The 56,284-nt window shown below is 61.5% G+C and carries 55 protein-coding genes (1 of these 55 only partly in view); 25 read left to right on the forward strand and 30 right to left on the reverse strand.

Features of this window, described 5'->3' with window-relative positions:
• The 13 genes from G568_RS0110750 to G568_RS0110810 form a co-directional block, all read left to right on the forward strand.
• Positions 1-264, forward strand: partial view of an enoyl-CoA hydratase gene (locus G568_RS0110750; protein ID WP_026758039.1) — the end only. 513 nt of this gene lie to the left of the window's left edge; 264 of the gene's 777 nt are visible here — the last part of the coding sequence; its start codon lies off the left edge, out of view; it ends in the stop codon at positions 262-264.
• A 246-nt stretch (positions 265-510) separates the two neighbouring features.
• Positions 511-774: a 30S ribosomal protein S20 gene (rpsT, locus tag G568_RS0110755; RefSeq protein ID WP_026758040.1), complete on the forward strand. Its 264-nt coding sequence runs from the start codon at positions 511-513 to the stop codon at positions 772-774.
• Between the two features lie 526 nt (positions 775-1,300).
• Positions 1,301-2,686, forward strand: coding sequence for a chromosomal replication initiator protein DnaA (gene dnaA, locus G568_RS0110760; protein WP_026758041.1), 1,386 nt, complete (start codon positions 1,301-1,303; stop codon positions 2,684-2,686).
• A 150-nt stretch (positions 2,687-2,836) separates the two neighbouring features.
• Positions 2,837-3,955 (forward strand): DNA polymerase III subunit beta, encoded by a 1,119-nt coding sequence (gene dnaN, locus G568_RS0110765; RefSeq protein ID WP_026758042.1) that lies wholly within the window; start codon positions 2,837-2,839, stop codon positions 3,953-3,955.
• A gap of 55 nt (positions 3,956-4,010) precedes the next feature.
• Positions 4,011-5,117, forward strand: a complete 1,107-nt coding sequence (gene recF / locus G568_RS0110770) for a DNA replication/repair protein RecF (RefSeq protein ID WP_026758043.1) — start codon at positions 4,011-4,013, stop codon at positions 5,115-5,117.
• On the forward strand, positions 5,117-5,737 hold the full coding sequence (locus G568_RS0110775; protein ID WP_026758044.1) for a LysE family translocator: 621 nt from the start codon (positions 5,117-5,119) through the stop codon (positions 5,735-5,737). The genes recF and G568_RS0110775 overlap by 1 nt, the downstream gene beginning before the upstream one ends.
• A 79-nt stretch (positions 5,738-5,816) precedes the next feature.
• Entirely contained in the window at positions 5,817-8,234 is a 2,418-nt protein-coding gene (gene gyrB / locus G568_RS0110780; protein ID WP_026758045.1) for a DNA topoisomerase (ATP-hydrolyzing) subunit B, read from the forward strand.
• A gap of 18 nt (positions 8,235-8,252) precedes the next feature.
• Complete coding sequence (locus G568_RS0110785) at positions 8,253-8,864, forward strand: ribonuclease D (protein WP_026758046.1); 612 nt, start codon at positions 8,253-8,255, stop codon at positions 8,862-8,864.
• Between the two features lie 102 nt (positions 8,865-8,966).
• Complete coding sequence (locus G568_RS0110790) at positions 8,967-9,572, forward strand: hypothetical protein (protein WP_026758047.1); 606 nt, start codon at positions 8,967-8,969, stop codon at positions 9,570-9,572.
• Positions 9,573-9,583: 11 nt separating this feature from the next.
• The gene (locus G568_RS0110795; RefSeq protein WP_026758048.1) at positions 9,584-10,066 is read left to right on the forward strand and encodes an LptA/OstA family protein; all 483 of its coding nucleotides are present in this window, start codon (positions 9,584-9,586) and stop codon (positions 10,064-10,066) included.
• A 4-nt stretch (positions 10,067-10,070) separates the two neighbouring features.
• The gene (gene lptB / locus G568_RS0110800) at positions 10,071-10,832 is read left to right on the forward strand and encodes an LPS export ABC transporter ATP-binding protein (protein ID WP_026758049.1); all 762 of its coding nucleotides are present in this window, start codon (positions 10,071-10,073) and stop codon (positions 10,830-10,832) included.
• 247 nt (positions 10,833-11,079) lie between these two features.
• Positions 11,080-11,649, forward strand: coding sequence for a ribosome hibernation-promoting factor, HPF/YfiA family (gene hpf, locus G568_RS0110805; protein WP_026758050.1), 570 nt, complete (start codon positions 11,080-11,082; stop codon positions 11,647-11,649).
• Between the two features lie 40 nt (positions 11,650-11,689).
• Positions 11,690-12,154, forward strand: coding sequence for a PTS sugar transporter subunit IIA (locus G568_RS0110810; protein ID WP_026758051.1), 465 nt, complete (start codon positions 11,690-11,692; stop codon positions 12,152-12,154).
• A 1-nt stretch (position 12,155) separates the two neighbouring features.
• Here the strand turns inward: G568_RS0110810 and G568_RS0110815 are convergent, their stop codons facing one another.
• The 9 genes from G568_RS0110815 to cysQ all read right to left on the reverse strand — a co-directional run bounded on the left by G568_RS0110815 (position 12,156) and on the right by cysQ (position 22,472).
• Entirely contained in the window at positions 12,156-13,583 is a 1,428-nt protein-coding gene (locus tag G568_RS0110815) for a sulfotransferase family 2 domain-containing protein (protein WP_026758052.1), read from the reverse strand.
• A 9-nt stretch (positions 13,584-13,592) separates the two neighbouring features.
• The gene (locus G568_RS0110820) at positions 13,593-15,290 is read right to left on the reverse strand and encodes a DUF5927 domain-containing protein (RefSeq protein ID WP_026758053.1); all 1,698 of its coding nucleotides are present in this window, start codon (positions 15,288-15,290) and stop codon (positions 13,593-13,595) included.
• Positions 15,287-16,297, reverse strand: a complete 1,011-nt coding sequence (locus tag G568_RS0110825; RefSeq protein WP_026758054.1) for a glycosyltransferase family 2 protein — start codon at positions 16,295-16,297, stop codon at positions 15,287-15,289. The genes G568_RS0110820 and G568_RS0110825 overlap by 4 nt, the downstream gene beginning before the upstream one ends.
• A 50-nt stretch (positions 16,298-16,347) precedes the next feature.
• Positions 16,348-17,589 carry a glycosyltransferase family 4 protein gene (locus G568_RS0110830; protein ID WP_037374026.1) on the reverse strand — a complete coding sequence of 414 codons (1,242 nt, stop codon included), beginning with the start codon at positions 17,587-17,589 and terminating at the stop codon, positions 16,348-16,350.
• The gene (gene galE, locus G568_RS0110835) at positions 17,579-18,562 is read right to left on the reverse strand and encodes a UDP-glucose 4-epimerase GalE (RefSeq protein WP_026758056.1); all 984 of its coding nucleotides are present in this window, start codon (positions 18,560-18,562) and stop codon (positions 17,579-17,581) included. Before galE ends, G568_RS0110830 begins: the two co-directional genes overlap by 11 nt.
• Positions 18,563-18,588: 26 nt before the next feature.
• Complete coding sequence (gene galU / locus G568_RS0110840) at positions 18,589-19,482, reverse strand: UTP--glucose-1-phosphate uridylyltransferase GalU (RefSeq protein ID WP_026758057.1); 894 nt, start codon at positions 19,480-19,482, stop codon at positions 18,589-18,591.
• Between the two features lie 169 nt (positions 19,483-19,651).
• Positions 19,652-20,878, reverse strand: coding sequence for a glycosyltransferase family 2 protein (locus G568_RS0110845; protein WP_026758058.1), 1,227 nt, complete (start codon positions 20,876-20,878; stop codon positions 19,652-19,654).
• A complete protein-coding gene (locus tag G568_RS0110850) occupies positions 20,875-21,675 on the reverse strand; it encodes a 3-deoxy-manno-octulosonate cytidylyltransferase (protein ID WP_026758059.1) in 801 nt (266 codons plus the stop codon). Before G568_RS0110850 ends, G568_RS0110845 begins: the two co-directional genes overlap by 4 nt.
• Positions 21,672-22,472 (reverse strand): 3'(2'),5'-bisphosphate nucleotidase CysQ, encoded by an 801-nt coding sequence (cysQ, locus tag G568_RS0110855; protein ID WP_026758060.1) that lies wholly within the window; start codon positions 22,470-22,472, stop codon positions 21,672-21,674. The genes G568_RS0110850 and cysQ overlap by 4 nt, the downstream gene beginning before the upstream one ends.
• Before the next feature lie 137 nt (positions 22,473-22,609).
• Between cysQ and G568_RS0110860 the strand changes: the two genes are divergently transcribed.
• Positions 22,610-23,431, forward strand: a complete 822-nt coding sequence (locus tag G568_RS0110860) for an ABC transporter permease (protein ID WP_026758061.1) — start codon at positions 22,610-22,612, stop codon at positions 23,429-23,431.
• Positions 23,432-23,434: 3 nt separating this feature from the next.
• Here the strand turns inward: G568_RS0110860 and G568_RS0110865 are convergent, their stop codons facing one another.
• Positions 23,435-24,043, reverse strand: a complete 609-nt coding sequence (locus tag G568_RS0110865) for an alpha-ketoglutarate-dependent dioxygenase AlkB family protein (RefSeq protein WP_026758062.1) — start codon at positions 24,041-24,043, stop codon at positions 23,435-23,437.
• 212 nt (positions 24,044-24,255) lie between these two features.
• On the opposite strand from G568_RS0110865, the gene dnaK reads away from it, so the two are divergent.
• The 3 genes from dnaK to radC all read left to right on the forward strand — a co-directional run bounded on the left by dnaK (position 24,256) and on the right by radC (position 28,302).
• Entirely contained in the window at positions 24,256-26,181 is a 1,926-nt protein-coding gene (dnaK, locus tag G568_RS0110870; protein WP_026758063.1) for a molecular chaperone DnaK, read from the forward strand.
• Between the two features lie 75 nt (positions 26,182-26,256).
• Positions 26,257-27,414 carry a molecular chaperone DnaJ gene (gene dnaJ, locus G568_RS0110875; RefSeq protein ID WP_026758064.1) on the forward strand — a complete coding sequence of 386 codons (1,158 nt, stop codon included), beginning with the start codon at positions 26,257-26,259 and terminating at the stop codon, positions 27,412-27,414.
• Positions 27,415-27,537: 123 nt separating this feature from the next.
• Positions 27,538-28,302, forward strand: a complete 765-nt coding sequence (gene radC, locus G568_RS0110880; protein ID WP_026758065.1) for a RadC family protein — start codon at positions 27,538-27,540, stop codon at positions 28,300-28,302.
• Positions 28,303-28,311: 9 nt separating this feature from the next.
• On the opposite strand, the gene G568_RS0110885 is transcribed toward radC, so the two are convergent.
• The 3 genes from G568_RS0110885 to secA all read right to left on the reverse strand — a co-directional run bounded on the left by G568_RS0110885 (position 28,312) and on the right by secA (position 33,761).
• Complete coding sequence (locus G568_RS0110885; protein ID WP_026758066.1) at positions 28,312-29,880, reverse strand: substrate-binding domain-containing protein; 1,569 nt, start codon at positions 29,878-29,880, stop codon at positions 28,312-28,314.
• Positions 29,881-29,905: 25 nt separating this feature from the next.
• Entirely contained in the window at positions 29,906-30,652 is a 747-nt protein-coding gene (locus tag G568_RS0110890; protein WP_211222252.1) for a hypothetical protein, read from the reverse strand.
• Positions 30,653-31,037: 385 nt separating this feature from the next.
• Positions 31,038-33,761, reverse strand: a complete 2,724-nt coding sequence (secA, locus tag G568_RS0110895; protein WP_026758068.1) for a preprotein translocase subunit SecA — start codon at positions 33,759-33,761, stop codon at positions 31,038-31,040.
• Positions 33,762-33,936: 175 nt separating this feature from the next.
• Between secA and G568_RS0110905 the strand changes: the two genes are divergently transcribed.
• Genes G568_RS0110905 through mutT form a run of 3 tightly spaced genes read left to right on the forward strand, consistent with a single transcriptional unit; the run spans position 33,937 to position 36,416 of the window.
• Positions 33,937-34,791, forward strand: coding sequence for a peptidylprolyl isomerase (locus G568_RS0110905; RefSeq protein ID WP_026758069.1), 855 nt, complete (start codon positions 33,937-33,939; stop codon positions 34,789-34,791).
• A 3-nt stretch (positions 34,792-34,794) separates the two neighbouring features.
• Positions 34,795-36,021, forward strand: coding sequence for a bifunctional glutamate N-acetyltransferase/amino-acid acetyltransferase ArgJ (gene argJ / locus G568_RS0110910; protein WP_026758070.1), 1,227 nt, complete (start codon positions 34,795-34,797; stop codon positions 36,019-36,021).
• A complete protein-coding gene (gene mutT / locus G568_RS0110915; RefSeq protein WP_026758071.1) occupies positions 36,018-36,416 on the forward strand; it encodes an 8-oxo-dGTP diphosphatase MutT in 399 nt (132 codons plus the stop codon). The genes argJ and mutT overlap by 4 nt, the downstream gene beginning before the upstream one ends.
• A 57-nt stretch (positions 36,417-36,473) precedes the next feature.
• On the opposite strand, the gene infB is transcribed toward mutT, so the two are convergent.
• The 5 genes from infB to pip all read right to left on the reverse strand — a co-directional run bounded on the left by infB (position 36,474) and on the right by pip (position 42,979).
• On the reverse strand, positions 36,474-38,981 hold the full coding sequence (gene infB, locus G568_RS0110920) for a translation initiation factor IF-2 (RefSeq protein WP_026758072.1): 2,508 nt from the start codon (positions 38,979-38,981) through the stop codon (positions 36,474-36,476).
• Complete coding sequence (locus G568_RS0110925) at positions 38,978-39,613, reverse strand: RNA-binding protein (RefSeq protein WP_026758073.1); 636 nt, start codon at positions 39,611-39,613, stop codon at positions 38,978-38,980. The genes infB and G568_RS0110925 overlap by 4 nt, the downstream gene beginning before the upstream one ends.
• A gap of 23 nt (positions 39,614-39,636) precedes the next feature.
• A complete protein-coding gene (gene nusA / locus G568_RS0110930) occupies positions 39,637-41,259 on the reverse strand; it encodes a transcription termination factor NusA (RefSeq protein WP_026758074.1) in 1,623 nt (540 codons plus the stop codon).
• A 4-nt stretch (positions 41,260-41,263) separates the two neighbouring features.
• Positions 41,264-41,839: a ribosome maturation factor RimP gene (gene rimP / locus G568_RS0110935; RefSeq protein ID WP_026758075.1), complete on the reverse strand. Its 576-nt coding sequence runs from the start codon at positions 41,837-41,839 to the stop codon at positions 41,264-41,266.
• A 168-nt stretch (positions 41,840-42,007) separates the two neighbouring features.
• The gene (gene pip / locus G568_RS0110940) at positions 42,008-42,979 is read right to left on the reverse strand and encodes a prolyl aminopeptidase (protein WP_026758076.1); all 972 of its coding nucleotides are present in this window, start codon (positions 42,977-42,979) and stop codon (positions 42,008-42,010) included.
• A gap of 49 nt (positions 42,980-43,028) precedes the next feature.
• Between pip and ubiG the strand changes: the two genes are divergently transcribed.
• On the forward strand, positions 43,029-43,775 hold the full coding sequence (ubiG, locus tag G568_RS0110945; RefSeq protein ID WP_026758077.1) for a bifunctional 2-polyprenyl-6-hydroxyphenol methylase/3-demethylubiquinol 3-O-methyltransferase UbiG: 747 nt from the start codon (positions 43,029-43,031) through the stop codon (positions 43,773-43,775).
• An 8-nt stretch (positions 43,776-43,783) separates the two neighbouring features.
• On the opposite strand, the gene G568_RS0110950 is transcribed toward ubiG, so the two are convergent.
• Genes G568_RS0110950 through G568_RS0110965 form a run of 4 tightly spaced genes read right to left on the reverse strand, consistent with a single transcriptional unit; the run spans position 43,784 to position 46,072 of the window.
• Positions 43,784-44,221 (reverse strand): MarR family winged helix-turn-helix transcriptional regulator, encoded by a 438-nt coding sequence (locus tag G568_RS0110950; RefSeq protein ID WP_026758078.1) that lies wholly within the window; start codon positions 44,219-44,221, stop codon positions 43,784-43,786.
• Complete coding sequence (locus G568_RS0110955; protein ID WP_026758079.1) at positions 44,214-45,050, reverse strand: carbon-nitrogen hydrolase family protein; 837 nt, start codon at positions 45,048-45,050, stop codon at positions 44,214-44,216. The genes G568_RS0110950 and G568_RS0110955 overlap by 8 nt, the downstream gene beginning before the upstream one ends.
• 5 nt (positions 45,051-45,055) lie before the next feature.
• The gene (gene grxC / locus G568_RS0110960) at positions 45,056-45,313 is read right to left on the reverse strand and encodes a glutaredoxin 3 (RefSeq protein WP_026758080.1); all 258 of its coding nucleotides are present in this window, start codon (positions 45,311-45,313) and stop codon (positions 45,056-45,058) included.
• 36 nt (positions 45,314-45,349) lie between these two features.
• Positions 45,350-46,072: a ComF family protein gene (locus G568_RS0110965; RefSeq protein WP_026758081.1), complete on the reverse strand. Its 723-nt coding sequence runs from the start codon at positions 46,070-46,072 to the stop codon at positions 45,350-45,352.
• Between the two features lie 24 nt (positions 46,073-46,096).
• On the opposite strand from G568_RS0110965, the gene G568_RS0110970 reads away from it, so the two are divergent.
• Both G568_RS0110970 and hemH read left to right on the forward strand, forming a co-directional pair.
• Entirely contained in the window at positions 46,097-46,918 is an 822-nt protein-coding gene (locus G568_RS0110970) for a methyltransferase domain-containing protein (protein ID WP_026758082.1), read from the forward strand.
• Positions 46,919-46,984: 66 nt separating this feature from the next.
• Positions 46,985-48,049: a ferrochelatase gene (gene hemH, locus G568_RS0110975; RefSeq protein ID WP_026758083.1), complete on the forward strand. Its 1,065-nt coding sequence runs from the start codon at positions 46,985-46,987 to the stop codon at positions 48,047-48,049.
• Between the two features lie 101 nt (positions 48,050-48,150).
• On the opposite strand, the gene G568_RS0110980 is transcribed toward hemH, so the two are convergent.
• Entirely contained in the window at positions 48,151-48,330 is a 180-nt protein-coding gene (locus G568_RS0110980) for a hypothetical protein (RefSeq protein WP_026758084.1), read from the reverse strand.
• A gap of 144 nt (positions 48,331-48,474) precedes the next feature.
• On the reverse strand, positions 48,475-49,065 hold the full coding sequence (locus G568_RS0110985; RefSeq protein ID WP_310701323.1) for a L,D-transpeptidase: 591 nt from the start codon (positions 49,063-49,065) through the stop codon (positions 48,475-48,477).
• 184 nt (positions 49,066-49,249) lie between these two features.
• On the opposite strand from G568_RS0110985, the gene dalA reads away from it, so the two are divergent.
• The gene (dalA, locus tag G568_RS0110990) at positions 49,250-49,801 is read left to right on the forward strand and encodes a divisome-associated lipoprotein DalA (RefSeq protein WP_026758086.1); all 552 of its coding nucleotides are present in this window, start codon (positions 49,250-49,252) and stop codon (positions 49,799-49,801) included.
• Here dalA and G568_RS0110995 read toward each other — a convergent pair.
• The 5 genes from G568_RS0110995 to hslO all read right to left on the reverse strand — a co-directional run bounded on the left by G568_RS0110995 (position 49,791) and on the right by hslO (position 54,402).
• Positions 49,791-50,279, reverse strand: a complete 489-nt coding sequence (locus G568_RS0110995) for a L,D-transpeptidase family protein (RefSeq protein ID WP_026758087.1) — start codon at positions 50,277-50,279, stop codon at positions 49,791-49,793. The genes dalA and G568_RS0110995 overlap by 11 nt on opposite strands.
• A 55-nt stretch (positions 50,280-50,334) precedes the next feature.
• Positions 50,335-51,561, reverse strand: a complete 1,227-nt coding sequence (locus tag G568_RS0111000) for a class I SAM-dependent RNA methyltransferase (RefSeq protein ID WP_026758088.1) — start codon at positions 51,559-51,561, stop codon at positions 50,335-50,337.
• A gap of 105 nt (positions 51,562-51,666) precedes the next feature.
• Positions 51,667-52,815: a CCA tRNA nucleotidyltransferase gene (locus G568_RS0111005; RefSeq protein ID WP_026758089.1), complete on the reverse strand. Its 1,149-nt coding sequence runs from the start codon at positions 52,813-52,815 to the stop codon at positions 51,667-51,669.
• Positions 52,812-53,423 (reverse strand): CoA pyrophosphatase, encoded by a 612-nt coding sequence (locus tag G568_RS0111010; protein ID WP_037374028.1) that lies wholly within the window; start codon positions 53,421-53,423, stop codon positions 52,812-52,814. The genes G568_RS0111005 and G568_RS0111010 overlap by 4 nt, the downstream gene beginning before the upstream one ends.
• Positions 53,404-54,402: an Hsp33 family molecular chaperone HslO gene (gene hslO, locus G568_RS0111015; protein WP_026758091.1), complete on the reverse strand. Its 999-nt coding sequence runs from the start codon at positions 54,400-54,402 to the stop codon at positions 53,404-53,406. The genes G568_RS0111010 and hslO overlap by 20 nt, the downstream gene beginning before the upstream one ends.
• Positions 54,403-54,484: 82 nt before the next feature.
• Between hslO and G568_RS0111020 the strand changes: the two genes are divergently transcribed.
• Positions 54,485-54,919, forward strand: coding sequence for an NUDIX hydrolase (locus G568_RS0111020; protein WP_026758092.1), 435 nt, complete (start codon positions 54,485-54,487; stop codon positions 54,917-54,919).
• A gap of 9 nt (positions 54,920-54,928) precedes the next feature.
• On the opposite strand, the gene G568_RS0111025 is transcribed toward G568_RS0111020, so the two are convergent.
• Entirely contained in the window at positions 54,929-56,203 is a 1,275-nt protein-coding gene (locus G568_RS0111025; protein WP_084627390.1) for a PP2C family protein-serine/threonine phosphatase, read from the reverse strand.
• Between the last annotated feature and the right edge of the window lie 81 nt (positions 56,204-56,284).

Raw genomic sequence — 56,284 nt, forward strand, 5'->3', positions numbered from 1 at the left:
GAGCGCTCTGGCCTCGTCAGCCGAGTCGTGCCCACCAAGAAGCTGATGGAAGAGGCAATGGGCGCGGCCCAGAAGATTGCCGAGAAGTCCATGATCACGACGATGGTCGTCAAGGAAGCGGTGAACCGCTCCTACGAGACCACCCTGCGCGAGGGGCTTTTGTTCGAGCGGCGCGTGTTCCATTCGCTCTTTGCGACCGAAGATCAAAAAGAGGGCATGAACGCCTTCCTTGAAAAGCGTAGCGCGCAATTCAGGGACCGCTAATCGGCCGCTGGGTTGTGGCGGGTGCGGCCCGGCGATGCGCGGCGGCCTGCGGCCTTGATTCCGCGCGAGGGGCTATACCGAACGGCCGCCCCCTTTTTGCCCTTTGCAACAGCGGGGAATTCGCGTATGTGCCCCCTCGTACATGCGCGTGATGCCCGCTCTGGCAAGAATCATCCGGTGGTTCCCACCCGGCCGGGCACAGTTGCGTTCGAAATTTTGTAACAGCCCGGAAACAGGGGAACAGACATGGCCAATACGCCGCAATCGAAAAAGCGCGCTCGTCAGAGCGCAAACCGTCTCCAGATCAACAAAGCGCGCCGCTCGCGCATCCGTACGCACCTGCGCAAGGTCGAAGAGGCTATCGCGTCGGGCGACAAGGATGCAGCAGCCACAGCCCTGCGCAACGCCCAGCCCGAGCTGATGCGCGGTGTGACCAAGGGGATATTCCACAAGAACACGGCATCGCGGAAAATTTCGCGTCTGTCCGCGCGGGTAAAGTCGCTCGGCTGAGGCACGCCTGCCCGCCCTCTATGTCATTGAGTTGAAAAGCGCCGCTTCGTGCGGCGCTTTTTGTTGCGGCGTGACATTGCCGCCGCGCGCCAGAGATTCTTTTTCGAGATACCCGAGTCAAGGCGTAAGATCAGTTGCCACCGCTAGAAGCGCGTTGCTAAATTCAACCTGCGATTCACGTCGCCTTGGGGGGACAGGTCAGGTTAAGGTCTGCATTGGACAGGCCCACGTCTGTAGATAGTTCATGAAGCGCTTGGGCGTTAGTGATTTCTGTGTTCTGTTCTCAGGGTTTTCGCCCTGACCACGTCCATCAAGAAGGCGCGCAGTTCGCGCAACCAGGCCGGGCCGCTGCCGTGAGCAGGTATCGCTCGCTGGGTGCCGACTGTGTGCAAACGGTCCGGTAGGGGCGGCTTGGCTATCGCCATTTGGTGATTGGGTCAGAGCTGTTTTTGCCGATAGGGTACCAGTGCTGCGGGGCGTGTGTGACATCCGCTAGTGGGGAAGAATTGATGTGGAACAGGGACGCATGACAAAAGAACAATGGGGCCAGCTGCAACAAAGCCTGCTAACGACTGTCGGGAAAAACAATTACACGAACTGGATCGAACCTCTTGAGTTTGCCAATGTCTCCGAAGGTGTCGCCACCTTTTTTGTGCCGACGAGCTTTCTCGGGAATTACGTATCGCAGAATTTTGGCGATCTGATCCTGCACAAGTTGAAACAATTTGGTGCGGATGTGCGCCGTATCCATTTTCAGGTGTCGAACAATGGCGCCGCGCGGGCCCATACCGATGCGCCGCGAACGGCGGCACTTGCGGCAAGCGATCCGCACACATCCTCCCCTCCGCGCACCGCTCGCCGCGACGGCGCGTTGCCCGGTGCACCATTAGATGATCGGTTCACTTTTGAAACCTTTGTCGTGGGCAAGCCCAACGAATTGGCGCACGCCGCCGCGCGCCGCGTGGGCGAAGGCGGGCCGGTAACCTTCAACCCGCTGTTCCTCTATGGTGGCGTCGGTCTGGGCAAGACGCACCTGATGCACGCAATCGCGTGGGAGCTGCAGTCATCTAGACCCGAGCTTAATGTCGTGTACCTGTCGGCGGAACAGTTCATGTATCGCTTCGTGCAGGCGTTGCGCGATAGCAAGATGATGGATTTCAAGGAACTTTTCCGCGCCGTGGATGTCCTGATGGTGGATGACGTGCAATTCATCGCGGGCAAGGGCTCAACGCAGGAAGAATTCTTTCACACGTTCAACGCGCTGGTCGATGGCAACAAGCAGATCATCATATCGGCCGACCGTGCCCCCGGCGAGATCAAGGATCTGGAGGACCGGATCAAGAGCCGCCTGCAATGCGGCCTGGTGGTCGATCTGCACCCCACGGACTATGAATTGCGCCTTGGGATTCTCCAAACCAAGGTGGAAAACCACCGCCAGCAGTATCCGGGCCTTGAGATCAATGATGGCGTTCTTGAATTTTTGGCACACCGTATCAGCACCAATGTGCGTGTTCTCGAAGGTGCCCTGACGCGCTTGTTCGCCTTTGCCTCGCTGGTTGGGCGCGAAATCACGATGGAGCTGACGCAGGATTGCCTTGCCGACGTGCTACGCGCGTCCGAGCGCAAGATCACCATCGAAGAGATTCAGCGCCGCGTGAGCGAGCATTACAACATCCGCCTGTCCGACATGATCGGCCCCAAGCGCGTGCGAACCTACGCGCGCCCGCGCCAGGTGGCGATGTACCTGTGCAAGCAACTGACCAGTCGCTCGCTTCCGGAAATTGGCCGCCGGTTTGGGGGGCGCGATCATACAACGGTCATGCATGGCGTGCGCCGGATCGAAGAGCTCAAGACGCAGGATGGTCAGATAGCCGAGGATCTGGAAATGCTGCGCCGGACCCTGGAAGCCTAGTAAAGCGGCAACAAGCACCGCGCCGGACGCCTTTGGGCGGATGCGGCCTTGACGGGCCCGTGTTTCCATTGGACAAAACAGCAAAAATGTCTTGAGCCGGACGGGGAAAAGGATACCTTGCCCCTCCCGGCAGAAAAGGGAGCGAGGGTCATGAAACTGAGCATTGAACGCAGCGCGCTGCTCAAGGCCGTCAGCCAGGCACAGTCCGTGGTTGAGCGGCGCAATACGATACCGATCCTTGCCAACCTTTTGATCGAGGCCGAGGGGGAGCACGTGCATTTCCGCGCCACCGACCTTGATATCGAGGTTGTGGACAGGGCGATGGCACAGGTCGAACGCGCGGGGGCGACGACAGTTTCGGCGATGACCCTGCATGAGATTGTGCGCAAGCTCCCCGACGGCGCGCTTGTCACCCTGACCGAAGATTCCGCCGCGGGCCGCCTGACGGTGGAGGCGGGGCGCTCGCATTTCAACCTGGCGACGCTGCCGCGCGAAGACTTTCCGGTGATGGCCAGCTCCGAATACGCCAGCAACTTCAGCGCCCCGGCCCCTGTGTTGCGGCGGCTTTTCGACAAGTCGAAATTTGCCATTTCCACGGAAGAGACCCGGTATTACCTGAACGGCGTCTACATGCATGTTGCCGAAAGCGATGGCGGCAAGGTGCTTCGCTGTGTGGCGACCGATGGTCACCGTCTGGCACGGATCGATGCCGACCTGCCCGAGGGCGCCGCCGATATGCCGGGAGTGATCGTGCCGCGCAAAACGGTGGGTGAGCTGCGCAAGCTTCTGGAAGACGATGACATGCAGATCGCGGTGTCGGTTTCTGAAACCAAGGTGCGGTTTGCGACGCCCGACATTACACTGACATCCAAGGTGATCGACGGCACGTTCCCCGACTACACGCGCGTCATTCCGCAGGGCAACACCCGCAAGATGGAAGTGGATGCCCGCGACTTTGCGCACGCGGTGGACCGCGTCGCCACCGTCAGTTCAGAACGGTCCCGCGCCGTCAAGATGGCGCTTGACGAGGACCGGCTGGTGCTGTCGGTGAACGCGCCCGATAGCGGTGCCGCCGAAGAGGAATTGGCGGTGGCTTACGGTGATGAGCGCCTCGAGATCGGGTTCAACGCGAAATACCTTTTGGAAATCGCAAGCCAGGTGGACCGGGAGAACGCCGTTTTCCTGTTCAATTCCCCTGGCGATCCGACCTTGATGCGCGAGGGGAATGACACCAGCGCGGTGTATGTCGTCATGCCGATGCGGGTGTGATCCCCCGTCGGACGCCTCCGGCGGGAGTATTTCTGGCAAGATGAAGGGGCGGTGAATGCCCGGTTTATATCTGGCGCAACTCACCCTCTCGCACTACCGTTCACATTGGTCGGGACGGATGGATCTCGACGGGCGGCCGGTGGCGCTGTCGGGTCCGAACGGCGCGGGCAAGACGAATATCCTTGAGGCGGTATCGCTGTTTTCGCCGGGGCGCGGTTTGCGCCGCAGTAGCGCCGAGGCAATGGCGCGGCGCCCCGAGGCGTTGGGCTGGAAGATCGCGGGGACGCTTTGCAGCTTGAGCCAGGTTCACGAGGTCGAGATTTGGTCGGACGCGGCGGCCGCACGGCAGCTCAGGATTGATGGCAAGCCTGCCAGCCAGGTTGCCCTGGGCCGAATCGCGCGGGTTTTGTGGCTGGTGCCCTCGATGGATCGCCTGTGGATCGAGGCAGCAGACGGGCGGCGCCGGTTCCTGGATCGTATCACCATGAGTTTTGACCCGGCGCATGCCGAGGTGACCTTGACCTATGAGAAGGCAATGCGTGAGCGCAATCGGCTGCTCAAGGACCAGGTGCGCGATGCGCATTGGTATGCCGCGCTTGAGCAGCAGATGGCGGCGAGCGGTGCGGTGATCCATGCCAACCGTCTATCCGCGATCGGAAAGCTGCACGACGCGCAGGCCGAGGCGCAGACCGCCTTTCCGGTGGCGGAACTGGACCTGACGCAGACGGAAGGGTCAATGCCTTCGGACGAGGCGGACCTGCTGGATGCACTGCGCGAAAGCCGCTTTCGTGACTTGGCCGCCGGGCGCACGCTTGTGGGGCCGCACCGGGCCGACCTGTATGCCGTGTTCTCGGCCAAGGGCGTGCCGGCGCGCGATTGTTCGACCGGCGAGCAGAAGGCGTTGTTGATCTCCCTGATCCTGGCCAACGCGCGCGCCCTGGCGCAGGAGCTGGGCGCGCCGCCGATCCTGCTTCTGGACGAGGTGGCGGCGCATCTGGATGCGAGTCGCCGCGCCGCGCTCTATGACGAGATTTGCGTGTTGGGCGCGCAGGCATGGATGACCGGAACAGAGGCCGAATTGTTTGCGGATCTGGGCGCGCGCGCGCAGCATTTTGTCATCACCGAGGAAAACGGCAGGTCCTCTATCGAGGGGACCGCGTGATGACCTTGGCCTGGGCGGATCTGGCGTTGTATGCGGGTGCGGTTCTGGTGCTGTTCCTCACGCCGGGACCGGTATGGATGGCCTTGGCCGCGCGTGCCTTGTCGGGCGGGTTTAGCGCCGCTTGGCCGCTGGCCCTGGGGGTGGTCGTGGGTGATGCTGTCTGGCCGTTCCTGGCGATCCTCGGGGTTAGCTGGATCGTCAGCAGCATTGCGGGCCTGATGACGGGCCTGCGTTTCGTGGCGGCCGCGATGTTCATCACGATGGGGGTGCTGGCGCTGCTGCGTGCGAACAAGCCGCTGGCGGCCGATAGCCGCTTGACCCGTCCGGGCCAATGGGCGGGGTTCATGGCGGGGCTTGCCGTGATCCTGGGTAATCCCAAGGCCATTTTGTTCTACATGGGGCTGTTGCCCGGGTTTTTCGATCTGGCGCGCGTCACCGCTGCGGACGTCGCCGCGATCGTTGCGATATCGATGGTGGTGCCGCTTGCGGGCAACCTCGTGATGGCGCTTTCTATCGGGCGGATGCGGGCGCTTTTGTCGTCTCCGCGCGCGCTCAGGCGCAGCAATATCGCCGCTGGCGTGGCGTTGATCGCCGTGGGCGCGATAATCCCTTTTACATAAGGCGAAAATCGCCAGTCAATCGCGTGACATTCCCCGCGCGATTCCCTATAAACCATGGAAATAACCAAGGATAGGCGGAATGTCCGAAAGCGCGCGCGCACCCGAAGAATACGGTGCCGAATCCATCAAGGTTCTCAAAGGGTTGGAGGCCGTTCGCAAGCGGCCCGGCATGTATATCGGTGATACCGATGACGGCTCTGGCCTGCACCACATGGTGTACGAGGTCGTCGATAACGGGATCGACGAGGCATTGGCCGGTCACGCGGATGCCGTGACGGTGAAAATCCACGCCGATAGCAGCGTATCGGTCAGCGATAATGGCCGGGGTATCCCGGTGGGCATCCACGAGGGCGAGGGCGTCTCGGCGGCCGAAGTCATCATGACCCAGCTGCACGCCGGCGGCAAGTTCGATCAGAACTCTTATAAGGTGTCGGGCGGCTTGCACGGCGTCGGGGTTTCGGTGGTGAATGCCCTGTCCGATTGGCTTGAGCTGCGAATCTGGCGCGACGGAAAAGAGCATTATGCCCGTTTCGAGCATGGGGAAACGGTGGAGCACCTGCGCGTGATGGGTGACGCAGAGGGCCGCAAGGGGACCGAGGTGCGGTTTCTTGCGTCCACCGATACATTTTCGGACCGTGAATTTGTCTTTGAAACGCTGGAAAAGCGCCTGCGCGAACTGGCGTTTCTGAACTCGGGCGTGCGTATCATCCTGGAAGACGAACGCCCTGCCGAGCCGCTGCATAGTGAGCTGTTCTACGAAGGCGGCGTTCGCGAGTTCGTCAAGTATCTCGACCGCTCGAAAACTTCGATCATGTCGGAACCGATCCACATGGTGGGCGAACGCGACGGGATCGTCGTCGAGGTGGCGATGTGGTGGAACGACACCTTTCACGAAACGGTGCTGCCGTTTACCAACAACATCCCGCAGCGCGACGGCGGCACGCACATGGCCGGGTTTCGCGGCGCCCTGACGCGGACCATCAACAACTACGCCCAATCCAGCGGCATCGCGAAAAAGGAAAAGGTCAGCTTCACCGGCGATGACGCGCGCGAGGGGTTGACCTGCGTCTTGTCGGTCAAGGTTCCCGATCCGAAATTCTCAAGCCAGACCAAGGATAAACTGGTCAGTTCCGAAGTGCGCCCGGCCGTCGAAGGGTTGGTCAACGAGCGCCTTGCCGAATGGTTCGAGGAAAACCCCAACGAGGCCAAGGTGATCGTCTCGAAGATCATCGAGGCCGCGCAGGCCCGAGAGGCGGCGCGCAAGGCGCGTGACCTGACGCGCCGCAAATCGGCGCTCGACGTGAATTTCCTGGCCGGCAAGCTCAAGGATTGCTCTGAAAAAGACCCCTCCAAGACCGAGATCTTTCTTGTCGAGGGCGATAGCGCTGGCGGCTCTGCCCAAACCGGCCGTGACCGCGCGACGCAAGCAATCCTGCCGCTCAAGGGTAAGATCCTGAACGTGGAACGCGCGCGCTTCGACCGCATGCTCGCCAGCCAGGAGATCGGAAACCTGGTGATGGCACTTGGCACCGGGATCGGGCGCGACGAGTTCAACATCGAAAAGCTGCGTTATCACAAGATCGTCATCATGACCGACGCCGATGTCGATGGCGCGCATATTCGAACGCTTCTTCTGACGTTCTTCTATCGGCAAATGCCCGAGCTGATCGAGGGCGGATACCTCTATATCGCGCAGCCGCCCCTCTACAAGGTGATGCGCGGCAAGTCCGAGGTTTACATCAAAGATGAGGCCTCGATGAACGACTACCTGATTCAACAGGGTGTCGAAGGCGCGGTGCTACGTCTGAGCGGCGGGCAGGAAATTTCCGGTCAGGATCTTGTGCGCGTGGTGGAAGAGGCGCGCCAGCTCAGGCGGGTGCTGGATGCGTTCCCCACGCATTACCCGCGGCATATTCTTGAGCAAGCGGCGATCGCGGGGGCCTTTGTGCCCGGTGCCGTTGATGCGGATTTGCAGGGCACCGCCGACAAGGTCGCGGCGCGGCTGAACGAGATCGCGCTGGAGTATGAGCAAGGCTGGCAAGGGCGGATCACCCAAGATCACGGCATCCGCTTGGCGCGTATCCTGCGCGGAGTCGAAGAGGTTCGTACGCTTGATGGTCCGATGCTCCGTTCGGGCGAGGCGCGCAAAACCGGTAGCTTCACCGAGAAGCTGCAAGAGATCTATAACTCCCCCGCCGAGTTGCACCGCAAGGATCGGCATGTGCGTATCTACGGGCCTCTCGGATTGCTGGATGCGATCCTGAAAGAGGGCGAAAAGGGCCTGACGGTGCAGCGCTACAAGGGCTTGGGTGAAATGAACCCGGACCAGTTGTGGGAAACCACGCTGGACCCGGATGCGCGCACGCTGTTGCAGGTCAAGATCGACGATGTGGCCGAGGCGGATGACCTGTTCACCAAGCTCATGGGCGACGTTGTCGAGCCGCGGCGTGAATTCATCCAGAATAACGCGTTAAGTGTCGAGAACCTGGATTTCTGATCGGGCAAAGGACGGGATATGACAAACCACCTCTACCGCAACGATTTGCCCGATGACCTGGACCTGGGGCCGGTTGTCGCCATCGACTGCGAAACCATGGGCCTCAACCCGCACCGTGACCGGCTTTGTGTTGTGCAGCTTTCGGGTGGGGATGGCGACGCGCATCTGGTGCAGGTCACACAAGGCCAGAAAGAGGCGCCGAACCTGTGCCGTCTTTTGGAAAACCCCGAAGTGCTGAAGCTGTTCCATTTCGGGCGCTTCGACATCGCGGTGATGTATCACGCATTCGGTGCGCTGGCTGCGCCGGTATATTGCACCAAGATAGCCAGCAAACTGGTGCGCACCTACACCGATCGGCACGGGTTGAAGAACCTGTTGCAGGAGTTGCTGAACGTGGACATCTCGAAACAGCAGCAAAGCAGCGATTGGGGCGCGGCAGAGCTGACCACTGCGCAGCAGGATTATGCCGCAAGCGATGTATTGTATCTGCACGACCTGCGCACCAAGTTGGATGACATGCTGGCCCGCGAGGGACGTACCGAGATGGCACAGGCATGTTTTGATTTCTTGCCGATGCGCGCGCGCCTTGACCTCGCCGGGTGGCCGGAAATGGACGTGTTCGCGCATTGACCGGGCGGCGAGGCACGGGGCCCGGCGCAAGATGCGCCGGTTTGATACGCGCAAGCGGGCCGAACGCCGCCAGTCCTGCGCAGGGAAGAGGGTAAGGTGGTTATGGCGTGGCGCGACACTCTTTATTCCCGTGTCGTCACCTGGCTCAAGATCATGCTGCCGTTGATGGCGCTCGGTCTGCTGGCAACGCTCTTTCTGTTCTCCAACCGCATTGATCCGACCACCGTCGAGCCCGCAACCGACTTGGACTTGCGCCAGCGGGCCAGTGATCAGCAGATCACCGCGCCGGTGTTCGCGGGGTCGTCGGATACGGGCGACCTGATCTCGCTCAATGCCGATGCCGCCCGCCCCGACCCGGATAACCCCGGGCGCATCGTTGTCGACGCGCCGCGCGCCCGGATCGAGATGAGAAGCGGATCGCTGATCAACACGCGTGCGAATTCGGGCGTATTCACCCTGTCTGAAAGCCGGGTCGTCCTTTCCGGTTCGGCTTATCTGAACAGCTCGGCAGGATACGAGGTTTGGACAGACAGCCTTGACATGGCGCTGCGTGCCATTCGTATCGAAAGCAAAACCGCGGTCCGCGCCAAGGGGCCACCGGGACGGCTCACCGCGGGCGAGATGCTCGTTACAGCCCGCCCGGACGGGACCGGCACGCAATTGCTTTTCACACAAGGCGTCAAGCTGATATACGATCCAAGTACATAGGAAATTCACCCATGTTTCTCGCGCGTATCTGTCTGGTTCTTCTGCTCTTTGCTCCGCTTTCTGTCGCGGCGCAGGGGAACAGCTTTGCGTTTGGCGAGTCCGGCCAGAATACCGATGACCCGGTCGAAGTGACGGCCGACACCCTTTCGGTCGATCAGGAAAACGGGCAGGCCGTCTTTACCGGGAACGTGCGTGCAATACAGGGCACTATGAAGCTATCCGCGGAACGCGTCCTCGTGGTTTATTCCGATGACCAAAGCCGCATCGCCCGCCTTGAAGCAAGCGGCGGCGTGATGATCATCAGCGGCGCCGACGCGGCCGAGGCGCAAACCGCGGATTATGATATCGACGCAGGAACGGTTGTCATGCGTGGCGATGTGGTCTTGGTGCAGGGCGAAAACGTCATGAACGCCCAGAACATGACAGTTGATTTGAATACCGGCGCCGCGCGAATGGATGGACGCGTGCGCACCATCATGAACCCGGAGAAATAACTACATGGCCGCTGTGCATGACCTGACCGTCACGCAAGGCCAGTCGGGCCTTGAGATCAGCAACCTGCGAAAAAGCTATCGCAAGCGCGTGGTCATCCGTGATGTCAGCCTATCGCTCAACCGGGGCGAGGTGGTTGGCCTTCTGGGCCCGAACGGCTGCGGCAAGTCCACAACATTTTACATGATTGCCGGCCTCATCTACCCCGAGGCGGGCCAGGTGCGCATTGATGGGCGCGATGTCGGCAATCTGCCCATGTATCGCCGCGCCAAGTTGGGCATCGGCTATTTGCCACAGGAAATGTCGATATTCCGGGGGCTTAGCGTCGAAGACAACATCGCCGCGGTTCTCGATATCTCCTGCCCGGACAGGCACAAGCGGCGCGAGCGCCTCGAAGAACTGCTATCGGAGTTCTCAATCGAACACCTCCGCCGCGCGCCCGCCCTTGCCCTTTCCGGTGGCGAACGGCGCCGGGTGGAAATCGCGCGCTGCCTGGCGTCCGAACCGAAATATCTGCTGCTGGACGAGCCGTTTGCGGGCGTCGATCCAATCAGCGTTGGCGATATCCGCCATCTGGTGGCCGACCTTCGGAACCGGGGAATCGGTGTATTGATTACCGACCACAACGTGCGAGAGACGCTCGAAATCGTCGATCGTACATATATCCTGCATGACGGACGAGTTCTCATGGCGGGAACGCCGAACGAGGTGGTGCAAAACGAGAACGTTCGCCGTGTCTACCTGGGCGACACTTTCCGAATCTCCTGATTGACAGCGTAGTTGCGCTAATTTGAGCGTGTATATCGGTCGGATTCGATTGACAGCTCCCCCCAATCTCGCCTCAAATGGGGGCATGACATTCAAGGACAATGCACCGCCTCTGCTCTTGGTCTTGTGGACAAGGCCAGGCGGTTCGCAACGTCCCAAGGTGTCCAATCCCAGCACTCGAGCCTGAGCATAGGCGCGGCGCGCCAGCGCCGCGCGCGGGCCCGAACTGTAATGAAAAGGAGAAAAGATGCTCTACCAGATCAGTGGAAAGCAGATCGATATAGGCGAGGCGCTGCAGACCCACGTCAAGGACGAGTTGGGAACGATCGTGGGAAAATATGCCCAGCGCCCCACTGACGCCAATATCGTATTCTCCAAGTCCGGGCATGAGTTTGTTTGCGAAGCGACGGTACATCTTTCCACGGGCTTGACGGCGCAGGCCAAGGCGCATGCCAATGAAATCTATGCCTCTTTTGAATCCTGTTCAGAAAAGATGGACAAGCAACTCCGCAGGTACAAGCGGCGCCTCAAGGATCATCACCGCGAACGCGAAGCGCCGGTTGAACTCATGGGCGCTTCCTCGTATATCCTCGCTGCAGAAGAGGACGGCGAAGATTCGGAACCCGAGACACTGCAGCCGATGATCGTCGCCGAGACGGAGACGCACATTCCGTCGCTTTCTGTTGGCGAGGCGGTGATGCAGATGGAGCTGGCTGGAGCGCCGATCCTCGTTTTCAGGAATGAACGCAACGAAGGGGTAAATGTTGTCTACCGCCGCGACGATGGAAACATCGGTTGGATAGAACCGCGGACCTAGATAACGGCACGAATCCCTGCCCGAACCTACAGGACTGATCATGCATATTTCGGGAATTCTCAAACCTGAGGCCGTGAAAGTTGTCACTTCTGCGTCCAGCAAGAAGCGGCTTTTGCATGATCTGGGGGAACTGGTCCATACCGCCTACGGCGTGAACGCGTCCGAGGCCGTTGACGCATTGATGGAGCGCGAGGCGCTTGGGCCAACCGGCGTGGGGCATGGCGTTGCTCTGCCCCATGCCCGCCTGAACGATATCGAACACGTCTGCGGTGCCTTTATCCTATTGGAAAAGCCGATCGATTTTTCCGCTGTCGACAGGCAGCCGGTCGATTTGGTGTTTGGCCTGTTCGCACCGCAAAATGCCGGGGTCGAGCATCTCAAGGCGCTGGCGCTGGTGTCGCGCACCCTGCGCGAGGGGGCCGTTTGCTCCAAGCTGCGCGCAAACCGCGAGCCCGCAACCCTGCACACCATCCTGACCGAGGCGCAGGCCGTTCAAGCGGCCTGAGCTATCCCCAACGGGTAAAGCCAAAGTTCACATAGTCGCGTTGATACACCTTGGCGGCCAAATCCTCGATTCTGTCGTCGTATATCTCGCGCAGCGCAAATGGCTCGTCCTCGGCCGGGGAGCGCGGCGCCACGGCATCAAAATACCCCACGGAATGCGCCAACGAGGGAAGCGCACTTGCGATCTCGTCCTCTCGCAGGATTACATCAGGCGGCGCGAATCTTGAAAAATCCTGCAACGCTTGCATTTGTGTGCCCCACGCCGAATCGATCCGCAGCCCTGTTTGCCCCGCCAGGTTGGCCTTGAGGAATTTCAGGAAGGCAACGAATGCCTTGCGATGCGCGGCCGCATCGTACCGCTCGTCGGGCATCTTGCCGGGAAGTGGCAGATTGTGCACCCGCCTGAGCGTCTTGCGAATCTCGGTAAAACTGCCCGGCCCGGTGTTCAGGATGCGCTGACAAAAGGCCGCGTGCGCGCGCGCAACGGGATGGCGCAGAACGGTAAAACTGCGATGCCCGGGGTTGTTGCGTTTCCATTGCCGCAGGGTTTTCTGGGTGAATTGCGTCGCCAGATCGCCTTGATCCACGTGATCAAGCTCCGCCATCCATTGCTGCACGGCGTCCTCGGGACCCGACCGGACCGGAAGATATAGCAGTGGTGCCTTGGCGCCGGCGACATAGCTTGGCACGGCGGGGCCGCGGCGTGGCTCGAAACTGGGGGTGCGGCCCAGGTTGAACACGTCAAGCTGCGCCAACGCCTCGCGCATCGCGTCGAAATCATCGACCTTCGAGGAAATCGGCTCGGGGTTTTGCGGCTTCAGGCTCCGATCCAGGTTGGATAGCTGCGCCTCCTCCCCAAGGAACCGCGCAAGCCCGTTGATAACGTCAACGTTCTGCAGATCCTCATAGGCGATGTAAAACGCCGTTTGCCCCGTTGTTTGCAGGGCGTTGAGAAGACGAACCTGAAAGGACTGGAGCGTATTGAGATACTCTTGGAACTCTTGAGCATCGAATTCGGCAAGCGCATCCTTGCGTCGTTTGACGTTGGTCAGCTTCCATTGCCCGGTCTGCTGGGCGATCTTCCACGACACGTAGCTGTCCACCGGATTGCGGGTCAGGATGATCTTGGCACAGCGCGGATCGGGCAGGGCAATGTCCATAACGCGCGCATCATGATCGTGGAAATAGCGAAAGCCGCCAAGCGTCCCCGGCTGATCGCGGATCGCGGTGATCAGAGCCTGCGGATCGGCCTCGCGCGTTGATTGCGTAACCCCGAGAATGTCGTCGCTCTTGGGGTAGCCAATGAAATGCGGGTTGAACGCTTCGCCGTGACAGCTCAGCCCCGGAAACGCATTCAGGTTCGTCTCAAGGAAATTCGACCCGGTGCGCATTTCAGCGAAGACAATGAAGTAATCAAAATCGTGGGACATGCTATCCTGTCATCTTACGAGATACGGTTTCGGCGACTGCCCGTTGCGCGGCATGGCGCCCTGTGTGACCGGGAAATCGCCCATCAGATGCGGGTGCATCCCCTGGTTCTTGAGGTTTTGCAGAAACTGCCCGAACCCCGACAGATCCGCCATATGCGGCGCTTCGGACAGGCGCCGCGTGGTTTTCTGGGTTATCTCGTCGATGATCGTCTGTAGCGGCTCCATCGGGGATTCGATGAACTCGGCCATCGTCCAGATGCGAATACGCGCCTTCACATAGGGCGAATGCAGCACGTCCAGGAAATCGCTCTCGATCTTTTGCAGCAGGGCCGCTTCCTTGCGGATGTCGGCGAAATCGCGGTTCGATTGGAACAACGGCACGGCCCAGGCGCCGCTGATCACGGAAATCTGCGCATTCGGATCCTTGGCGATGTCCCAGTTGATCGCCTGGTTGTCGCGTGGCCCCAAACTGAAACACTGCCGCTCGCCCCTGGTGTTCCAGATCAGGCTTCCCAAGAATGCCCTGGGGTTATAATCGCGCAAGACGGCATTGTCCGACAGCGCGCCGTTCACAACGGATTGCCGGTCCGCGAACTCGGCGCGCTCGGGCGCGAACAGGTGGCCGTGCACCCGCGTGCCCGTCGCCCGCGCCAGCCACGGTGCGAAATTCTCGAACAGCTCCGCAAACCCCTGAAAGACCGAGTATTGCCCCGCCGTCTTGCCGTTCTCCCACCCCTCGTTGGGGAAACGGCTTTGCATATAAAGGCCCGGACGCCCGCGCGTGCGGCGTTCAACGGCCTTGGCGAATATGCGATCGATCTTGCCGGGGTTTGGCTCTGTCCGGTTCATGGCGCCTTCGCTATCGGTCAGGAAGGCACGATACAGGCGGTCGGCATGCGCCCAGATCTTGCGCGCGACAAAACAGTCGGAGCGCCGCAGCAATTGCAGGTGATCGTCGTAGAAAATATGCGGCTTCCCCTGGAAATCGAACTTCGACAGGGTCAAGGACCGGCTTTCGATGTTCAGGGCATATAGCCGCGCCAGCGTCTGGAAATAGCATTCGTCAGGGATCCAGACCCGTTTGAAATACCGATCATATGCGGGGCGTTTGGGATCTTGCAGGATCGCCGAAAGCGTTCTCCGCGTCAGGCACCACCATTGACTTCCCATATGCGGAACGAGGCCGTCGGGTATCCGGCGCTTGAACCCGATCTTGCGCTGCAACTCGACATACTTGTCGAACAGATAGCGATGTTTTCGCCAACTGAACGGAAACCGCAGCGTAAACCGTTCGTGGTCCAGCCCCCCCACCGTCCAGGGAACATCGGCCGTTGTTGCGCTCTCGATAAAATCGGTGCGCGGGCGTGCCTTCAGGTAGTCGATCAATTCCTGCACCGGGCGCAGCGGCAGGCAAGACCCCGAAGCCAGGTAAACATGCGTGACCTCGGGAAACTCCGACAGCATCTGCTGTGAGGCATCTTGCGTCGCAGCCACGATGCCCCAGGTCCCCCATTCGCACCGGTGACGTCGGCAAAAGGTGATATCCGGCAAATCCGCAAGCGCCGAGACAAATGCATCATGCGTCTTGCCCGGCACGGAGGCGTCAATATGGATGACAACGGGGCACCCGGCCGCATGCCAGTGCCGCGCCACCTGTTCCGCGCGGCCAAGCGCGGTGTGCACCAGCATGACGATCCCCACGCTCATGCCCAGTTCCCCTTGGACATGAGCCCGAGAATCTCAAGCTGGCGCCAGTTGATGTATTTCTCGGACCATTTGCACCACAGGTCCGGGTCTTTCTGCAGTTGGCTGGCATAGGTCCGGTATTCCATGCTGGCCGCGTAGTGCTGCTTGCGCTTGAGTTCTTCCATGGCCTTGACCGTGAAAGTGTCTAAAAACTTGGTGTGCAACAGCGCGCCACTGGCTTTTTCGCCGCCCCATTCGTCGTACACCTGGTTCAGGCCGCGCGGCAGCAGCATATGCGTCGAACTCACATACGCATAGCGCCGGTTCCACTTGACCAGCGGGATCTTGTTCAGGGCCGGCGCCCGCTCTGGCATGTCCTTGAAGAACACCCGTGACCGGGGGCCGCCCTGTATCCACAGGTTCCCGAACAGGCCGTTCTTCTGGATTGAATAATTCCCCGAGTCGAACCAGCTTGCGATTTCCAGGGGGTCCTGCCCGGCCCTGTAGGGTTGCGCATCGATCCTGCCCTTGGGGTACATATCGAGCAGCATCGCACTAAACGATTTGATCGATGACGCATCCAGCCAATCCGTCAGCGCCCTGATCGGACGGGTGTCGCAGAACGGGTAAACAAAGAACTCGTCAGGGTCCACGACCAGCGTCCAATGTCCGTGCGCATAACGCATCTGCAACCAGTTCAGCCAATCCACCCCAAATCGGGACCGCTTGTAGCTGCGCGGTGTTGTCCAGAGCGAGACATCCTTTTGATCCGCCAGGTAATCGACCGATCCATCGGTGCTGTCGTTATCCACGATCAGGAAATGGTTCACCCCCATGTCGCGGTAGTATTTCAGGAAATAAGGAAGCCGGATCGCCTCGTTCCGCTGGGTCGAGAACAACAGGATATCGCCGGGTTTGATCCGCTTGGTGCGGTTTGTCACGGGCCGCAATTCGCGCCGTTTTCGGATGGCGCGAAACAAAAAGCGCCGACGCTTTAGCCTGAGGCGATATGACTGCCAGGCACCCAATACGTTTCCCTTCACCCAGACAGCCCGATTTCCGGTTCAGGCGGGGTGTATCACGCAACCGTAAATACGATCTTGAAATGCGAGTCCCACGTCGGCGGTTGAAAGGCGTGTCTGCGCATGCCTGCCGATTTTCCTGCCCAATATTCGGCTGTCAGCCCAATTATTCTTGTCTTCCAAAGATACCGATCCTGTAGGCTTAGGTAAATGGGAATGTCACCAAGGATTTCGTGGTATACGGATAGTGGCGTACAGATCACGGGAACTCCAAGTGCCGCCGCCTCTGCCGGAGGCAGGCCATACCCCTCGGCCACGCTTGGAAACAGCATACCGGCGGAGCGGCGCAGAACCTCGGCAAGGGTCTTGTCATCCAGGCCCGGTATCTCATGCACATTCTCGTTTTCGCCTATCGCATCGAGGCGCGCAAACACGTCCTCGTTCAGCCACCCGCGCGCGCCGCAGATGACCAACTGCGGCATATCCGATTGGGGGAGCGTGCGCGCCATCTCCTCCCACAGGTCCAGAAGGAGGGCATGGTTCTTGCGCGGCTCGACCGTCCCGACTGTGCAAAACCAAGGCCTGCTTTGGTCGATCTGCGGGGGCAGGTGAGCGCTTGGATCGGTGGGCGGCACATCAACCCCCAGATGCGCCACCTTCGTGCGCGGCATGGGACCGTGCCCTTGCATGTGCCGGATGACATCGCGCTCAGTTTGCGCCGAATTGCACAGGATGACATCGGCATGTGCTTGAACGCGGCGCAGCATCACCAAGAAAGCCGCAGGCGTCTCGGGCCGCTGATACTGCGGAAAATCAAGCGGGATCGTGTCGTGGATCATCACGGACACCGATGCCCCGGCGCCATTCCGCATGGCCGATAAAACGCGCGCGCTCAGGTTCGAATGGCTCACGTTGAAATAGCTCGCCCCGCCGGTGAAATGCCGCCGCAGCATCCGTTGCAGCCCCACCGGCAGGCACCGCGCAATGGACAGGCGGCGCAGATCGGCCTCGGCCCTACGCCGCTCGGGTGAAATCCCACGCGCCAGGCGCGATAGGGTATCCACCGCCCCCCAGCCGTGTCGCGCCTCAAGCCGGTCCAGCAGGCCCACCATCCCTTTCCGGTCAAGAAGGGCATAGCCATACGCGCTGCGCGCGATTGCGAAAACCGGCGACTCAAGCGCAACAAACTGGCGCAGATAAGCCAGCTCGACCCGGTCAACCCCCGTTGGAACGCGCCCCGCGCGTCGTATCAGTCGCGTCACATCAAGCAAACGCGGCGGTGCGTTCTCACGCGTCATAATGCCCGCTCTGGTGCCACCGCCACGCATCCGCGATCATCCGCGACAGGGTTGACCGCTGAGGGCGCCACCCAAGCTCCGCCTCGGCGCGGGTGGACCCGGATACCAGCTTGGTGCAATCGCCCGCGCGCCGTAGGCCTTCGCTATGGGGCACCTCGCGCTGTGTCACGCGCTGCGCCTCATTCATCACCTCGCGCACCGAAAACCCGTGCCCGGTGCCAAGGTTGAAAACCCGGCTCCCCTTGCCCTCAAGCAGCCATTCCAGCCCCAGAACATGCGCATCCACAAGGTCGCAAACATGCACGTAGTCGCGAATGCAAGTGCCATCGGGCGTGTCGTAATCGGTGCCGAAAATGGTCAGCGCGGGGCGCTTGCCCTCGATCGCGTCAAGGATGACGGGAACAAGATGTGTCTCGGGGCGGTGGAATTCGCCCACCTCGGCGTCGGGATCGGCCCCCGCCACGTTGAAGTAGCGAAAGATCACGGCGTTGATACCGTGGGCCACGCCGAAATCGCGCAGCATGTCCTCGATCGCGCGCTTGCTGGCCCCGTAGGCATTGATCGGCTGTTGCGGGGTGCTTTCGTCAAGAACCACGTTGTCGTGGTCCCCATATGTTGCGCAGGTCGACGAAAACACGATGTTCAGACACCCCGCCGCAACCGCCGCCTCGATCAGGCAAAGCGATCCGGCGGCGTTGTTGCGCCAATAAAGATCGGGATGCGCCATGCTTTCGCCGACTTGGCTGAGCGCCGCGAAATGCATGACCGCGATTGGCTGATACTTCGCCAACACCTCGTCAAGGCGACCGCGGTCAAGCAGATCGCCCCGCTCGAACGGCCCGAACTTGACCGCGTCCTGCCACCCCGTGCTCAGGTTATCGTAGGTAACGGGGATATACCCGGCTGCCTTGAGCGCTTTGCAAGCGTGCGATCCGATATACCCCGCACCGCCGGTGACCAGAACATGCGCCAAACGCGACCCCTTGAATTTTCTTCGTATTACGTTGCCGCCGCCGCGCCAGCGTACAGTTCTTTCAGATAGTGATCCAGATCCTCGCGCAAGTCCTCGCGCGCCAGCCCGAACGCCACCGTCGCCTGCAAGAACCCGGATTTGGAGCCGCAGTCATAGCGTTTTCCGTCAAAGAGGTATCCGCGCACGGGATCATCCGTGCCGATCTGGCGTGCGATGGCATCGGTCAATTGCACTTCGCCGCCGGCGCCACTTTTGATCTTGTTGAGGTTCTTCAATATGTTGGGCGTCAGGATATAGCGCCCGATCACCGCGAAGTTCGACGGCTGCGTGCCCGGCGCGGGTTTTTCCACCATGCCGTTCACGGACACCAGCGGCCCGTTCTTTTCGCCCGGGTCCAGAATGCCGTAGGCCGATGCCTTGTCTTCGGGCACCTCCATCGCGGCGACCATGTTGCCGCCGTTTTCGGCATAGGCTTCGACCATCTGTTGCAGGCACGGCTTTTCGGCTGCGATGACGTCATCGGGCAAAATGACCGCGAAAGGCTCGTTGGAAATCATGTTGCGTGCGCACCACACGGCATGGCCCAGGCCCATCGCCTTGTGTTGCCGAACATAGGCGATCGCGCCGCTTTCCATGTTGGTCATCTTGAGTGATTCAAGAAGCTCGGTCTTGCCCTTTTTGCGCAGCTCCTGCTCCAATTGCGGAGCATGATCGAAATAATCCTCAAGCGCGTTTTTGCCGCGCGAGGTGACGAAAATAAACTCCTTGATGCCAGCGGCGCGCGCTTCGTCGATCGCGTACTGGATCAGGGGGCGATCGACCAGGGTCATGATTTCCTTGGGGATGGATTTCGTGGCGGGCAAGAAGCGGGTGCCCAACCCCGCAACAGGAAAGACCGCCTTTGTCACCTTCTTTTTCATGAAGACCCCTATGTCTGCTCGGCGCTGCTGGAACAGCTTGTAAATCGTCTCTCAAAACCGGGAAATGCGCAGCCCGGCATTTGTCTCGCGCGCTTTTTCTCACGTTGCGTATATAACACCGCGTGAGTCCATAATATTCCCCATCGTTTAAGGACAGATTGCCAAGAAATCAACGCAGAAGGGATACGCGTTCCTTCTCGCGGGCGCTTCGTTTTGACATACTCCAGGGAGAGAAAAGCGGATCACTCCTTTCGCTTTTTCCAAACAGGCCCCCGCGTTGTTCCCAATACCCCTGCTCGCGAAACCTCACGTGGTGAAACAGCGTCGTATGTGAGAGCAGCAGTAGCGTCACAGTTACCCCGTCATTGGCCAATTCGACGGCGTGTCGCCGCAGCGGCCCCGCGTTCCAGATGCGGCCCGACAGGAATGCCGCTTTCCCGTTGGCTTGCGTGTCGAACGCCGCAAACGGCCGCGCAGGCGGTGTCAGGGAGGGGCGTGGATCATCCAGGCTCCGCTCGCTTCCCTCGGCTATCCCTCTTTCAAGGCTGGCCATCAACCGCGCAACATCGCGCGGCTCGGCTGCGCCGCTCACCATCCGGCCAAGGACGCGGCGGCGCTGCTCCTCGCGAAAGCGATCAAAGTGCCGCGCATGGTCTTTGGGCGGGCTGTGGCGGCGCAGGAAAACCGCCATCGACGCGCCCACTTCATCAAGCGCCCGCAAGGCCCGCCCCTTGCCCCGCTGCGCGGAGGGGGCCGAGGCGTGATGCACCTGTGCGAGGGGCGCAATCATCGTGCGGTAACCGGCGGCGGCAAGGCGCATGTTCAGGTCCGTCTCATCCAGATAGAAGCGATACGCCGGATCGAAACCGCCAAGCCCCGCCAAGACATCGCGCGCAATCGCCATGTTCGTGCCCTCGGTTCGTACCGCCATGCCTTCGGGAGGCGTCGGCGCGCAGGGCGCCGTTCCCGGCAGGTCCAAGGGCCAGGACCGCCCGCTTTGATCCACGGCGCGCGCTTTCCACTGAAAGCTGATCCCGTTGCGCCCGCGCACGTAGCCCCCGACGGCAGTGACCTGTGGGTCGCTGAACGGCGCCGCGAGATGCTCCAGCCACCGCGGTTCGGCCACGGCGTCATCGTCGATAAACGCCACCACGCGCCCCGCAGCCGCCGCAATGCCAAGGTTGCGCGCATACGAGATGTTCGCGATGTCGCAACGAACCTGGATGATCTGTTCGGCAAACGGCAAGGTCTGCACCGCCTCAAGGCCGGAAGCATCGGCGACCACGACAACCTCGTAAGCGGGGTACTTCAGCCGCGCCAGCGCGATCAGGCACAGCCGCAGGCAATCGGGACGGTCCCGGCTGACGACGACCACGCTGACCGTGGAGTGGGTCATTCCATTCCCATCTCGCTCATCATCTGTTCGATACGCGGGATGTCCTCGGGGTTGTTGAGCTCCCAAAACTGCCGCCCGCGCGCGGCGACCTCGACGCAAAGGATCGCGATGTCATATTCCAGGAAACGGAGCTGCTCCAACCCTTCCAGCTCTTCCAGCGGGCCGGGGTGGCGCGCGGCATAATCCGCCAGTGCATCCGCGCGGTAGGCATAGGCGCCGACGTGATGATAGATCGGCGTAGCGTCATCCGGCCCATAGGTGCGCGTGGTAAACGGCACGACTTCCTTGGAGAAATAAAGCGCGTGACAATACCGACCGAATACCGACGTAGTACCGCCAACCCGACCAGCGCGGCGATCCTCGAGAAACCCGTTCAAGGCCCGACCGTCACATTGGAGCACAGGCGTCGCAACCTGTGCGACCGGGTCAGCCTCCAGCCCCTCGATCAAATCCTGGATAAACCACGGCGGCGTCAGGGGGGCATCCCCTTGTAAATTCACGATAATATCAAAGTTGCCGTCAAGCGCCTCATGCGCGGCGGCGCATCGTTCGGTCCCATTTGCGCAGGTGGATGGCGTCATCACCACCTCGGCGCCAAAGGCCGTGGCGGCGTCGCGGATACGCTCATCATCCGTCGCGACGACCACCCGATCCACCCCGTCTACATCACAGGCCGCATCCCACGACCGCTCGATCAAGCTTCGGTTGACGCCGCTGGCTCCGCGCAGCATGGCCAATGGTTTGCCGGGGTAGCGGCTGGAGGCATAGCGCGCGGGGATGACGACGAGGACGCTCATGGCGCGGGCTTCAACGCGACGCCCGGAGAGTGGGCGATGAAAAAGGGATTCTCAAACCCCGGCTTGCCGTAGCTGAGCGGCGCATGATCATCGAAGCGGACGACGCGCCCGCCCGCGCCGTTCAACACGGCATGGCCCGCTGCGGTGTCCCATTCCATCGTGCGGCCCAGGCGCGGATAGAGGTCAGCCTCGCCGGTCGCGATGAGGCAGAACTTCAGGGACGATCCCGCGCTGGTCATGTCCTTGACGGCGTATTGACCGATATAGTCGTCGGTTGGCTGATCGCGGTGCGATTTGCTGGCGACCACCATAAGCGCGGTGTTGTCCGGCTCGGACGTCTTTATCGCACGGGTTGGTCCAATCCGGGCCTTGTCGAAATCGCCGGTCTCTTCAACGCTGGTGCCATCGGCCAGGGTCAGGAACATGCGGTTGCGCGCCGGTGCGTAGACCACGCCGCGGGTGGGTGCGCCGTTTTCAACATAGGCGATGTTGACGGTGAAATCTCCGCGCCGGTGGATGAACTCCTTGGTGCCGTCCAGTGGATCGACAATCAGGAAGGTCGCGGCAGATTGCAGATGCGAGGCGGCCTGTTCCTCGGTCACAAGCGGCGTATCGGGAAAGGCCGCCCGCAGACCCGCCGAGATGAGCGCATCGGCCGCTTCATCGGCCGTGGTGACCGGGCTTTCGTCGGATTTGACCTTCACATCAAAATTGTCGGCGTCATAAATTTCCATGATCTTGTCGCCTGCTTCCAATGCAAGGCGGCGCATCTCGGCCGTTAGTCGTTCATAGTCCAAGCTGTGTTTCTCCCGATACCTATTACCGTCGCGGGTGGATTTATTGATAATCGCGCACGGCTCCCTTATGGTACGGTGGCAACGGAACGGCAAGAATTCCGTGGTAACCGCCCAACACACAGCGGAGCATTGAGGCGATGTTTCAACAATCGACACGCCGGTCAGGGCTGACCTCGGTCGTGGTCTTTGGCGAACTGGTTTACCACGGCATCGTGCGTAATATCCGCAAGACGCATGGCAATGCGCTGATGTCCATTCTGCTGAACATGTTGCAGATGGTCATCCTGGTGGCGGTGTTTTACGTGATGTTTACGGTTCTGGGGCTGCGTGGCGCGGCGCTGCGGGGGGATTTCCTGCTCTATATCATGTCGGGGATTTTCCTGTTCATGACACACAACAAGACGCTTGGCGCGGTCGTCGGGTCAGAGGGGCCGGCGTCTCCGATGATGAAACATGCACCGATGAACACGATTGTCGCGATTGCCTCGGCGTCGCTGGGTGCGCTGTATATCCAGGTTCTGTCGCTGTTCGCGATCTTGTTCATCTATCATGTTGGATTTCACCCGTTCGAGATTCAGCAACCTATCCCGGCCTTCGGCATGGTGCTGCTGTCGTGGTTCACGGGGCTTGCGATTGGGCTGGTGCTCTTGGCGCTCAAGCCTTGGTTCCCGACCTTCGTGGGGATCATCACCACGATTTACCAACGTGCCAACATGATCGCCAGCGGCAAGATGTTCGTCGCCAACACGCTACCGCCGACGATGCTGGCGATGTTCGATTGGAACCCGCTATTTCATACCATTGACCAGTGCCGCGGTTTTACCTTCATCAACTACCTGCCGCGCAACAGCTCGGTCGAGTATCCGCTTTATGTCGGGCTCGCGTTTCTGATGATCGGGTTGATGGGCGAGTTCTATACCCGGCGGCGCGCCTCGCTTAGCTGGTCGGCCCGGCAATAACACTTAATCTACGACGCGCAAGGTCAGGTTGATGCGTCCCCCGCGCGGCAACAAGGTGCTGCTTCCGGGTTTGATCCGGTCGATGCCGTGGTAGATCAGGCGCGCCTCGCCGCCCATGCGCAACACGTCCCCCGAGCGGAGCCAAACCGATTCCGTTTTGCCGCCGCGCGTGGTGTTGCCGACGCGAAATAGCCCCTCGTCCCCAAGCGAGAGCGAGAGCACCGGCCATCCGAAATCCGCCTCGTCCCGATCCTGGTGGAGGCCCATGCGCGCGCCTTCGCCGTAGAAGTTGACAAGGCAGCAATCGGGATCGCGCTCGGTGCTGACCAGGTCGCTCCACATCGCCAGGACCGGGTCGGGAATGGGGGGCCAATCGCCCCCGTCGGGGTGGCGCCGCTCATAGCGGTAGCCGCGACTGTCTGTCACCCAGCCGTAGCGCCCCGCCGATGTCATGCGCACGCTCATCTGCCGGCCTCCGGGCGTGACGGGGGAAAACAGCGGCGCCTGCCGGATCACGTCCCGCAGATCGTCGAGAAGGGATACCTGCGCCTGCGGATCGAGGTAACCCTGAAACATGTCTATGCCGCGGATGGAGAGCGTCGGTTGCGTCATGTGATCCTCTGCTGCTGGTTTCATTGACGGAAATAGGCCAAATTCATGCGACTTGCCGGACCGCGGCGCTTGCAGCGTGCCTGACCCCTCCTTATATACCCCTCGAAAGGCGGCGGACGACCCCTCGGACGCCGCAAACCGGATCGGGGCCAGATGCCAAAATGGGTCTGCGCCTCGTGTAATCGCCTTGACGAAAGAAGGGATCGAAAATCATGTCAAAAGTCATCGGTATTGACCTTGGTACCACCAACAGCTGCATCGCCATCATGGACGGCAGTCAGGCCCGCGTTATCGAAAACGCCGAAGGCGCCCGGACCACGCCGTCGATCGTGGCATTCACGGATGACGAGCGCCTTGTAGGCCAGCCGGCCAAGCGGCAGGCGGTCACAAACCCAACCAACACCATCTTTGGCGTCAAGCGCCTGGTTGGCCGCCGCGTGGATGACCCGGATCTGGCCAAAGACAAGAAGAACATGCCGTTCAACGTGATTGACGGCGGCAATGGCGACGCATGGGTCGAAGCCAAGGGCGACAAGTACAGCCCCTCGCAGATTTCCGCCTTCATCCTCGGCAAGATGAAGGAAACCGCCGAATCCTACCTTGGCGAAGAGGTGACGCAGGCCGTCATCACCGTGCCGGCCTATTTCAACGACGCACAGCGCCAGGCCACCAAGGACGCCGGCAAGATCGCCGGCCTTGAGGTTCTGCGTATCATCAACGAACCGACCGCGGCCGCGCTGGCCTATGGTCTGGACAAGGAAAACAGCCACACCATCGCGGTCTATGACCTTGGTGGCGGCACCTTCGACGTGACCATCCTCGAGATCGACGATGGCCTGTTCGAAGTGAAATCCACCAACGGGGACACGTTCCTTGGCGGTGAAGACTTTGATATGCGCATCGTCAACTACCTTGCCGACGAGTTCAAAAAGGAACACGGCGTTGACCTGACGCAGGACAAGATGGCGCTGCAGCGTCTCAAGGAAGCCGCGGAAAAGGCCAAGATCGAGCTGTCCAGCTCCAGCCAGACCGAGATCAACCAGCCGTTCATCTCGATGGATAGCGCGACCGGCCAGCCGCTGCACATGGTTGTCAAGCTGACGCGCGCCAAGCTGGAAAGCCTGGTCTCGGATCTTATCAAATCGTCGATGAAGCCTTGTCAGGCCGCGCTCAAGGATGCGGGCATGACCAAGGACGATATCGACGAGGTGGTCCTGGTCGGCGGTATGACCCGCATGCCCAAGGTCATGGAAGAAGTGACCAAGTTCTTCGGCAAAGAGCCCCACAAGGGTGTGAACCCGGACGAGGTGGTTGCCATGGGCGCCGCCATTCAGGCCGGCGTTCTGCAGGGCGATGTGAAGGACGTTGTGCTTCTGGACGTGACGCCGCTGAGCCTTGGTATCGAGACGCTGGGCGGTGTGTTCACTCGTTTGATCGACCGCAACACCACCATCCCCACCAAGAAGAGCCAAGTCTTCTCGACCGCCGAGGACAACCAGTCGGCCGTGACGATCCGCGTCTTCCAGGGCGAGCGTGAGATGGCCAGCGACAACAAGATGCTTGGCCAGTTCAACCTTGAGGACATCCCGCCCGCACCGCGCGGCATGCCGCAGATCGAAGTGACCTTCGACATCGACGCCAACGGTATCGTGAACGTGTCCGCCAAGGACAAGGGCACGAACAAGGAGCAGAAGATCACCATCCAGGCATCGGGTGGCTTGTCCGAGGAAGACATCGACCAAATGGTCAAGGACGCCGAGGAAAACGCCGAGGCCGACAAGGCACGCCGTGCCCTCGTGGACGCGCGGAACCAGGCCGAGAGCCTGATCCACTCGACCGAGAAGTCGCTTGAAGAGCATTCCGATAAGGTCGATCCGACCACTGTCGAGGCGATCGAGTTGGCGATTTCGGCGCTCAAGGATGACCTCGAGAAGGAAGATGTCACCGCCGAGAAGATCAACAGTGGCATCCAGAACGTGACCGAAGCGGCCATGAAGCTGGGTGAAGCGATCTACAAGGCCAGCGCCGAGGAAGGCGAAGAGGCCCCCGAGGCTTCGGACGAGCAGGCCAAGGGTGGCGATGACGATGACATCGTCGATGCTGACTTCGAGGACCTCGACGACGACAAGCGCTCGTAAACGCGCGTTGGAACCGCTGGGGGCCGGTCCGCTTGGCCGGGCCGGCCCGACACGTTCCTGATAGGGGGACACCCAATGGCAAAACGTGATTTCTACGATGTGCTTGGCGTCTCCAAAGGCGCCTCTGCTGATGAGATCAAGAAGGCCTATCGCAAGAAGGCCAAGGAACTGCATCCGGATCGCAACGCCGACAACCCGGAATCCGAAACCCAGTTCAAAGAGGCCAACGAGGCCTACGAGGTTCTGAAGGATCCCGAGAAGAAGGCGGCGTACGACCGGTTCGGCCATGCTGCATTCGAAGGCGGCATGGGCGGTGGCGGCGGCGGCCCACGCCCCGGCGGCATGGGCGGCGGCCAGGGCGATTTCGCCTCGGCGTTCTCGGATGTGTTCGACGACCTGTTCGGCGATTTCATGGGCGGCGGACGCGGCGGCGGCCGTGGTCGTGCGGCGCGCGGCTCTGACCTGCGCTATAACCTGAGCGTGACGCTTGAAGAGGCCTATTCGGGCCTGTCCAAGATGATCCGCGTGCCCACATCGGTGGCCTGCGACGCCTGCGACGGCTCCGGCGCGGAAAGCGGATCGGAGCCCACGATGTGCCCGACTTGTTCGGGGATGGGCAAAGTGCGCGCGCAGCAGGGCTTCTTCACCGTTGAACGCACTTGTCCCACCTGCGGCGGGCTGGGCCAGATCATCCAGAACCCGTGCAAGGTATGTGCCGGGCAGGGGCGCGTCGAAAAGGACCGTGCCCTGTCGATCAACGTGCCGGCCGGCGTGGAAACGGGCACGCGCATTCGCCTCGCCGGCGAGGGCGAGGCCGGCATGCGCGGCGGCCCGACGGGCGATCTGTACATTTTCATTGACGTGGCGCCGCATGACTTGTTCGAGCGCGACGGCAACAACCTGTTTTGCCGCGTGCCAGTGTCGATGACCGCGGCCGCGCTTGGCGGCGATATCGAAGTGCCCACCATCGACGGCGGGCGGTCGCGCGTAAAAATTCCGGCCGGAAGCCAATCGGGCCGGCAAATGCGCCTGCGCGGCAAGGGCATGCCGGCGCTACGCGGCGGCGGATATGGCGACATGTTCATTGAACTGGCCGTGGAAACCCCGGTGAACCTGACATCGCGGCAAAAAGAGCTGCTGCGCGAGTTTGCGGACCTATCCGAGGATAACAACCCGGAATCCAAGAGCTTTTTCTCATCGGTCAAGAATTTCTGGGACTCGATGAAGGGGTAATTCGGCCCGCGGGCATGCATGGATGACCTCGATGATGGCGCCGCGAAATCGCGGCGCCATTGTTCGATGCGGGACCGAAACTGCGTTAACTGAATGTTCATGCAGCGCGCGCAAATTACCGTCATGACGGGTGATAACGCGTTTTCCGAGGGGCCCTTGCCCCTGTTCGACAGCGACGAGGTGCAAATCGTGCCGCCGCTGCCCGGTGGGCGGTTGCCGTCATACGTTGCGGATCATCGCAAGCGGCTGCGCGCCAGGTTCATGCAGGGCGGCGCCGAGGCGATGCCGGACTACGAGATGCTGGAACTGGTCCTGTTCCGGGCGGTGCCCCGACAGGATGTCAAACCGGTTGCACGGGCGCTGATCGACCTATTCGGTGATTTCAACCGTGTCCTTTCGGCCCCGGTCGCGCGGCTGCGTGAGGTGCATGGCGTGGGGGACCGGATCGTCGAGGAACTCAAGATCGTCGAGGCGGCCGCGCATCGCCTTGCCCGGGCGCGGGTGATCGACCGGCCAGTGATTTCGGGCTGGGATGCGGTGCTGGATTATTGTCATACCACGATGGCGCACCGCGATACCGAACAGTTCCGCATCCTGTACCTGGACCGCAAGAACGTGCTGATCGCGGACGAGGAGCAGGCGCGCGGAACCGTCGATCATGTGCCAGTCTATCCGCGCGAGGTGGTCAAGCGCGCGCTGGAGGTGAATGCCAGCGCGCTGATTCTGGTGCACAATCACCCATCGGGCGACCCGAGCCCCTCGCAATCCGACATCGCGATGACGCAGCAGGTGCAGGCGGCCGCCGAAGCGCTGAGCGTCACCGTCCATGATCACCTGATCATCGGAAAATCGCGCGAGCTCAGCTTTCGCGCAGAGGGGTACCTGTAGGGGGCGGGGTCAGCGCACCCAAACCTCGACGCGGCGGTTGATCCGGCGGCCCCAGGCGCTGTCGTCGCAGGCCATCGGCATTGCCTCGCCAAAGCTTTGGACATCTATGGTGACCCGATCGGGGTTCGCCGTCATGGCCTGATCCCAGATTGCCTGACGCGCGCGTTTGGCGCGGCGCAGCGCCATGGCGCGGTTCACGTCCGGGGCGCCTTGGCCGTCGGTGAACCCGACCAATGTGATATGGCGCCCGTCATACGTCCCCACCTCAAGCGCCTTGGCAAGTTGGCTCAGGTTCGTCCTTGATTGCGCGTCCATCCGCGTCGAGCCGGCATTGTACCGAAACGTGGTGGTCAGCCGCCTGAGTGGGGAAAGCGTTGCGATCATGTCTTGCAGGGTCTCCAGGCCGATTTCCTCGCCCGCCTGCGCGATCGCGTTGGCCAATCTTATCCCCTGCATTTCGATGCCCACTTCCTCGGCGGCGAGGTCGATCAGCCCGGTCCGCCGGATCACCAGTTGCGCGGCGGGGCCTTGAATATAATCCATGAATTCCCGCCCAACCTGCGGCAAACGGCGCATCGGGCGGTACAGGAACATCGGCGCCGTCAGTGGATAATCCTCGGATTTCACACTGCGCCGTGTTGCCTTGAGGACGAAGCCGCAACTGCCGCTCAGGTCAAGCTGCCGCGTGCCGCCGTTGGCGCCATTGGTCGCGCGGCTGACCAATCCCATGCCGAACGGATCGGACGCGATCGCCTCGATCACCGCCTGTGTGCTGGCATGCGTCACGGCAGCGGGCGCGAGATCCGCGCGCACCGGGGACAGTAGCAGATCAACAACCGCCTGGCTGGCGCCTGCGTCGCTGTTGCCCACGTGGGGAGTGATCGGCGCGTCGGGGCCGCCAAGCGCTGACCAGTTATCGATTTCGCCGGAAAACACGCGCGCCAGATCGGGAACCGATATCGCGCCAAGGGGGTTGTCTTCGGCCACCACCGGCACCAGGGCATCCAGCGCGATCACAATGCTTTGCCCGGTGGCCTGCAGATCGCCCAGCCCCGTGGCACGGGCGCGCGCGGCCTCTTGATCGCGGACTTCGCGGCGGGACATCACGATATCGGCCTGGTTCACCAACAGATCGGCAAAGCCCTCGTCGCTGCTGGACAAACGGATCTTGAACCGCGCCGCCTTGCGGCCGGTTTGCTGATCCGACAGGTGATACGTGACCGAATCCTGCTGTGATCCGTCCTGATCCAGTGCGTAACCGGCGCGCCGCGCGAACCCCTGAACCAGCGCCGGCAGCAGAAGCCGCCCCATTGTCGGCGCGCCTGAAATCTCGATTTCGGCAACGAAATCCTCAAGGCTGGGGCAACCGGGGCCGTCGCATAGCACCCCCGTGCCATCAACCGTCAGCTCGCCATAGATGGTCTCGACCCGGTAGAACTGTCCGTCATACCCCAGAAGCGTGCCGGTGATCTCTATTCCGCCATCGCGTGACGACAGGCGTACGTCCTGCGCCGCGGCAATTGCAACCATCCCGAAAAGGGCCAGTGCGGCAACAAAGGCCGCACGCGCGATTTTCATGTAAAACGCCCCGATTATCCACGCATCAGTTGCGCGCGATCTTCAGGTCTTGCAGCAGGTTTTTCAACACCAGAAAACTGCCCGTGGCGTCGCAATCCGGCATCGCCATCGACAAGTCATGGGATTTGAGCGTGGCGTCCTGTGCCAACCGAAGCATTTGGCCGGCGACCTCGTACCCGCAATTGCTTTCGGTGACTTCGACTTCGGCGTTTATTTGCACGGTATCCGCCGACAACTGAACGCCCTTGGCAAAGGTGTAGACATCGGCGCGAAGGCCATCGGGGCCTGATGCGTCGCCGTAGTGCCGCAGGAACCCGCCCAGACCCGATAGGGCATGATCGGGATCGCCGGCGGCATCGGTCCAAATGTGACCATCGTCACCGTAGGATGCGCCGTTTTCAAAGGCGTGCAACTGCAGGCCATCGTCGCCCTGCCATTGAAGCACGATGCGCTCATGCGCGGATAGGTCCGGCACCTTGGTTTGGGCGACGGCGCCGTTTCCATCGCCGAAGGACACGATATAGATCGCCTGTTCCGCCAAAGCGGGGGCAGAGATGGACGCCTCGCCATCCGGGCCGACGGTGTGGCTGAACATCATGCCGTTGTGGTGAATGGTGACTGTCTGCCCTTTCAGGCAGGGGCCCGACAGATCCAGCCGAACCATCGCGGCAGGTTCTGCCGTGGCCGAGAAATCGGGTTCGCACGTGGCGGCGGCATCCTCCTGATCCCTGCCGGTCTCGGCGGCGCCGCGATCCGGTGTGGCCGCGATCATGGGCTGTGGGACACTGGGCCGTGCGACGGGGTCAATGGGCCGTGTTTCCATATCGGGGGCCGCAATGGTGAAGGTGATATCCGTCAACGCCAAACGCGGACCATCCAGTTGCGGCGCCGGGGTTTGCTGCGCGATTTGCGCGCGCGGGACGGGGGCGCTACTCGTGGTTTGATGAACCCCGTACCCGATCCCGAGAGCCGAGGTTATGGTTCCACCAACAAGAATCAAAGGCGAAAGCTTGATCATTCTAGACCCCCATCGAGGTTGTGTGAGGGGGCACTATAGACAAGAAAAAAAGGCGCCACTGTGGCGCCTGTGCGGAGTCAATGCGACGGGTGGCGGTGAGTGGATCAAGCCCCCGGCGCGGAGCGGGGGGCTTGATGACTTAGTATAGGCGGCCGTGGCAATGTTTGAACTTTTTCCCTGATCCACAGGGGCAAAGCTCGTTCCGGCCGGGGTTGCCCCATGTCGATGGATCGTCCTCGATGAAGCCTTCGGCGGCGTCCGGGTTGGCGGGGCCGGTGCCGGCGGTTTCGTCCGGGCCGCTGGCCTGCGCAAGTTCCGCGGCCTTGTCCAGCTCGGCCTGCTGCGCCTGCATCTGCTTGATCAGCTCCTGCTGCTCCGCCTCGGTCATGGGGCGCACCTGAGCCAGCTTTTGCGTCACGTCCTCGCGCAGGCTGTCGAGCATACCTTCGAACAGCTGGAATGCTTCGGTCTTGTATTCATTGAGCGGATCGCGCTGCGCATAGCCGCGGAAACCGACGACGCTGCGCAGATGCTCCAGCGTCAGCAGATGTTCGCGCCATTTCCCGTCGATGGTTTGCAGCAGAACCTGCTTTTCGATCTGGCGCATGGTGTCGGGGCCGAACGCCTCGGCCTTTTCCGCCATCATCTTCTCGGTTGCGTCTTCTAGCCGCTCGGCGATTGCGTCGTCATCGACGCCCTCTTCGGCGGCCCAGTCGACTACCGGAACGTCTACGCCCAGCTTTTCAACGCAGGCGGCATGCAGGCCTTCTGTATCCCATTGATCCGCATACGTTTTCGGCGGCATGTACTGCTCGATCAGGTCATCAATCACCTGGCTGCGCATATCGGCCACGATTTCCGACAGATCGTCGGCTTCCATGATCTCGCGGCGTTGGCTGAAGATCACCTTGCGCTGATCGTTCATGACGTCGTCGAACTTCAACAGCTGCTTGCGGATGTCGAAGTTGCGCCCTTCGACCTTGGCCTGCGCCCGTTCAAGCGATTTGTTCACCCACGGGTGAACGATGGCTTCGCCTTCCTTCATGCCGAGGCCGGACAGCACCTTGTCTAGACGCTCGGACCCGAAGATGCGCATCAGATCGTCTTCGAGGCTGAGGAAGAACGCGCTGCGCCCCGGATCGCCCTGACGGCCCGAGCGGCCGCGCAACTGGTTGTCGATCCGGCGGCTTTCGTGGCGTTCGGTGGCCAGAACGAACAGGCCGCCAGCCTCTATCACCTTGGTGTTTTCGTCGGCGTGCTCGGCCTCGATCCGGTCGCGCGTTTCCTTTGGGTCGGCGTCGGGGTCGGCATCCAGCGCCTCCTGGACTTTCATATCGACGTTACCGCCAAGCTGAATGTCGGTGCCGCGCCCGGCCATGTTGGTGGCGATGGTGACCGCGCCTAGCTTGCCTGCATCGGCGACGATCTGTGCCTCTTTCTCGTGCTGGCGTGCGTTAAGGACGTTGTGTTCAACGCCCGCCTTGGTCAGCAGATCGCTAAGCATCTCCGATTTCTCGATCGAGGTCGTGCCAACGAGAATTGGCTGCCCCTTGGCGTGCGCCTCCTGGATGGTCTCAACCACGGCGTCCAGTTTTTCCTTGCCGGTGCGGTAGACGGCATCGTCGTCATCCACCCTGGCAATTGGGCGGTTGGTGGGCACCTCGACCACGCCCAGACCGTAGATTTCGGCGAATTCCTCGGCCTCGGTCAACGCGGTGCCGGTCATGCCCGACAGCTTGTTGTAAAGGCGGAAATAGTTTTGGAACGTCACCTGCGCCAAGGTGACGTTCTCGGGCTGGATTTCGACGCCTTCCTTGGCCTCGATCGCTTGATGCAACCCGTCCGAAAGGCGCCGGCCGGGCATCATGCGGCCAGTAAACTCGTCGATCAGCACCACCTGTCCATCGCGCACGATGTAATCCTTGTCGCGCGTGAACATCTTGTGGGCCTTCAGGCCGTTGTTCACGTGGTGGACGATCGTGGTGCTTTCGGGGTCATAGAGCGATTGCTCTTCGGGCAGAATGCCTTGCTCGTGCAGGATCTGCTCAAGCTCCTCGTTGCCTTCGTCGGTGAAGGTGACGGTGCGCTGTTTTTCGTCCAGCACGAAGTGATCTTCGGTCAGTTTCGGGATCAGGTTGTCGATGGACGAATACAAATCGCTGCGGTCGTCCGATGGCCCCGAGATGATGAGCGGCGTGCGCGCCTCGTCGATCAGGATGCTGTCCACCTCGTCGACGATGGCAAAGTTGTGCCCGCGCTGGAACATCTCGTCCAAGCTGGATTTCATGTTGTCGCGCAGGTAGTCGAAGCCCAACTCGTTGTTGGTGGCATAGGTGATGTCGGCAGCATAGGCGGCCTTCTTCTCGGCCTCGGCCTGTCCGGGATAGACAACCCCCGTCTCAAGGCCGAGCGCGCCGTAGACACGCCCCATCCATTCCGCGTCGCGCTTGGCGAGGTAGTCGTTAACGGTGACGATGTGCACGCCCTTGCCCGACAGCGCGTTGAGGTAGGCCGGGAAGGTGGCGACCAGCGTTTTCCCTTCGCCAGTTTTCATCTCCGAGATGTTGCCCTGATGCAGGAAGAGGCCGCCCATGAGCTGCACATCGAAGGCGCGCAGGCCCAACGTGCGGCGCGCGGCCTCGCGGCAGTTGGCGAACGCCTCGGGTAGCAGCGCGTCGAGGTCTTCGCCGTCGCTCAGCCGCTGTTTGAACTCAGCGGTTTTTTCCTTGAGACCATCATCCGAGAGCTTCTCGAACTCGGGTTCCAGCGCATTGATCTTTTCGATCAGGGGGCGCGTCGCCTTGATCTTGCGGTCGTTTGGCGTGCCGAAGACCTTTTTGGCGATTGATGAGAAACCCAGCATGTTCAATCCGTTCCCGTATTTTCGCTCAAGCGCGGGCCATCTGCTTGCCCGCTCTTTCCTCTACGCCTACAACGGTCGGGAAATGCAGCCAAACCTTGGCCCTATCGCGATGTAAGGGGAGGCTGCGTGAGTGTCAACGTCGCGCGCGAAATGCGTGCAAATCAAGGACAAACCAATGACCGGACACCGCACATTCATGTCTGCAGTGGCGATCGCAATTTGCGCCGCCTTGCCCGCCAGCGCGCAAGATGGCGAAGCGGCCGCCGACACCGTCGTCGCCACCGTCAACGGGACCGAGATCACGCTTGGCCAGATGATCATCGCCCGCGGCGGCCTGCCGGACCAGTATAAATCGATGCCCGATGATGTCCTGTTCGAAGGCATCCTGGATCAGCTGGTGCAGCAGACGTTGCTGGCGCAGACAATCGAGGACGATATGCCGACGCGCGTCGAGATGGCCCTGGAGAACGAGAAGCGCACGCTGCTTGCGTCCGAGGTCGTCAATTCCATCGTCGGCGGCGCCGTGACCGAAGACGCGATCCAGGCGGCGTATGAAGAAACCTATGCCAATGCCGACCCCGAGCAGGAATGGAACGCGTCGCATATCCTGGTTGAGACCGAGGAGGACGCCGCCGCACTGGTCAAGCGCGCACGCGAGGGAGAGGAGTTTGCCAAGCTGGCGCGCGAGCATTCGACCGGACCGTCGGGGCCCGGCGGCGGAGAGTTGGGTTGGTTCGGGGTCGGCTCAATGGTGCCGGACTTCGAAAAGGCAATAACGTCGCTTGAGCCGGAAGAGATTTCCGATCCGGTCAAGACGCAGTTCGGCTGGCACGTGATCCGCCTGAACGAGACCCGCCTCAAGGATGTGCCGAGCATCGAGGACGTTCGCAAGGAACTGCAACAGCAGGTGCAGCGCGCCGCCGTTGACGCGCGGGTTTCCGAGCTTCGTGAAGGGGCGGAAATCGATACGTCCGGGCAGGACGGTGTGGACCCCGCACAGCTCAAGAATATCGATCTGCTGGAGCAATAAACCATGGGCAACACCCCCGCGAAATCGCCACTGGCACCCAAGGAATTTCCGGCACTTCCCGAAATCGGCGGGGTCAGCTTTGCCAGTGTGCAAGCGGGGGTTCGCTATTCAGGGCGCGCCGATGTGATGTTGGCCCGCCTTTCCCCGGGTAGCACGGTGGCGGGCGTTTTCACGCGATCCGCCACCCGTTCGGCGCCGGTTCTGGATTGCCAGTCCAAGATAGGCGCCGATAGCGACGATGGCGCGGCGATCATCGTAAACTCGGGCAACGCCAATGCCTTTACCGGAAAGCACGGGGCGGAATCTGTCCGGTCGATCAACGCCGCGCTTGCGGCGCGTCTTGGGGTGCCCGAGGCGCGGATATTCCCGGCCTCTACCGGCGTCATCGGCGAGCCGCTGCCGCATGAACGCATCGTTGACGCGATTGATTCGCTTGCCGCCTCGCTTAGCCCTGCGGGGATCGAGGGCGCGGCGCAGGCGATCATGACGACCGACACGTTCCCAAAGGGGGCCGCGCGCGAAGTGGTGATCGACGGCAAACCCGTTCGGATCGCGGGCATCGCCAAAGGCTCTGGCATGATCGCGCCGGATATGGCGACGATGCTGGTCTACATATTTACCGACGCACAGATCGCGCGTCCGGCGTTGCAATCGATGCTGACGCGCCTGACCGATCGCACCTTCAACTGCATCACCGTCGATAGCGACACGTCCACGTCCGACAGCCTGATCATCGGGGCGACCGGGGCGTCGGGCGTGGCCGTTGACGACAGCAAGGAATTCGCCGATGCGCTGGAATCCCTGATGCTGGACCTTGCGCAGCAGGTTGTGCGCGATGGCGAGGGCGCTACGAAATTTGTCGAGGTCCGGGTCACCGGTGCCGCCACGGATGCCGACGCCAAGATCCATGCGTTGGCGATTGCCAACTCGCCCCTGGTCAAAACCGCGATTGCGGGCGAAGACGCCAATTGGGGCCGGGTTGTGATGGCGGTTGGCAAATCCGGCGCGGCGGCGGATCGCGACCGCCTGTCGATCAGGTTTGGCGATATCGTGGTGGCCGACAACGGCTGGGTCGCGCCCGGGTATGACGAGGACGCCGCCGCCGCCTACATGAAGAATCAGGAATTGGTCATCGGCGTCGATATCGGGCTGGGGCAGGGGGCCTGCACGGTCTGGACCTGCGATCTGACGCATGGCTACATCGATATCAACGCGGATTATCGGTCGTGAAGGTTGTTCTGGTCGCCGCCGTCGCCCTGATCGACCGCGACGGGCGTGTCCTTCTGGCGCAGCGCCCCGAGGGCAAATCGATGGCGGGGCTTTGGGAATTCCCCGGCGGCAAGGTCGACCCCGGAGAGACGCCCGAGGTGGCGTTGATCCGCGAGCTGCAAGAGGAGCTGGGCATCGACACATGGGCCAGCTGCCTTGCCCCGCTGACCTTTGCCAGCCACAGCTATGACGATTTTCACCTGCTCATGCCGCTGTTTGCCTGCCGCAAGTGGGAGGGCATCCCGGTCGCGCAGGAAGGGCAAACCCTGAAATGGGCGCGCCCTGAGCGGCTGCGGGACTACCCGATGCCGCCCGCGGATGTCCCGCTTATTCCGATACTGCGCGATTGGCTTTGACCAACAAAAAGGGCCGCGAGAGCGGCCCTTTTGATGTGGTACATGCGATGGCGGCGATTAGTCCAGCTTGCGCTCGATCTCTTCGCGCTCGAAAATCTCGATAACGTCGCCGGGGCGGATGTCGTCGTATTTTTCGAACGCCATCCCGCATTCCTGACCGGATTGCACTTCGGCCACTTCGTCCTTGAAGCGCTTGAGCGTCTTGAGCGTGCCCTCGTGGACAACGACATCGTCGCGCAGCAGGCGCACACCGGCCGACCGGCGGGCGATCCCTTCGGTGACGAGACACCCGGCAACCTTGCCGACGCCGGTGACCTTGAACACTTCCTTGATCTGGGCATAACCGATGAACTTCTCGCGGATCTCCGCGCTGAGCAGACCGCTTGCGGCGGCTTTCACATCGTCCACCAGATCGTAAATGACCGAGTAGTAGCGGATCTCGACGCCCTTCTGGTTGGCGCTGTTGCGCGCCGGGGCATTGGCCCGCACGTTGAAGCCGAACACGGGCGCGCCCGATGCCTCTGCCAGGCCGATATCGGATTCGGTGATGGCGCCAACGCCGGAGTGCAGAACGCGCACGCGGACCTCTTCGTTGCCGATCTTCTCCATCGCCTGAACGATGGCTTCGGCACTGCCTTGCACATCGGCCTTGACCACGATCGGCAACTCGGTGACGTTCTCGTCCTCCTTGGCTTGCGCCATGAGCTGTTCCAGCGTCGTCGCGGCACCAGCGGCGGCCCGCTTCTCCTTGGATTTCTCCTGACGGTACTCGGCGATCTCGCGTGCCTGCGCCTCGGTCTCGACGACGTTGAGGACATCGCCCGCCTCGGGTGTGCCATTGAGGCCCAGAACCTCGACCGGGACGGAGGGCCCTGCGTCCTTGACCCGCTCACCACGGTCGTTGATCAGCGCGCGAACCTTGCCGTACTGTTCCCCCGCGACGAAGATATCACCTTGATGCAGCGTGCCTTTTTGCACCAAGACGGTGGCAACCGGGCCGCGGCCGACATCCAGCTTGGCCTCGATCACGGCGCCTTCGGCGGCGCGGTCGGGGTTAGCCTTGAGCTCAAGAATCTCCGCCTGAAGCGCGATCGCCTCGAGAAGTTCATCCAAACCCTGGCCGGTTACGGCACTGACTTCGACATCCTGCACGTCGCCGGACATCGCTTCGACCACGACTTCGTGCTGCAACAGGTCGGTGCGCACCTTGTCGGGGTTGGCTTCGGGCTTGTCGATCTTGTTGATCGCCACGATCATCGGCACTTCGGCCGCCTTGGCGTGGTTGATCGCCTCGATCGTCTGCGGCATCACCGCGTCATCGGCGGCCACGACCAGCACGACGATATCCGTCACCTGCGCCCCGCGGGACCGCATCGAGGTAAAGGCCGCGTGGCCCGGCGTGTCGAGGAACGACAAGGTTGCACCGCTATCGGTTGTCACCTGGTAGGCGCCAATATGCTGCGTGATGCCGCCAGCCTCGCCCGAGACGACCTTCGCGTCGCGGATCGCGTCCAGAAGCGATGTCTTGCCGTGGTCCACGTGGCCCATGATGGTGATCACGGGCGGGCGCGGCTTGAGATCTTCTTCCTTGTCCTCGACATGCGCGATGACGTCTTCGACATCGGCATCCGAGACGCGCACGACGCGGTGGCCGAATTCCTCGATGATAAGCTCGGCGGTGTCGGCATCGATCGATTGGTTCTGCGTGACCATCATGCCGTTCTGCATCAGCGCCTTGACCACGGCGCCAACGCGTTCGGCCATGCGGTTGGCCAGTTCGGACACCACGATCGTTTCGGGCAGTTGCACGTCGCGCACGATCTTTTCACGCTCGACATTCTGACCCATGGCTTTCTGGCGCGCACGCTCTTGCTTGCGCTTCATTGCGGCCATGGATTTCTGGCGGCCACCTTCGCCGCCCGACAGCGCCTGGTTGAGCGTCAGCTTGCCCGAGCGGCGGCCATCGTTCTTGCCTTTGCCACGCGTGGGGCGCTCGTCCTGGGCGCGCTCTTTCTTGCGGGCCGGGGTGGGGGCGGCTTTGCCTGCACCGCGTGCGGGGGCTGGTGTTTCCTCCGGCGCCGGCGCGGGGGCCTCCTTGGCGCGCTTCTCGGCTTCCTGGGCTTCTTCGGCCTCGCGCTTGGCGCGGGCCTCTTCCTCGGCCTTGGCCTTGAGGGCCTCTTCGCGCTCACGCTCTTCGCGTTCCTTGGCCTCGGCCTCTTCGCGGCGGCGCTGGCGCTCTGCCTCGCGATTCTTTTCCTCGGCTTCGCGCTTTTCGGCTTCTTCGGCTTCGCGGGCCTTGGCAGCCTGAAGGGCCTTCAGTCGGCGCTCCATCTCGGCATCGGAGATGCCTGCCGGACGCTTCTTGGGATCACCCTGCGACGGCTGCGATGTGCCACCGCCCGACGCGGCAGGCTTACCCGAACTGGGCTTGGGAACCACAACGCGCTTGCGCTTGGTTTCCACCACGACGTTCTTGGTCCGCCCATGGCTGAAGCTCTGCTTCACGTTCCCCGAACGGGGACCGCCACGTACACCCAAAGTCTTTTTACCGTCGTTGTCGCTCATGTGGCTCTTCTATCCTTTCCGGTGGCCTTCGTGTCGTTCGAGACACGAAGACCCTTCAGTCTTGCCGCCTCGTCTACAACACGCGAGGCCAAACCTCCAGCGCCAAGCGCTGCATGTATCACAGTTTGTCGCCCGAATGCCAAACCCAACTCATCCGCCGTCAGCCAGCCGATGAATGAGCCCCATTTGGGCGTACTTAACTTCGACTTCCCGCGTTCAGACCCGTCGCTGGCCTGAATCAGGATTACTGCCTGTTCCTTGCCCAGCCAGTCCTTGACCTTTTCGTAGCCAGAAACGGCTTCGCCACCCTTCCGGGCCAAGCTTATCAAATTCACAACCCTGCGCGCCAGCATGGTTTCTACCCGATCCACCAGGTCGTCGGGCACCTTCACCGGCTGTTTGGCCGCGCGGGCGAAAAGCCCCTTTTTCGCGGCCCGCGTCAGGGCGGGTCTCTGGGCCGAAACCCAGATGCCTCGCCCGGGCAGCTTGCCCAAGAGATCCGGCGCGACCTCGCCCTCGGGCGAAATTACGAACCGGATCAATGCGTGCGTCGGCAACACCTCGCCTGTCGCGATGCATTTTCGCTCGGGGCTTGGTGCCCTTTGTTCTCCGGTTCGCCCTGCGCGCCCCATACGATTCTCCCGAAGGCCCGCGATCAGGCCTCCGCTTCCTCTTCGGATTCGGCGGCTGGCTCATCGGCCTCCTCATCCTTGTTCAGTTCTTCGGGGTCGACCCAGCCCAGCATGACGCGCGCCGTCATGATCATGTTTTGCGCTTCGGCCAGCGACACGTCGAATTTCTCAAGAAGGCCTTCGTCCTTGACCCGCTCGCCATCGACAGTGGTCCAGCCGCCAGCAAGCTCCCAATCGGCGCAGGTGGCGAAATCCTCGAGCGTCTTCACGTCGTCTTCGGCCAATGCCTCGATCATTTGGGGTGTCAGGCCTTCGAATTCAACCAGGCTGTCTTCAACTCCCATCTCGCGCGCCTTTTCCAGCGCCGCCTTGGCCTGCGCATCCAGGTATTCGCGTGCGCGGGCCTGCAGCTCTTCGGCGGTGTCCTCGTCCACGCCTTCGATGACCAACAGCTCGTCGCGCTCGACATAGGCGACCTCTTCGAGCGAGGTGAACCCCTCGGATACGAGGAGCTGCGCAAAGAATTCGTCCAGATCCAGCGTGTCCATGAACAGCTTGGTGCGCGCTTCGAATTCCTTCTGACGGCGTTCTGAATCCTCGCTTTCGGTCATGATGTCGATGTCCAGCCCAGTCAGTTGGCTGGCCAGGCGCACGTTCTGGCCGCGCCGACCGATGGCAAGGCTCAACTGTTCATCGGGAACGACCACTTCGATTCGGCTGGCATCCTCGTCGATCACCACCTTGCTGACTTCGGCGGGCTGCAACGCGTTGACAAGGAAGGTCGCCTGATCCTCGTTCCACGGGATGATGTCGATCTTTTCGCCCTGAAGCTCGTTCACGACGGCCTGCACGCGGCTGCCGCGCATGCCGACGCAGGCGCCGACGGGGTCGATCCCGCCATCATACGAAATCACGCCGATCTTGGCGCGCGAGCCCGGATCGCGGGCAACGGCCTTGATCTCGATGATGCCGTCGTAGATCTCCGGCACTTCCATCTTGAACAGCTCGGCCATGAATTGCGGGTCGGTCCGGCTCAGGAATATCTGCGGGCCGCGGGCCTCGCGGCGCACGTCCTTGATGTAGGCGCGGATGCGGTCGTTCGGCCTATAGGCTTCGCGGCCGATCTTTTCGCTGCGGCGCAGGATTGCCTCGCCGCGGCCCACGTCAACGATGACGTTGCCGTATTCCTCGCGCTTGACCAGGCCGTTGATGATGGTGCCCGCGCGGTCCTTGAATTCTTCGTACTGGCGGTCGCGTTCGGCTTCGCGCACCTTTTGCAAGATGACCTGCTTGGCGCTTTGCGCGGCGATACGGCCCATTTCGACCGGCGGCACTTCTTCGATGAACTGATCGCCGACCTTGGGATCGTCGAGGTATTGCTTGGCTTGCTCGACGGTCATCTCCGCCTGGTAATTCTCAAGCTCATCATCCTCGACCACGGTGCGCACGCGGGTGAACGTGGCGCGCCCGGTCTTGCGGTCGATGCTGACGCGGATGTCCATTTCGCTGCCGTAGCGGCTCTTGGCGGCGCGGGCGAGGGATTCTTCCATCGCTTCCACAACCAGCCCCGGGTCGATCATCTTTTCGCGGGCCACGGCCTCGGCGGTTTGCAGCAGCTCCAGCTGGTTTGCGGAAGTGATTGCCATGGTCTCAGTCCTCCTCAGACCGGGTTTCAGTCTCGATATCGTCGAATGCGGTTTCGTTCAGTGTGCTGGCGTCTTTGCGGCTCTTCAGCATGTCCTTGATCAAGTCGTCGGTGAGCACCAGTTTGGCGTCCGACAACCAGTCGAATTCCAGGCCGATCGTCCCTTCGGGCAGGTTGATCAGGACCTCGGACCCTTCGGTGCCGGCCAATTCGCCCTTGAAGCGCCGGCGGCCATCGATCAGTTCGGTCGTTTCCACCTTTGCCTCGTATCCCTCGAAGGCGTCGAAATCCTTTAGCCGGGTCAGGGGGCGATCGATGCCGGGGCTGGAAACCTCCAGCACGTATTCGTCAAGAATGGGGTCTTCGACATCCAAAACCGCGCTGAGTGCGGTGCTGATGTCGGCGCAATCGTCCACTTCGATGCCGCCCCCGGGGCGATCCGCCATGATCTGCAGGGTGTTCGTCTTGCCGCTCATCAGCCTGACGCGCACCAACTCGAATCCCATGTCTTCGACCACGGGAGTAATGATCTCGGCCAGCCTGCGATCCATGGCCGCTTTGGCGATCAGGTCGTTGCTCATGGGTTTGGACGTGCCTTTCGGACATAAAAAAACGGGCGCTGCGGCCCGTCGGTCGTTCCCGGTGGTGCGCGGGTTTGGACCCCGACGCGCCGCTGATGGCAGTCATATACGCCTCGCTGGCTGAGTCTGCAAGGGGCATTCGCGTTGCCGGGGGATTGGCCCGCGCGCCTAGGTTTCCCCGATCTGGTGCATCACGCGGACCAACTCGGCGCTGATGCCCGGCTCCGACAGGGCATGCCCCGCGTTTCGGATCATCCGCAGATCCGCGTGCGGCCAGCATTCCGCAAGCGACCACGCGGAATAGGGCGGGCAGATCATGTCGTAGCGCCCTTGCACGATGACGCCCGGAATATGCGCGATCCTGTCGATCTGATCCAGGATCTGCCCATCATACCCCAAAAACGCGCGATTGGTGAAATAGTGGTTTTCCAGCCGCGCAAATGCGCGCGCATAGTGGTCGGGTGTGTCGCCGCCCATGCCCGAGGACTGAACCGACGCCAGCGCGTTTTCCCAGGCCGTCCATGCCTTGGCGTGAATTGTCTGCTCTCGCAAATCCTCGGAAAACAGTCTCTTGTGATAGGCACTGATCATGTCGTCGCGCTCGTCTTTCGGGATAAGACCGACAAAGCGCGCCCATACGTCGGGCCAGAACCGCCCCGCGCCACCGCCGTAGAACCATTGCAACTCGGCCTCCGTCGCCAGAAAAACCCCACGCAGGATCAGGTGCTCGACCGACCCCGGGTGCGCCTGTGCATAGATCAACGCCAGCGTCGCGCCCCAGCTACCGCCGAAAACGGCCCATTTGTCGATGCCAAGCTCGGTGCGGATCAACTCGATATCATCAACCAGGTGCCACGTGGTGTTGGCCTCGACGCTGGCATGCGGCTGTGAGCGGCCGCAGCCGCGCTGATCGAACAGGATCACGCGGTAAACAGAGGGATCGAAATACCGCCGCATCGCCGGGCTGCACCCGCCGCCCGGGCCGCCATGAAGGACAACCACGGCCCGCCCGGCGGGATTGCCGGATTGTTCGACATATATCTTGTGCCCGTCTCCAACATCCATCATGCGCTGATCGAACGGGTCGCGCGGTGGATGCAGATAGCTGTGTGCGCTTTTTTGGCTCAGGAATTTGTCCATGATAGTCCTATATGATCCCCGTCACTCAAAAGAGCACATGGAGAGCAGAATGCAAGCAGGTCACAGCACGATTGATTTGTCCGAAGTTGCCAAGTTCGAGGCCATGGCCGCCGAGTGGTGGGATCCGAACGGCAAGTTCAAGCCTCTGCACATGCTCAACCCGTGCAGGCTCGACTATATCACGCAGCAGATTGCCGCTGAATTCGACCGTGACCTTGGGGCGGAGAAACCTTTTGTCGGGCTGCGCCTGCTTGATATCGGCTGTGGCGGGGGGTTGCTATCGGAACCGATGGCGCGGCTTGGCGCGGATGTTGTCGGCGCCGACGCGGCCGAGGGCAATATCCCCGTCGCGCAGGTCCATGCCGAGCAGTCGGGATTGAGCATCGACTACCGCTTTACCACGGCCGAGGCGCTGGCCGAAGCGGGCGAGCAGTTCGATGTCGTCCTGAACATGGAGGTGGTCGAACATGTCGCTGATCCGCTGGCCTATCTGACGGCGTGCCGCCAGTTGCTCAAACCCGGCGGTTTGCACATCTGTTCGACCATAAACCGCAACGCCAAAAGCTTTGCCATGGCCATCGCCGGCGCGGAATACGTGATGCGGTGGTTGCCCAAGGGTACGCATGAATGGGCCAAGTTCATCACGCCGGACGAGCTGTATGAGTTGATGCGCAACGCCGGGTTGGAGCCGGTGGACCGCAAGGGTTTCGTGTTCAACCCGGTGTCGTGGCAATGGTCGCTTTCCGCCCGCGATCTTGGCGTGAACTACGTCACCGCCAGCGTAAAACCGGCATAGGGGGCGCGCTATGCCTCGAGCTTGAGCCGAAGCTCCCGCAGGATGGGCAGGACGGCGCGCACCTTGGATTCACCCAGTTCACTGACCAGTTCGCCGATCATCGGGGAAATCGCCGCCAGCGCCGCATCGCGGGCCTGGCGCCCTGCGGGGCTGATCGCGACCATCTTGCGGCGGGCGTCGTCCCAATCGGGGCGGATATGGATGTAGCCCGCCCATTCCAACTTGCTAAGCGTGTTGGTCATCGCGCCGCGCGTGACGTGAAAGCTCCGCGCCAATTGTGCCGGGCTGCGTTCGGCCCCGGCGCGTGCAAGGTGATTGAGAACCGAGAAATGCGAGATTTCCATGCCCTTGGGCAGGACGCGCGACAACCTGTTGCGCACGAGTTGATCCGCCGTCAGGATTTCACTGAACAGCGTTACGGCAAGTGCATTGCTGGTGTCATTCATCCGGGTCACCGAAGTCGCGGTCATGCTCAAGCGCGGGAACGCGCTTGCGTGCTTGTGCCACGGCTTCCATATCCAGATCAACGAATGTAACGCCCGGATCTGTCCCCGCATCGCACAGGATTTCGCCCCACGGCGCGATGGCAAGGCTATGGCCGTATGTCTGGCGCGGTTTGCCGCGCGATATGGCGTGCTGCCCGGTTTGGGCGGGCGCCAGCACGTAGCAGCCCGTTTCGATCGCGCGGGCGCGCAGCAAAACCTCCCAATGCGCGGCGCCTGTCACCGGGGAAAACGCCGCCGGAACCGTCAAAACCTGCGCGCCGGCCTTGGCCAGCGCACGGTATAGGTAGGCAAAGCGCACGTCGTAGCACACGCTCAGCCCCAGTCGCGCAAATGGCGTGTCGGCGCACACCGCTTGCGCCCCCGGCCTGAAACCCTCCGACTCGCGGAACGTTTCGCTTTCCGAAACCTGCACGTCGAACATGTGGATCTTGTCATAGCGCGCGTGAACCCCTCCGTCCGGTCCGATCAGGAACGACCGGTTGGCAAAGCGCCCGTCGGCGTCATTTGTCTTGAGCGCAAGCGACCCGATCAGAAGCCACAGCTTTAACTCGGCCGCGTCCCGGCGCAGGGTAGCTAGGGTCTCATCCTGCGCTTCGTGCGACAGGACCGCGCGTTGATGCGTGCGGCTAGTCGAGACGCAATTCGTGACCTCGGGTGTCAGGACAAAGCCCGCGCCGCCATCCGCCGCCTGCCGCACCATCGCCCGCGTTACCGCCAGGTTTTCAAGCGGCATATCGCCCGATGTCATCTGCAGCAACGCGGTGCGCATGTCGCCTAGCCTGCCAACAGCGCGTCAAGTTTGCCCGCGCGATCAAGCGCATACAACTCGTCGCATCCGCCCACGTGCGTTTCGCCGACAAAGATCTGTGGCACCGTGCGCCCGCCATTCGCGCGCTGAATCATCTCGGGTTTGCGGGCGGGGTCGGCCAGGACATCCACCTCGGCATAGCTGATGCCCTTGTTGTTCAACAATCGTTTTGCCGCGTGGCAGAACCCGCATAGGGGCGATGTGTAGATTTCGACGGTTTGCATATGCCTATCCTTGTCTTTGCGCATGTTGTCTCGGATTTAGGCATCCTTTGCAACGCGTGCCAGTGCAAGAACCGAAACTTGTGCAGCGCCCGCAGCAATGCAGGCGTCGGTTGCCGCGGACAATGTGGCGCCGGAAGTCAGCACATCGTCAACGATCACTATGCTCCGCCCTTCCATGCGTGGAACGTGACGCGGATTTGCCGTGATCGCATCGGACAGGGCGCCAAAGCGCTGCGCGTGGTCCATCCCGTCCAGTGATTTGGTACGCTTGCGCCTGAGCAGAAGGTCGGGGCACACCTCAAGACCCGTGTGCTGCGCGAGGTATTGAGCAAGCAGCGCGGATTGATTGAATCGGCGTCTGATCATGCGGGTCCAATGCAGGGGGACAGGCGCAATAAGGGGCTCACCCGTCAGCAGCGGCCTTGCCGCGCGCGCCATCCACAACGCGGCCGGTCGCGCGATTTCCTGCCGGTCGCCGTGTTTCAGCGCGAGGACCATCTTGCGCGCATTGTCCCGGTAAAGAAGCGCCGCGCGCCCCGCGACCCATGGCCGGGGCGTGGTCATGCAATCATCGCACAACTCCCCGCCCGGACCCGCTTCGCCCGGAAGTGGCGCACCGCATCCGTCGCAGACCAGCCCGCCGATGAATGGCGTATCGCGCCAGCAACTGCCGCACAGACCAAAGTCGCTTTCGACCAGGTCGCCGCATGAAAGGCAGCGCGCCGGGTAGATGAGGCGTAATGCCGTTTGAATCCTCATGCGCGCGGTCCTATCTTTGCCGGCATGAATAACGCCCCTCGCCTGACCGACCGCACCGCCCTGATGCGCAATCGCGCGCGCGCATCGCGCGCGCCCGTGCAGTTTCTGCACGAGGCGGCACTTGATGAGGTCCAGTTTCGGCTTGGAATGGTTAATAGAACCTTTACCGCACCCGCGATCGTGGCCGGAGATGCGTCACTATGGGTGGATCATTGGCCGCAAGCGCGCATCGTCGAGGACGAAGAGGTGCTGGCGCTGGACGAGGGCGCGCATGATCTGGTGATCCATGCGATGTGCTTGCATTGGGCGAACGACCCGGTCGGGCAGTTGATCCAATGCCGCCGGGCGCTCAAGCCCGATGGGCTGCTGTTGGCGGTTCTGTACGGCGGCGAAACCCTGCAGGAGTTGCGCGCTGCGCTTGCCTCTGCCGAGGTTGAGAAAACAGGCGGTTTGTCGCCGCGCGTTTTGCCGATGGGCGATATCCGTGACCTGGGCGCGCTGTTGCAGCGGGCGGGTCTGGCCTTGCCGGTTGCCGACAGCCTGACCTTACCCACCAGCTATCGGGACGCATTCCACCTGATGCGGGAATTGCGCGCCATGGGCGAGGCGAACGCACTTGCAGATCGCCTGCGCCATCCGACGCGGCCATCGGTGCTACGCGATGCGGCAGCGCGATACGCGCAGGCGCATGGGGGCGATGACGGGCGTATCCCGGCGACCTTCGAGCTGATATTCCTGACGGGGTGGGCCCCTGACGAAAATCAGCCCAAACCGCTGCGGCCGGGATCGGCGACCACAAGCCTGGCGGATGCATTGGGTAGCATAGAAAAGCCGCTTCGCGATTGACCTACGGGTCTGACCCGTTATGTCACGCGTTGACCTATGCAAAAATCACGATTTGAGGACCGCCAGATGCCGGACGCCACCGACACAGCCGTTTGCCCCGCCCACGCCCCGGCGGATCACCCTGCGATCAAACCGTCCAAGGTCGGTATCCTTTTGGCGAACCTCGGCACACCGGACAATTACGACTATTGGTCGATGCGCCGCTACTTGAACGAGTTTCTGTCGGATCGGCGCGTGATCGACTACAGCCCGTGGAAATGGCAACCCTTGTTGCAGCTTATCATCCTCACGAAGCGCCCGTTCACCAGCGGCGCGGCCTACAAATCGATCTGGAACGAGGACAAGGGCGAGAGCCCCCTGATGACCATTACCAAGGATCAGACCGCCAAGATCGCCGAGGAAATGAAGGCCCGTCACGGGGATCAGGTGATGGTCGATTTCTGCATGCGCTATGGAAACCCGTCGACCAAATCGAAGGTGCGCAAGATGGTGGATGCCGGATGCACCAAGATCCTGTTTTTCCCGCTTTATCCGCACTATGCGGGGGCCACGTCGGCCACGGCGAACGATGCCTTCTTCAAGGCGTTGATGGCGGAAACCTGGCAGCCGACCGCGCGCACGGTGGACCCGTATTTCGAGCACCCGCTTTATGTCGAGGCGCTCGCGGAGTCGGTCGAGAAGGCCTATGCCAATATCGCGGAGCGTCCCGATATCCTGGTGGTGTCGTACCACGGCATGCCCAAGCGATACCTGATGCAGGGCGATCCGTATCACTGCGAATGCCAGAAAACGACGCGGCTGTTGAAAGAGCGGTTGGGCTGGGACGACACGGAAATCAGGACCACGTTCCAATCGGTGTTCGGTCCCGAAGAGTGGTTGAAACCCTACACCGTCGAAGAGGTCGCGCGCCTGGCCCGTGATGAGGGAAAAAAGAAAATCGCCGTCATGGCGCCCGCGTTTTCTGCCGACTGCATCGAGACGCTCGAAGAGATCAACGAAGAGATCAAGGAAAGCTTTGAAGAGGCCGGAGGCGAGCAGTTCACCTATATTCCCTGCCTCAACGACGCGCCGGCGCATATCAAGGCACTGAGCGCGGTCATTGATGAAAACCTGAAGGGGTGGATCGATTGAGACTATCCACGCAAGACGCCCGGCCTTGTGAGAAATAGAAAAGGCGGTGGAAATGTTCCACCGCCTTTTCGCATCTTGTCGATATCGCCTGAGCGATCGATTTAGTGAGCGACTGCAACAGCAACTGCCAGCAGGACCAGCGGCACCAGGATGTTGCCGGCGGACGAGCTTGCGGTCTCTTCCACGACAACAGGTGCTTCAACCATCGGCTCGGCATAGTTGCCAGCGGACGCGGTCGATGCAGCGGCGGTCAGAGCAGCAGCCAGAACAAGTTTCTTCATGTTATCCTCCAGATATTTGCCTGTCGCCATACCAAGTTTTGCGACAAGCACCCAAGACTTACCTCGTGCCTCTGTCTAAGCAGCAAACCCGTTTGATTGCAAACCCAAGTTAATGCCGGTCGGGGTAAAATGGCCGAAATGTCGTCAAATAAGCAACACTTGCGTGCCGACCTTGGTCAGGGCGAACAGCTCCTGGATATGCTCATTATAGAGGCCAATACACCCGTTTGAGGATCGGCGACCGATTTTTCGCGTGTCGTGGGTGCCGTGGATGCGGTAGTAGGTCCAGCTCAGGTAGAGCGCATGCGTTCCCAGTGGGTTGTCAGGCCCCGGCGGCACGTAGTCGGGCCATTCCGGGTTGCGGCGTTTCATTGCCGGTGTCGGGCGCCACGATGGGCCCTCGACCTTGCGAACCACGCGCGTGCGCCCGCGCCGCGTCAGGTCTTCGGTCAGCGGAACGCTGGAGGGGTAAAGCTTGTACACGCTTTCATCCTCGGACCAGAAGTGCAGCGCGCGGGAATCCACGTCCACGAGGACCGCGCCATTCCTGAGGTTGGTGAAATACGGCTTCCAATCAAGGGCCCTGAACGAGGATATGTTCCTGCGCACTACCTGCGACAGGTTATCCTCCATCTCCGTGGTTTCCGCGCCGGTGGCCGACCCCTGTGCCAGCGCCGGACTTGCCAGGAACGCGCCGCTGCCCACAACGAAGGCCCTTCGAGAGAAGGGAGTCATCCGGGATCTTGTCATCATATTGCTCCATCAAGGTGCCGCTATACGGTATCGCGTTAAATATATGACGTGAATGCAGCAGTCGCAATTCAAACTCCTGTCATCAGGCGGCTTCACGCGGAGTTGCGTTTGAAACATTGCGCTGGCCATTATATGCATGTCGGAAATAGGATACTGGACTGGCCCCATGATGCGTTTGTTTTCCCTGATTTGCGTCCTTGCCGTTTCCCTGGCGGCGTGCACCACCCCAGAGCCGGCTGAACCCAGGATGGGCGCCGACGGCAAACCCTTGCCGCGGCTCTACCGAATCGGCTTTGGCGACAAGTCCGAGATCCAATACCGGATGCTGGATGCCGTGAATTCCCTGAGGCAAGCGTCGGGCGCGCAGCCGGTCAAACTGAATTCCCGCCTCAATGCCGCGGCGGACACGCATTCGCGGGACATGTCGCGCCAAAACCGGCCGTGGCACTTCGGCTCGGACGGCTCTTCGCCGCTCGAACGGGTGCAGCGGATCGGGTATGACGGGGTATTCCTGGGCGAGAATATCTCGGAAACCTACGAGACCGAGTTGCAAACGCTTTCGGCCTGGATGGAAGAGAAAAGCACCAAGCGGGTCATCCTCAACAAGCAAGCCAACGATATGGGGTTTGCCTGGCATCAGGAATCGAACGGGAAAATCTGGTGGACCCTCATCATGGGCGATGGATCAAAATCGGCCGAGGCGCAGGTCACGGAATAATCGTGATCGGCGTCTCATTACGCACCATCGCGTAGATCTCTTCGATTTCCCTGTTGGTGACCGCGATGCAGCCCGCTGTCCAATCGCGGCCCCCCTTGCGATATTTCCACGGGCGGCCGTGGATGAATATGTCGCCGCCCGGATCGTGCCCTTCTTCCTCGGCGAGCTCGATATCCTTTTCATTCGGGTATGAGATACCGATGGAAAGGTGAAATTCGCTGTCCGGGTTACGGCGGTCGATTTCGTACTCGCCTTCCGGCGTGCGCCCGTCGCCCTCTTTCTCTTTATGCCCGTTCGGCGCGAACCCCAGCCCCACATCGTATGACTTGAGCGGCACACCGTTGTGCATCAGGTGTAGCGCGCGCTCTTGCTTGACCAGGATGACACGGGTCACCTCGGGGCCGTTATAGGTCTTGAATTTGCTGGCGCATCCCGTCAGCGCGATCAGCGCCGCCAGTGTCCCTATGATGCGAAGCATTCGAACTCTCCCCGATCCTTGGCCGTCATCGTCAATATACCCCATGTGCGCGGCATCATTGTGGCCCCGGCAAATGAAAACCTGCCACCAGCTCGACATGGCTGGACCATCGAAACTGATCTACCACCTGAATGAACCGAATGCGATATCCCGCGTCCACAAGGCGCTTGGCGTCGCGCGCGAATGTCACAGGGTTGCACGACACAAAGGCGATGCGCCCGACTTGCGCCTGCGCCAGTTCCTCGACCTGTGCCTCGGCGCCGGCGCGGGGCGGGTCGATCACGACGCCTGCGACGCCGCGCAATTCCTCGCTGCGCAGGGGGCGCCGGAACAGATCGCGCGCGGTGCTGGTGACTTGCTTCAGGCCCGTCGCATGCCGCCACCCCTCGTCCAGTGCGGCGATCATCGCGGCGTCGCCCTCTACCGCGAGAACCTCGGCGGTTTCGGCAAGCGGCAGGGCGAAGGTGCCGCACCCGGCGAACAGGTCGGCAATCCGGTTGGTGCCCGACATGATTTCGCGAACGGCGGATAGCAACGCTTGCTCGCCCTCCGGGGTGGCCTGCAAAAAGGCGCCGGGCGGTGGCGCGACCCTGGATTTCCCGAACGCCTGTTCGGGCCGCGCGCGCATCGCGACGCACTCATCCTGCCAAGATAGCCGCGCCAGTTTGTGGCGTTCCGCCTCGGCGGCCAAGGCTGCGCGCAGGGCAGCATCAAGCGGCTTGCCGCCCTGCACAGCGATATCCAGCCCAGCCAGTGAAAGGGTCGCCTGCACGCTCAACTCGCCCTTTCGGCTGGTCCCGATGCGCGCGAGTTGCTCGGCAACGGGCAGCGCGGCCATCAAGTCAGGGTGCAGCAATTGGCAATCGGGGATTTGCACGACGGTATCCGAGCCGCGCGCATGAAACCCGGCGATCGCCCCGGATTTCGTGCGCCGGGCCGACAGGGTTGCGCGGCGTCGCGATTTGGGCGGCGAGGTGACAATCGGGCGGAACGGGGCCTCCAGCCCCTGCGCGGTCAGCGCTTGCTTGACGACGTCGAGTTTCCAGTTGGCGACGAACGCCTCGCTGGCATGCTGCAACTGGCACCCGCCACAGGATTTCGCGTGGCGGCAGGGCGCCTTTACCCGATCCGGGGATGGCTCGATAATCCTGATCTGCTCAAGTCGGCTATCGGTGCGCACCCCGCTGACGATTTCGCCGGGCAGGGCGCCTTGCGCATAGATGGGGCCATCGCCGATGCCGTCGCCGTGCAGCCCAAGCCGATTGATCCGGTGTTGTTCCATGGAAATGCAATATACCGCTGCCAAGTGCACATAAAGCCTAGATCACCCGTTGCAGCGCGATCCCGCGCGGACAGGCGCCCGCCCGGCTTGCGCAGTGGTGCCGTTTCAGCCGATCAGATCCTCGCGGCTCAGCCGAAAGCCCGAGTCGATCCAGCGCCGCTCCAACTCCTTCAACTTGCGGCCAAGCTCTACCCCGTTGACCTCGGGCATGAGATCGGAGGCCCTGACCGGAAAGCGCGCCGCTGCCCCTTCCTCGACCTCGGTGAGGCTATTGGGATCAAACGGCGTTTCTAGCATCGCCGCGCGCAGCAACAATATATCCCGCGCCCGATCGGCGCCGTGACGATACCCAAGCGCGGCCGCACTGTCGGGATCACCGACAGCTTCGCGCAGTTGATTGAATGTCCGCTCCTGCGCCCGGCTGAGGCGGAGCATGGTTTTCAGATCATCGCCGCCAATCGCCGCCAGGCGCCGCATGGCATCCGGCGCGCAGCCGGTTTCGGCCTCAAGATGCACCAAGGGCGCGAGGGCACTGTCCTCGGCCCCCGGAAGCACATGAGCCAACACGCCCAAACTGCGCATGGTCGCGATCGCCGGGGCCGGATCGGGCGCGGAAAGCAGCTTGCGCATCTCTCCGCCGATACGCTCGCGCGACAAGGTCTCGAGCCCCTCCACATGATTGGCGATCGAGGCAAGCGCATCCGGGTCCGGGCCGGTGGCGGGGTCACCATACCAGGCATGAAACCGGAAAAAGCGCAAAATGCGCAGGAAGTCCTCGCTTATCCGCTGATCCGGGTCGTCGATGAACCGCACCTGCCGCGCCTTGAGATCCGCGAGACCCCCGAGCGGATCATGCACCCAGCCGTCGGGCGCGGCATAGATGGCGTTCATCGTGAAATCACGGCGGTGCGCATCCTCTTCGATGGTATCAGCGTAGGCGATGACCGCGTGCCGCCCGTCAGTTTCGACATCGCGCCGCATCGTCGTAACCTCGTGCGGCACCCCGTTGCAAATCAGCGTTACGGTGCCATGGTCCATCCCGGTTGCAACGGCGCGCAAGCTGGCGCTTTCGGCCAGACCCAGAACCTTTTCCGGGCGCGCATCAGTGGTGATGTCGATATCCGCCACGGGCTGCCCCAAGAGCGTGTTGCGCACGCAACCCCCGACGAACCATGCCTGATAGCCCGCGTCGGTCAGCACGGCGCATACGCGCTGTGTCTCTGTCCGACCTATCCATTCAGCTTCAAGCCTCATGCCCGTGCCATTCCATCGGCCAATGTGCGCAGCATACGCGCGGTTGCGCCCCAAATGTAGTAGGGGCCGTAGGGAACGGAATAGTATCGCCGCTCCTGCCCGCGCCATCTACGCGACTGGACCTTATAAAACGACGGGTTCGCCACATGTGCGAGGGGCACCTCGAACACCTCTTCGACTTCGCCAGGCTCCGGGATGGCCTGAAACGGGTGATGAACCTTCGCCAGGACCGGCGTCACGATGAAGCCAGTGACCGTTTCATGTGGGGGCAGTAGGCCCAGGACCTCGACGTTGTCGGGATGCAGGGCAATCTCTTCGTGCGCCTCGCGCAGCGCGGTTGCTGTCAGGTCGGCATCGCCTGCGTCCTGCTTGCCTCCTGGAAACGCGATCTGCCCCGGATGATGCTTGAGCGCCGAAGACCGCTTGGTCAGGATCACATGCAGGCCGCCTGCCGTCTCTTGCAGGGCGACAAGAACCCCGGCGGGGCGCAACTTGCGTTCGGGCGGCAAGGTAACGTCCGGGTTCAGATCGAAATCCGACGAGGCAGTCCGCGCATGCGCCAATGCCGCGAGGACCGGTGCAAATGAATCAGTCGTCGTCACCTGCATCCTTCCCCGCTTCAAAGCCGAGCGTCGCCGGATCCAGTTCATAATGCGCGCCGCAGAACTGGCAATCGGCGGTGACCAGCCCGTCATCCGTCGTCATGGTGCCAATATCGCGGGCCGAGTAGATCGACAGGCTGTTGCGAACGCGCTCTTCCGAGCAGGTGCAGCCAAAGCGAACCGGCTGAGTGTCAAAGACGCGCGGCGAATCCTCGTGGAACAGGCGTATCAGTAGATCCGTGGGCGAGACATGCGGGCCGATAAGCTCCAGATCGTCCAGCGTATCGAGCAGGACGTTGGCGCGGTTCCAGTCTTCCTTTTCCGTGCCTTCCACCAGGTCGCGTGCGTGCAACAGGCCCTCTTCGCCGGTTGCCTCGTCGCGCTTGGCTTCGGGCGACGCCTTTGGCATGTGCTGTACCATGATGCCACCTGCCCGCCAGTACTCTGAAACGCCCGGTTCGCTCGACTTGCCGAAGCTCAGGGAAAACCGTGTCGGTAGTTGCTCGGACTGCGCGAAATACGCTTCGGCGCAGGCCGAAAGTGAGCTGCCGGCCAAGGGCGTGATCCCCTGATACGGGCTCATGTCGCGCCCCTGGTCCAGCATGATGGCGAAATAGCCCTCGCCGACCTGGTCAAAGGGGGCGGCATCGGTCAGCTTCTCGGCGTCGAAGCTGGCATAGGCGCGAATTTGGGCCGGCTCACCCTCTTGCGACGGCGCGAAATAATCTGTGGCGATCATGCGCACCGCGCCCTTGGATTGCACCTGAAGCGACAGTTTCCAGCGCAGCTTGATCGTTTGCCCTATCATGGCCGTGAGTAGGCACATCTCCGCTACAAGTGCTTCGACTTGAGGGGGGTAGTCGTGCTGCTTCAGAACGCCGTCAAGGACGTTGTCCAGGCGCGCGACGCGCCCGCGAATATCTGAAGTGTCAAGCTGGAACGGCAATACCGTGTCGTCCCACGCGAGTTTCGAACCGAGTGTCATGGAGTTTCCTTATGCGCCTTGTTTCGGCATACCGCTTCAATATAGGCGGAGCAAGGCATGGACCAAGGCAACGGAGCCAGCAATGATCAGACGTTTCGGCGATTCCCCCCGCCCATGCCAGAAATATGTACGACGCTTGGGGGCTTACGCGATCTTGCCGCAAGGTGACCAGCTGTTGCTAACGCATCAGTCATCGCCCTGGCCAGAGCTGCAACTGCCGGGAGGCGGTATCGACCCGGGCGAATCCCCTATTTCCGCGCTGCACCGCGAAGTGCTGGAGGAAACGGGGTGGAAGATCGCCGCGCCGCGACGAATTGGGGCGTTTCGGCGTTTTGCGTACATGCCCGAGTATGACCTGTGGGCAGAAAAGATATGCCTAGTCTACGTCGCGCGCCCCGTTCTGCAGCTTCATCCGCCTACCGAGGAGGGGCATATCGCGGTATGGACGTCGGCGGCGGTGGCGGCGCGCAGCCTTGGTAATGGTGGGGATCGCCACTTCGTGGCGCGGTGGATGTGACACGCAGTGTCAGAATTCCAGCAAGACGGCAGACACGTCGTCGGCAAAGTCCTGATCCCCGGTATAGGCGTGCAAGTGCGCCAGCAAGGTGTTTAGAAATTCCTCTCCGCAGGTGTTTTTCATTTGTTCCATCAAATGCATCACCCCTTCATCGTTAAGCATCTCTCCGCTCGGCGTCATACACTCGGTTATGCCGTCCGATTGGATCAGCAGCCTATCGCCAGCATTCAACGTGATGCGGGTTTGTTCGAAAGTGGCATCAGGAAGCAGCCCGACCGGCAAGCCGCCATCGCCAAGCGCCGTAACGGACCCGTCCTTGCGTTGAAGAATGGGATGCGGGTGCCCTGCCTGCGCAAAGATGACCTCACCGCTGTGCAGGTTCACGTCAGCCAGCAGAAGTGTGAAATAATGTTCCGTCGCCATTTCATCCAGAAACAGGCGATTGAGAGTCTCTACGACCTCTGCAGGAGGCAAAGCCTCATAGCTACCATCAGCGGCCCTGCGAAGAGCGACGTTATGCTCGGGGGCAGCTGAAGAAAGGTATCCCGCAAGCCGTGCTGTCATGAGTGCGGAACTGATCCCATGGCCGGAAACATCAAGCGCGAACAGCCCGAAATGCGAGTCATTCACCGGGTAGAACCCCACCAGATCCCCGCCCACATGGCCACTGGATTGTAGAACCAAAGACACCTGCGCGGATCCAAAATCCTTGTACCGGTCACGTAGCAGGGATTGCTGGAGTTTGCGGGCCTCGATCAAGTCGCGGTCGACCGCGTCATAGAGGCCCTGCAACTGCTGCAGGGTGCTGCCGATCAAGCGATTCTTCTCTTTCAATTCCCGCTGCGTCCGCAACAGGCGCGCGCCCGCGTTGATGCGCGCGCGCAATTCGGCGGTGTTCACCGGTTTGTTCAGGAAATCGTCTGCGCCGCAATCCAACCCGAGCGCGACGGCGTTTTTGTCAGACTTGGATGTCAGGAGTATGAAATAGCCGTATTGATCGCGCGGCATTTCGCGGAAGGCCTTGCAGAATTCCAACCCGTCCATGACCGGCATCATCCAGTCACTTAACACGATGTCGGGCGGAGAGATTTTGCACTGTTCCAACGCCTCGCGGGCGCTGGCGGCCTCAGTCACGCGAAAGCCCCATCGCGATATGGAAGTCGCAAGGATCCGCCGCTGCATCTTGCTGTCGTCGACAATCAGCACATCGCGCACGACTGGCCCTGCCAGATCTTGCGACGAAGGTTCTGTTTTTCGGGCAATCAATGCCGGCACTCCGCACATTTGGGACATTCGAAAAGGTCATTGGAGGGTAAAAGCAACCAAATTAAGAACATATGAAGCGGCGAATTGAATGTATTTCCT

This window comes from Sediminimonas qiaohouensis DSM 21189 (assembly GCF_000423645.1).
GTDB lineage: Bacteria > Pseudomonadota > Alphaproteobacteria > Rhodobacterales > Rhodobacteraceae > Sediminimonas > Sediminimonas qiaohouensis.

What these genes read in the sequence shown, in the direction of transcription:
- rpsT (WP_026758040.1), top strand. Translation starts at nt 511, where the DNA reads ATGGCCAATACGCCGCAATCGAAAAAGCGCGCTCGTCAGAGCGCAAAC.
- dnaA (WP_026758041.1), top strand. Translation starts at nt 1,301, where the DNA reads ATGACAAAAGAACAATGGGGCCAGCTGCAACAAAGCCTGCTAACGACT.
- dnaN (WP_026758042.1), top strand. Translation starts at nt 2,837, where the DNA reads ATGAAACTGAGCATTGAACGCAGCGCGCTGCTCAAGGCCGTCAGCCAG.
- recF (WP_026758043.1), top strand. Translation starts at nt 4,011, where the DNA reads ATGCCCGGTTTATATCTGGCGCAACTCACCCTCTCGCACTACCGTTCA.
- G568_RS0110775 (WP_026758044.1), top strand. Translation starts at nt 5,117, where the DNA reads ATGACCTTGGCCTGGGCGGATCTGGCGTTGTATGCGGGTGCGGTTCTG.
- gyrB (WP_026758045.1), top strand. Translation starts at nt 5,817, where the DNA reads ATGTCCGAAAGCGCGCGCGCACCCGAAGAATACGGTGCCGAATCCATC.
- G568_RS0110785 (WP_026758046.1), top strand. Translation starts at nt 8,253, where the DNA reads ATGACAAACCACCTCTACCGCAACGATTTGCCCGATGACCTGGACCTG.
- G568_RS0110790 (WP_026758047.1), top strand. Translation starts at nt 8,967, where the DNA reads ATGGCGTGGCGCGACACTCTTTATTCCCGTGTCGTCACCTGGCTCAAG.
- G568_RS0110795 (WP_026758048.1), top strand. Translation starts at nt 9,584, where the DNA reads ATGTTTCTCGCGCGTATCTGTCTGGTTCTTCTGCTCTTTGCTCCGCTT.
- lptB (WP_026758049.1), top strand. Translation starts at nt 10,071, where the DNA reads ATGGCCGCTGTGCATGACCTGACCGTCACGCAAGGCCAGTCGGGCCTT.
- hpf (WP_026758050.1), top strand. Translation starts at nt 11,080, where the DNA reads ATGCTCTACCAGATCAGTGGAAAGCAGATCGATATAGGCGAGGCGCTG.
- G568_RS0110810 (WP_026758051.1), top strand. Translation starts at nt 11,690, where the DNA reads ATGCATATTTCGGGAATTCTCAAACCTGAGGCCGTGAAAGTTGTCACT.
- G568_RS0110815 (WP_026758052.1), bottom strand. Translation starts at nt 13,583, where the DNA reads ATGTCCCACGATTTTGATTACTTCATTGTCTTCGCTGAAATGCGCACC.
- G568_RS0110820 (WP_026758053.1), bottom strand. Translation starts at nt 15,290, where the DNA reads ATGAGCGTGGGGATCGTCATGCTGGTGCACACCGCGCTTGGCCGCGCG.
- G568_RS0110830 (WP_037374026.1), bottom strand. Translation starts at nt 17,589, where the DNA reads ATGACGCGTGAGAACGCACCGCCGCGTTTGCTTGATGTGACGCGACTG.
- galU (WP_026758057.1), bottom strand. Translation starts at nt 19,482, where the DNA reads ATGAAAAAGAAGGTGACAAAGGCGGTCTTTCCTGTTGCGGGGTTGGGC.
- G568_RS0110845 (WP_026758058.1), bottom strand. Translation starts at nt 20,878, where the DNA reads ATGACCCACTCCACGGTCAGCGTGGTCGTCGTCAGCCGGGACCGTCCC.
- G568_RS0110850 (WP_026758059.1), bottom strand. Translation starts at nt 21,675, where the DNA reads ATGAGCGTCCTCGTCGTCATCCCCGCGCGCTATGCCTCCAGCCGCTAC.
- G568_RS0110860 (WP_026758061.1), top strand. Translation starts at nt 22,610, where the DNA reads ATGTTTCAACAATCGACACGCCGGTCAGGGCTGACCTCGGTCGTGGTC.
- G568_RS0110865 (WP_026758062.1), bottom strand. Translation starts at nt 24,043, where the DNA reads ATGACGCAACCGACGCTCTCCATCCGCGGCATAGACATGTTTCAGGGT.
- dnaK (WP_026758063.1), top strand. Translation starts at nt 24,256, where the DNA reads ATGTCAAAAGTCATCGGTATTGACCTTGGTACCACCAACAGCTGCATC.
- dnaJ (WP_026758064.1), top strand. Translation starts at nt 26,257, where the DNA reads ATGGCAAAACGTGATTTCTACGATGTGCTTGGCGTCTCCAAAGGCGCC.
- radC (WP_026758065.1), top strand. Translation starts at nt 27,538, where the DNA reads ATGACGGGTGATAACGCGTTTTCCGAGGGGCCCTTGCCCCTGTTCGAC.
- G568_RS0110885 (WP_026758066.1), bottom strand. Translation starts at nt 29,880, where the DNA reads ATGAAAATCGCGCGTGCGGCCTTTGTTGCCGCACTGGCCCTTTTCGGG.
- G568_RS0110890 (WP_211222252.1), bottom strand. Translation starts at nt 30,652, where the DNA reads ATGATCGCGGCCACACCGGATCGCGGCGCCGCCGAGACCGGCAGGGAT.
- secA (WP_026758068.1), bottom strand. Translation starts at nt 33,761, where the DNA reads ATGCTGGGTTTCTCATCAATCGCCAAAAAGGTCTTCGGCACGCCAAAC.
- G568_RS0110905 (WP_026758069.1), top strand. Translation starts at nt 33,937, where the DNA reads ATGACCGGACACCGCACATTCATGTCTGCAGTGGCGATCGCAATTTGC.
- argJ (WP_026758070.1), top strand. Translation starts at nt 34,795, where the DNA reads ATGGGCAACACCCCCGCGAAATCGCCACTGGCACCCAAGGAATTTCCG.
- infB (WP_026758072.1), bottom strand. Translation starts at nt 38,981, where the DNA reads ATGAGCGACAACGACGGTAAAAAGACTTTGGGTGTACGTGGCGGTCCC.
- G568_RS0110925 (WP_026758073.1), bottom strand. Translation starts at nt 39,613, where the DNA reads ATGGGGCGCGCAGGGCGAACCGGAGAACAAAGGGCACCAAGCCCCGAG.
- nusA (WP_026758074.1), bottom strand. Translation starts at nt 41,259, where the DNA reads ATGGCAATCACTTCCGCAAACCAGCTGGAGCTGCTGCAAACCGCCGAG.
- rimP (WP_026758075.1), bottom strand. Translation starts at nt 41,839, where the DNA reads ATGAGCAACGACCTGATCGCCAAAGCGGCCATGGATCGCAGGCTGGCC.
- pip (WP_026758076.1), bottom strand. Translation starts at nt 42,979, where the DNA reads ATGGACAAATTCCTGAGCCAAAAAAGCGCACACAGCTATCTGCATCCA.
- ubiG (WP_026758077.1), top strand. Translation starts at nt 43,029, where the DNA reads ATGCAAGCAGGTCACAGCACGATTGATTTGTCCGAAGTTGCCAAGTTC.
- G568_RS0110950 (WP_026758078.1), bottom strand. Translation starts at nt 44,221, where the DNA reads ATGAATGACACCAGCAATGCACTTGCCGTAACGCTGTTCAGTGAAATC.
- G568_RS0110955 (WP_026758079.1), bottom strand. Translation starts at nt 45,050, where the DNA reads ATGCGCACCGCGTTGCTGCAGATGACATCGGGCGATATGCCGCTTGAA.
- grxC (WP_026758080.1), bottom strand. Translation starts at nt 45,313, where the DNA reads ATGCAAACCGTCGAAATCTACACATCGCCCCTATGCGGGTTCTGCCAC.
- G568_RS0110965 (WP_026758081.1), bottom strand. Translation starts at nt 46,072, where the DNA reads ATGAGGATTCAAACGGCATTACGCCTCATCTACCCGGCGCGCTGCCTT.
- G568_RS0110970 (WP_026758082.1), top strand. Translation starts at nt 46,097, where the DNA reads ATGAATAACGCCCCTCGCCTGACCGACCGCACCGCCCTGATGCGCAAT.
- hemH (WP_026758083.1), top strand. Translation starts at nt 46,985, where the DNA reads ATGCCGGACGCCACCGACACAGCCGTTTGCCCCGCCCACGCCCCGGCG.
- G568_RS0110980 (WP_026758084.1), bottom strand. Translation starts at nt 48,330, where the DNA reads ATGAAGAAACTTGTTCTGGCTGCTGCTCTGACCGCCGCTGCATCGACC.
- G568_RS0110985 (WP_310701323.1), bottom strand. Translation starts at nt 49,065, where the DNA reads ATGACTCCCTTCTCTCGAAGGGCCTTCGTTGTGGGCAGCGGCGCGTTC.
- dalA (WP_026758086.1), top strand. Translation starts at nt 49,250, where the DNA reads ATGATGCGTTTGTTTTCCCTGATTTGCGTCCTTGCCGTTTCCCTGGCG.
- G568_RS0110995 (WP_026758087.1), bottom strand. Translation starts at nt 50,279, where the DNA reads ATGCTTCGCATCATAGGGACACTGGCGGCGCTGATCGCGCTGACGGGA.
- G568_RS0111000 (WP_026758088.1), bottom strand. Translation starts at nt 51,561, where the DNA reads ATGGAACAACACCGGATCAATCGGCTTGGGCTGCACGGCGACGGCATC.
- G568_RS0111005 (WP_026758089.1), bottom strand. Translation starts at nt 52,815, where the DNA reads ATGAGGCTTGAAGCTGAATGGATAGGTCGGACAGAGACACAGCGCGTA.
- G568_RS0111010 (WP_037374028.1), bottom strand. Translation starts at nt 53,423, where the DNA reads ATGCAGGTGACGACGACTGATTCATTTGCACCGGTCCTCGCGGCATTG.
- hslO (WP_026758091.1), bottom strand. Translation starts at nt 54,402, where the DNA reads ATGACACTCGGTTCGAAACTCGCGTGGGACGACACGGTATTGCCGTTC.
- G568_RS0111020 (WP_026758092.1), top strand. Translation starts at nt 54,485, where the DNA reads ATGATCAGACGTTTCGGCGATTCCCCCCGCCCATGCCAGAAATATGTA.
- G568_RS0111025 (WP_084627390.1), bottom strand. Translation starts at nt 56,203, where the DNA reads ATGTGCGGAGTGCCGGCATTGATTGCCCGAAAAACAGAACCTTCGTCG.